Origin of the sequence: Clostridium polynesiense (assembly GCF_000820705.1) — a bacterium.
Taxonomy (GTDB): Bacteria; Bacillota; Clostridia; order Clostridiales; family Clostridiaceae; genus Clostridium_AA; species Clostridium_AA polynesiense.
The window spans coordinates 1-57,671 of record NZ_CCXI01000012.1 but is presented as its reverse complement, the minus strand read 5'-3'; the positions used below and the strand labels follow the sequence as shown (position 1 = coordinate 57,671).

Annotated in this window: 54 protein-coding genes and 1 other RNA gene (1 of these 55 running past the window's edge); 6 read left to right on the top strand and 49 right to left on the bottom strand. The window is 34.3% G+C overall.

Annotated elements, in window-relative coordinates; genetic code table 11:
* The 5 genes from TA89_RS01960 to TA89_RS01940 all read right to left on the bottom strand — a co-directional run.
* Positions 1 to 96, bottom strand: the 5' portion of a protein-coding gene (locus TA89_RS01960) for a MarR family transcriptional regulator (RefSeq protein ID WP_040210475.1). 81 nt of this gene lie to the left of the window's left edge; only the first 96 of its 177 coding nucleotides appear in the window; it begins with the start codon at positions 94 to 96; the stop codon falls past the left edge of the window.
* Positions 97 to 243: 147 nt separating this feature from the next.
* Positions 244 to 1,650 (bottom strand): C4-dicarboxylate transporter DcuC, encoded by a 1,407-nt coding sequence (gene dcuC / locus TA89_RS01955; RefSeq protein ID WP_040210421.1) that lies wholly within the window; start codon positions 1,648 to 1,650, stop codon positions 244 to 246.
* Between the two features lie 31 nt (positions 1,651 to 1,681).
* Complete coding sequence (gene rihC, locus TA89_RS01950) at positions 1,682 to 2,605, bottom strand: ribonucleoside hydrolase RihC (RefSeq protein ID WP_040210420.1); 924 nt, start codon at positions 2,603 to 2,605, stop codon at positions 1,682 to 1,684.
* 2 nt (positions 2,606 to 2,607) lie between these two features.
* A complete protein-coding gene (rbsK, locus tag TA89_RS01945) occupies positions 2,608 to 3,531 on the bottom strand; it encodes a ribokinase (protein ID WP_040210419.1) in 924 nt (307 codons plus the stop codon).
* 1 nt (position 3,532) lies between these two features.
* Entirely contained in the window at positions 3,533 to 3,958 is a 426-nt protein-coding gene (locus TA89_RS01940; protein ID WP_040210417.1) for a GNAT family N-acetyltransferase, read from the bottom strand.
* 183 nt (positions 3,959 to 4,141) lie between these two features.
* On the opposite strand from TA89_RS01940, the gene TA89_RS01935 reads away from it, so the two are divergent.
* Genes TA89_RS01935 through TA89_RS01925 form a run of 3 tightly spaced genes read left to right on the top strand, consistent with a single transcriptional unit; the run spans position 4,142 to position 6,802 of the window.
* Complete coding sequence (locus TA89_RS01935) at positions 4,142 to 5,155, top strand: LacI family DNA-binding transcriptional regulator (protein WP_040210415.1); 1,014 nt, start codon at positions 4,142 to 4,144, stop codon at positions 5,153 to 5,155.
* Positions 5,156 to 5,195: 40 nt separating this feature from the next.
* Complete coding sequence (locus tag TA89_RS01930; protein WP_040210414.1) at positions 5,196 to 5,873, top strand: uracil-DNA glycosylase; 678 nt, start codon at positions 5,196 to 5,198, stop codon at positions 5,871 to 5,873.
* A gap of 53 nt (positions 5,874 to 5,926) precedes the next feature.
* On the top strand, positions 5,927 to 6,802 hold the full coding sequence (locus TA89_RS01925) for a DUF5808 domain-containing protein (protein ID WP_040210413.1): 876 nt from the start codon (positions 5,927 to 5,929) through the stop codon (positions 6,800 to 6,802).
* 74 nt (positions 6,803 to 6,876) lie between these two features.
* Here TA89_RS01925 and TA89_RS01920 read toward each other — a convergent pair whose 3' ends face one another.
* Together TA89_RS01920 and TA89_RS01915 are read right to left on the bottom strand one after the other, a co-directional pair.
* Positions 6,877 to 7,296, bottom strand: a complete 420-nt coding sequence (locus tag TA89_RS01920; RefSeq protein ID WP_040210412.1) for a PPC domain-containing DNA-binding protein — start codon at positions 7,294 to 7,296, stop codon at positions 6,877 to 6,879.
* Between the two features lie 109 nt (positions 7,297 to 7,405).
* Positions 7,406 to 7,723, bottom strand: a complete 318-nt coding sequence (locus TA89_RS01915) for a CDP-glycerol glycerophosphotransferase family protein (RefSeq protein WP_040210410.1) — start codon at positions 7,721 to 7,723, stop codon at positions 7,406 to 7,408.
* A 157-nt stretch (positions 7,724 to 7,880) separates the two neighbouring features.
* On the opposite strand from TA89_RS01915, the gene TA89_RS01910 reads away from it, so the two are divergent.
* On the top strand, positions 7,881 to 8,486 hold the full coding sequence (locus TA89_RS01910; RefSeq protein ID WP_040210409.1) for an FMN-dependent NADH-azoreductase: 606 nt from the start codon (positions 7,881 to 7,883) through the stop codon (positions 8,484 to 8,486).
* 114 nt (positions 8,487 to 8,600) lie between these two features.
* Here TA89_RS01910 and TA89_RS01905 read toward each other — a convergent pair whose 3' ends face one another.
* The 13 genes from TA89_RS01905 to TA89_RS01845 form a co-directional block, all read right to left on the bottom strand.
* Positions 8,601 to 9,602, bottom strand: a complete 1,002-nt coding sequence (locus TA89_RS01905; RefSeq protein WP_040210407.1) for an aldo/keto reductase — start codon at positions 9,600 to 9,602, stop codon at positions 8,601 to 8,603.
* 137 nt (positions 9,603 to 9,739) lie between these two features.
* The gene (locus TA89_RS01900; protein ID WP_040210406.1) at positions 9,740 to 10,579 is read right to left on the bottom strand and encodes a class II fructose-bisphosphate aldolase; all 840 of its coding nucleotides are present in this window, start codon (positions 10,577 to 10,579) and stop codon (positions 9,740 to 9,742) included.
* A gap of 34 nt (positions 10,580 to 10,613) precedes the next feature.
* On the bottom strand, positions 10,614 to 11,453 hold the full coding sequence (locus TA89_RS01895) for a PTS system mannose/fructose/sorbose family transporter subunit IID (RefSeq protein ID WP_040210405.1): 840 nt from the start codon (positions 11,451 to 11,453) through the stop codon (positions 10,614 to 10,616).
* The gene (locus tag TA89_RS01890; protein WP_040210403.1) at positions 11,431 to 12,192 is read right to left on the bottom strand and encodes a PTS sugar transporter subunit IIC; all 762 of its coding nucleotides are present in this window, start codon (positions 12,190 to 12,192) and stop codon (positions 11,431 to 11,433) included. The genes TA89_RS01895 and TA89_RS01890 overlap by 23 nt, the downstream gene beginning before the upstream one ends.
* Before the next feature lie 24 nt (positions 12,193 to 12,216).
* The gene (locus tag TA89_RS01885; RefSeq protein WP_040210402.1) at positions 12,217 to 12,693 is read right to left on the bottom strand and encodes a PTS sugar transporter subunit IIB; all 477 of its coding nucleotides are present in this window, start codon (positions 12,691 to 12,693) and stop codon (positions 12,217 to 12,219) included.
* Between the two features lie 19 nt (positions 12,694 to 12,712).
* On the bottom strand, positions 12,713 to 13,756 hold the full coding sequence (locus TA89_RS01880; RefSeq protein ID WP_040210401.1) for a zinc-dependent alcohol dehydrogenase: 1,044 nt from the start codon (positions 13,754 to 13,756) through the stop codon (positions 12,713 to 12,715).
* 25 nt (positions 13,757 to 13,781) lie between these two features.
* Complete coding sequence (locus TA89_RS01875) at positions 13,782 to 14,210, bottom strand: PTS sugar transporter subunit IIA (RefSeq protein WP_052447268.1); 429 nt, start codon at positions 14,208 to 14,210, stop codon at positions 13,782 to 13,784.
* A 417-nt stretch (positions 14,211 to 14,627) separates the two neighbouring features.
* Positions 14,628 to 17,441, bottom strand: coding sequence for a sigma 54-interacting transcriptional regulator (locus TA89_RS01870; RefSeq protein WP_052447267.1), 2,814 nt, complete (start codon positions 17,439 to 17,441; stop codon positions 14,628 to 14,630).
* 424 nt (positions 17,442 to 17,865) lie between these two features.
* Positions 17,866 to 18,639, bottom strand: coding sequence for an NAD(P)/FAD-dependent oxidoreductase (locus TA89_RS01865; protein ID WP_278246187.1), 774 nt, complete (start codon positions 18,637 to 18,639; stop codon positions 17,866 to 17,868).
* Between the two features lie 318 nt (positions 18,640 to 18,957).
* A complete protein-coding gene (locus tag TA89_RS01860; protein WP_040210396.1) occupies positions 18,958 to 19,257 on the bottom strand; it encodes a PTS sugar transporter subunit IIB in 300 nt (99 codons plus the stop codon).
* Positions 19,258 to 19,274: 17 nt separating this feature from the next.
* Positions 19,275 to 20,573: a PTS sugar transporter subunit IIC gene (locus tag TA89_RS01855; RefSeq protein WP_040210394.1), complete on the bottom strand. Its 1,299-nt coding sequence runs from the start codon at positions 20,571 to 20,573 to the stop codon at positions 19,275 to 19,277.
* A complete protein-coding gene (locus tag TA89_RS01850; protein ID WP_040210393.1) occupies positions 20,557 to 21,966 on the bottom strand; it encodes a glycoside hydrolase family 1 protein in 1,410 nt (469 codons plus the stop codon). Before TA89_RS01850 ends, TA89_RS01855 begins: the two co-directional genes overlap by 17 nt.
* Before the next feature lie 4 nt (positions 21,967 to 21,970).
* Entirely contained in the window at positions 21,971 to 22,285 is a 315-nt protein-coding gene (locus TA89_RS01845) for a PTS sugar transporter subunit IIA (protein ID WP_040210392.1), read from the bottom strand.
* Positions 22,286 to 22,640: 355 nt separating this feature from the next.
* Between TA89_RS01845 and TA89_RS01840 the strand changes: the two genes are divergently transcribed.
* Together TA89_RS01840 and TA89_RS01835 are read left to right on the top strand one after the other, a co-directional pair.
* Complete coding sequence (locus tag TA89_RS01840) at positions 22,641 to 24,170, top strand: BglG family transcription antiterminator (protein WP_040210391.1); 1,530 nt, start codon at positions 22,641 to 22,643, stop codon at positions 24,168 to 24,170.
* Positions 24,167 to 24,529: a PTS sugar transporter subunit IIA gene (locus TA89_RS01835; protein WP_040210389.1), complete on the top strand. Its 363-nt coding sequence runs from the start codon at positions 24,167 to 24,169 to the stop codon at positions 24,527 to 24,529. Before TA89_RS01840 ends, TA89_RS01835 begins: the two co-directional genes overlap by 4 nt.
* 112 nt (positions 24,530 to 24,641) lie before the next feature.
* Here TA89_RS01835 and TA89_RS01830 read toward each other — a convergent pair whose 3' ends face one another.
* From TA89_RS01830 to TA89_RS01695, 29 genes are all read right to left on the bottom strand, one after another.
* Complete coding sequence (locus tag TA89_RS01830; protein WP_040210388.1) at positions 24,642 to 25,868, bottom strand: IS256 family transposase; 1,227 nt, start codon at positions 25,866 to 25,868, stop codon at positions 24,642 to 24,644.
* Positions 25,869 to 25,974: 106 nt separating this feature from the next.
* Positions 25,975 to 26,523: a hypothetical protein gene (locus tag TA89_RS01825; RefSeq protein ID WP_040210387.1), complete on the bottom strand. Its 549-nt coding sequence runs from the start codon at positions 26,521 to 26,523 to the stop codon at positions 25,975 to 25,977.
* 26 nt (positions 26,524 to 26,549) lie between these two features.
* On the bottom strand, positions 26,550 to 26,930 hold the full coding sequence (locus TA89_RS01820; protein WP_040210386.1) for a hypothetical protein: 381 nt from the start codon (positions 26,928 to 26,930) through the stop codon (positions 26,550 to 26,552).
* 454 nt (positions 26,931 to 27,384) lie between these two features.
* A complete protein-coding gene (locus TA89_RS01815) occupies positions 27,385 to 28,095 on the bottom strand; it encodes an HAD family hydrolase (protein WP_040210384.1) in 711 nt (236 codons plus the stop codon).
* A 312-nt stretch (positions 28,096 to 28,407) separates the two neighbouring features.
* The gene (locus tag TA89_RS01810; protein ID WP_040210382.1) at positions 28,408 to 29,244 is read right to left on the bottom strand and encodes a transglutaminase domain-containing protein; all 837 of its coding nucleotides are present in this window, start codon (positions 29,242 to 29,244) and stop codon (positions 28,408 to 28,410) included.
* A 250-nt stretch (positions 29,245 to 29,494) separates the two neighbouring features.
* Positions 29,495 to 29,974: an NUDIX hydrolase gene (locus tag TA89_RS01805; RefSeq protein WP_040210381.1), complete on the bottom strand. Its 480-nt coding sequence runs from the start codon at positions 29,972 to 29,974 to the stop codon at positions 29,495 to 29,497.
* Between the two features lie 603 nt (positions 29,975 to 30,577).
* Positions 30,578 to 30,933, bottom strand: a transfer-messenger RNA (tmRNA) gene (ssrA, locus tag TA89_RS17890).
* A 330-nt stretch (positions 30,934 to 31,263) separates the two neighbouring features.
* Positions 31,264 to 32,496 (bottom strand): hypothetical protein, encoded by a 1,233-nt coding sequence (locus TA89_RS01800; protein WP_040210380.1) that lies wholly within the window; start codon positions 32,494 to 32,496, stop codon positions 31,264 to 31,266.
* A gap of 167 nt (positions 32,497 to 32,663) precedes the next feature.
* Positions 32,664 to 34,061, bottom strand: a complete 1,398-nt coding sequence (locus tag TA89_RS01795) for a membrane protein (RefSeq protein ID WP_040210379.1) — start codon at positions 34,059 to 34,061, stop codon at positions 32,664 to 32,666.
* 233 nt (positions 34,062 to 34,294) lie between these two features.
* Positions 34,295 to 34,762 carry an SsrA-binding protein SmpB gene (smpB, locus tag TA89_RS01790; RefSeq protein WP_040210378.1) on the bottom strand — a complete coding sequence of 156 codons (468 nt, stop codon included), beginning with the start codon at positions 34,760 to 34,762 and terminating at the stop codon, positions 34,295 to 34,297.
* Between the two features lie 96 nt (positions 34,763 to 34,858).
* Positions 34,859 to 35,248, bottom strand: coding sequence for a dihydroxyacetone kinase phosphoryl donor subunit DhaM (dhaM, locus tag TA89_RS01785; RefSeq protein ID WP_040210376.1), 390 nt, complete (start codon positions 35,246 to 35,248; stop codon positions 34,859 to 34,861).
* Between the two features lie 2 nt (positions 35,249 to 35,250).
* Positions 35,251 to 35,892 (bottom strand): dihydroxyacetone kinase subunit DhaL, encoded by a 642-nt coding sequence (gene dhaL, locus TA89_RS01780; RefSeq protein ID WP_040210375.1) that lies wholly within the window; start codon positions 35,890 to 35,892, stop codon positions 35,251 to 35,253.
* A 112-nt stretch (positions 35,893 to 36,004) separates the two neighbouring features.
* On the bottom strand, positions 36,005 to 37,000 hold the full coding sequence (gene dhaK / locus TA89_RS01775; RefSeq protein ID WP_040210374.1) for a dihydroxyacetone kinase subunit DhaK: 996 nt from the start codon (positions 36,998 to 37,000) through the stop codon (positions 36,005 to 36,007).
* 63 nt (positions 37,001 to 37,063) lie between these two features.
* Positions 37,064 to 37,768, bottom strand: a complete 705-nt coding sequence (locus TA89_RS01770) for an MIP/aquaporin family protein (RefSeq protein WP_040210373.1) — start codon at positions 37,766 to 37,768, stop codon at positions 37,064 to 37,066.
* A gap of 57 nt (positions 37,769 to 37,825) precedes the next feature.
* Positions 37,826 to 39,316 carry a glycerol kinase GlpK gene (glpK, locus tag TA89_RS01765; RefSeq protein ID WP_040210372.1) on the bottom strand — a complete coding sequence of 497 codons (1,491 nt, stop codon included), beginning with the start codon at positions 39,314 to 39,316 and terminating at the stop codon, positions 37,826 to 37,828.
* Between the two features lie 104 nt (positions 39,317 to 39,420).
* Positions 39,421 to 39,978: a glycerol-3-phosphate responsive antiterminator gene (locus tag TA89_RS01760; protein ID WP_040210471.1), complete on the bottom strand. Its 558-nt coding sequence runs from the start codon at positions 39,976 to 39,978 to the stop codon at positions 39,421 to 39,423.
* A gap of 315 nt (positions 39,979 to 40,293) precedes the next feature.
* Positions 40,294 to 42,534, bottom strand: coding sequence for a ribonuclease R (gene rnr, locus TA89_RS01755; protein WP_040210371.1), 2,241 nt, complete (start codon positions 42,532 to 42,534; stop codon positions 40,294 to 40,296).
* A 180-nt stretch (positions 42,535 to 42,714) separates the two neighbouring features.
* Positions 42,715 to 44,733 (bottom strand): sodium-translocating pyrophosphatase, encoded by a 2,019-nt coding sequence (locus tag TA89_RS01750; protein WP_040210370.1) that lies wholly within the window; start codon positions 44,731 to 44,733, stop codon positions 42,715 to 42,717.
* Positions 44,734 to 44,950: 217 nt separating this feature from the next.
* Positions 44,951 to 45,181, bottom strand: coding sequence for a preprotein translocase subunit SecG (gene secG / locus TA89_RS01745; protein WP_040210368.1), 231 nt, complete (start codon positions 45,179 to 45,181; stop codon positions 44,951 to 44,953).
* Positions 45,182 to 45,381: 200 nt separating this feature from the next.
* Positions 45,382 to 46,701, bottom strand: a complete 1,320-nt coding sequence (eno, locus tag TA89_RS01740; protein ID WP_040210367.1) for a phosphopyruvate hydratase — start codon at positions 46,699 to 46,701, stop codon at positions 45,382 to 45,384.
* Between the two features lie 106 nt (positions 46,702 to 46,807).
* Positions 46,808 to 48,340: a 2,3-bisphosphoglycerate-independent phosphoglycerate mutase gene (gene gpmI / locus TA89_RS01735; RefSeq protein ID WP_040210365.1), complete on the bottom strand. Its 1,533-nt coding sequence runs from the start codon at positions 48,338 to 48,340 to the stop codon at positions 46,808 to 46,810.
* Positions 48,341 to 48,472: 132 nt separating this feature from the next.
* Positions 48,473 to 49,219: a triose-phosphate isomerase gene (gene tpiA / locus TA89_RS01730; protein WP_040210364.1), complete on the bottom strand. Its 747-nt coding sequence runs from the start codon at positions 49,217 to 49,219 to the stop codon at positions 48,473 to 48,475.
* A 50-nt stretch (positions 49,220 to 49,269) separates the two neighbouring features.
* On the bottom strand, positions 49,270 to 50,463 hold the full coding sequence (locus tag TA89_RS01725) for a phosphoglycerate kinase (protein ID WP_040210363.1): 1,194 nt from the start codon (positions 50,461 to 50,463) through the stop codon (positions 49,270 to 49,272).
* A 125-nt stretch (positions 50,464 to 50,588) separates the two neighbouring features.
* Positions 50,589 to 51,599, bottom strand: coding sequence for a type I glyceraldehyde-3-phosphate dehydrogenase (gap, locus tag TA89_RS01720; protein ID WP_040210362.1), 1,011 nt, complete (start codon positions 51,597 to 51,599; stop codon positions 50,589 to 50,591).
* Between the two features lie 77 nt (positions 51,600 to 51,676).
* Complete coding sequence (locus tag TA89_RS01715) at positions 51,677 to 52,687, bottom strand: sugar-binding transcriptional regulator (RefSeq protein WP_423219491.1); 1,011 nt, start codon at positions 52,685 to 52,687, stop codon at positions 51,677 to 51,679.
* Positions 52,688 to 52,989: 302 nt separating this feature from the next.
* Entirely contained in the window at positions 52,990 to 54,366 is a 1,377-nt protein-coding gene (gene rpoN / locus TA89_RS01710; RefSeq protein ID WP_040210360.1) for an RNA polymerase factor sigma-54, read from the bottom strand.
* Between the two features lie 232 nt (positions 54,367 to 54,598).
* On the bottom strand, positions 54,599 to 55,549 hold the full coding sequence (locus TA89_RS01705; RefSeq protein WP_040210359.1) for an ABC transporter permease: 951 nt from the start codon (positions 55,547 to 55,549) through the stop codon (positions 54,599 to 54,601).
* Positions 55,542 to 56,615: an ABC transporter permease gene (locus TA89_RS01700; RefSeq protein WP_147590046.1), complete on the bottom strand. Its 1,074-nt coding sequence runs from the start codon at positions 56,613 to 56,615 to the stop codon at positions 55,542 to 55,544. Before TA89_RS01700 ends, TA89_RS01705 begins: the two co-directional genes overlap by 8 nt.
* Positions 56,608 to 57,671: ABC transporter ATP-binding protein (locus TA89_RS01695; RefSeq protein ID WP_040210357.1), on the bottom strand; the 1,064-nt coding region annotated here is incomplete at its 5' end. The genes TA89_RS01700 and TA89_RS01695, both read right to left, overlap by 8 nt.

Sequence of the window (57,671 nt, the reverse complement as noted above, 5' to 3'; positions counted from 1 at the left end):
TTTTTTATCAATATTTGCTGTTTCCGCAATTTCTCCAGCTTTCATTGGTTCACCGGAATTTTTTAAAGTTTCTAATACCTTATCTTTTACATCCATTTTAAGTTTCCTCCTTAATAAAATATATATTTGTATTATAACCACTATAATTAAACATTCCAATATTATTTTAAAAAGATTATCATATTCATAAAAAGCTGCAGGGTGAACCATTATAGCACACCCTGCAGCTTTTTATTTTATAAATTATAAGAATAGTATCATGGATAGTACGAACATGAATATTACACCGCCAAGCATTGGCACTGCTGTTCTCTTTACAATTTCTAAAGCAGGCTTTTTAACAGATCCTGCTACTATAACAGTAACAGCCGCTACCGGTGAAACTGCTCTCATAAGATTTCCTGCAAGTCCCATAGGTACTGATATAGCTATTGGGCTGATTCCAGCTGCTTCTGCAAGAGGAACCATCAATGGTACAAGGGCAAAGAACAGTGCTGTACCGCTTCCAGAAAGCAATACTATTAATAAGGATAAACCTACTAATATTAATGGAAGGATAATTCCCATACCTGTTCCCTGTGTGGAAAGCATTGCTGATTGTAAAGTGCTTATAAGACCGATGGACTTTAATCCTGTTACAAATACACTGGCTGCTACAAGTAAAGCAACTATTGATATACCATTTGCCATACCTTTAAAGAAGCCTTCAGTATCGGATAAAACTCTTTTATCACCTTTATATCTTACTAATTCACATATTATTGCAATGATAAAGCTTAGTATTGAAGCTACTTCTACAGACAGCTTAATGGAAGAGCCTGTAAAGTAAACTAATATTAATAATAGAATTGGAAGCAGTGGAAGCAGAGCATATACTGTTTTAAACAGTGCAGAACCTTCTATTTCTTTTATGTCCTTAATATCAAGCTCTTCATCTTGTATTTTACCTGCATCCTTCTTGTCCATAAACTTCTGCCATAGATAATGCAGTGCAGCCATAACACCTAAAGTTGGAACAGAAACCATAGCGTGATATTTCATAACATAATCTGTTACTGACAATCCTGCATATGCTGGATATTTAGCTAATTCCTGAGCGATAGCAACGTTATCGCTTCCAAGAGGAGTTGGCATTACCGTTGCAGTGGTTGCTATAACCGCTGCTGCTGTTAGTGTGCTCATACCTGCTTTTTTCATAACAGGGAACAATGTAGCTAATAATATTATTGATAAGTTAGAAGCACTTGGAATTACTAATGAAAGAAGATTTCCCAGCAAAAATACTATTGGAACTAAAATATATGCTGATTTAATCTTTGAAATAGGTTTTGTTAAAACATTTACTGTAACGTCATTAGCACCTATTTTGCTCATGTATGCAGAATATCCGCCAAGTATTAATATAATGAAACCGGCTGCTGATAGATTTTGTTTGAATATATCTCCTATAGCCTTTATAGGATCCAGTAAAGCAGCTCCTGTAGATGCAAAGTCTTTAATACCGATACCTTTTCCCATAGCGATAGCAATGTACATTAGTACCAGCCCTAAACCAAACAATGTGATTTTGATATCCATCTTTTTAATCAGCATGTAAGTTAATAAAGCAACTGCAATGATAGCTGTAGCATACATAATAAAGTTGTTCATAAAAATTTTCTCCCCCTATGTTTGTTTTAAATTATATGCATTTCTCAATGGAACTTATAAACCATTTTTTAAACATATCCTGATTTATGTCTGTACATACTTTAGCATTAGCAGGCTTACCTAAATATCCTTTTAAATCAACTATTGTACATCCAAGGGTCAGACTGCTTGAGGTTTCTACATCTATAAATGTATCAGTAAGCTCATACATTTCCGGACAAAGAAGATATGCTACAGCACAGCTGTCATACATCTTAAGCCCTGTTTTAAAGCTTCCCCCTCTGTATTTTTGAAATAAAGAGTACATCATATCTCCTGTCTTACCCAAAATCTTTATCTTTTCACTGTCTTCAGGATGAACAAGAGCCTTTAGCCCCATATCAAGCCCTGCCATAAGAAGGTTAATTCCGCTGTCAAATACTATTTTAGCTGCTTCCGGGTCAGTAGCTATATTGAACTCTCCCATAACAGTCTTATTTCCTCTTGTAATAGAGCCTCCCATAAACACTATTTCATCTATATTGCTCTTTACTTCAGGATACATCTTTAATAAAAGAGCTATGTTTGTTAAAGGTCCAATAGCTGCAATAGTCACAGGGGTTTCACTTTCAAGTATTACCCTTCTCATAGCATTGACAGCATGTTCCTCTAACAGATTACTTCTGTCAGGTTCTCCAAATTCATAACCATCCATTCCTGTGGCTCCGTGAATGTCCTTAGCATCAAGGAATTTTTGAATCAAGGGCTCTCCTGCTCCTTTAGCCACAGGTACTTTCTTATCAAAGAAGGTCAACAGCCTTAAAGCATTTTCCGTAACCAAATCCACGCTTACATTTCCTGCTACGGTAGTAATTAATTTTACATCAAGCTTTTCAGAAAACAAGGCAATGGCGATGGCAATTGCATCATCAATACCTGGGTCGGTATCAATTATTAATTTTCTTTTAATATCCATTTTTATTCTCCTTTATTTTTAAAAATTTCTTCTACTTGTCCACTTGTGGGAATAGAAACCTGAGCTCCTTCTCTGGTAACGGTTATAGCAGAAACCTTAGTTGCATATTTTAAAGCTTCATTGAATGTTTCACCAAAAGAAAGCTTTGCAGCCATGGCTCCTATAAAGGAATCTCCTGCTGCGGTAGAGTCCACCGCAGAAACCTTATATGCCTCTGCTTCTATTATTTCTTCAGGAGTTATAGTTACACTTCCCTGAGAACCTAGGGTTATCACTGCATTCTTAATCCCTTTTCCTCTTAATTCCCTTCCTGCTTTTTTACATTCTTCTATGCTTTCAGGATAAATCCCTGTAAGTATTTCACATTCACTTTGATTAATCACTAATATATCTATATATTTATAGAAATCCTCTGAAAATTTCTTTGCAGGAGCAGGATTTAATATAGTTGTCATACCTATGTTTTTAGCATGCTCTATGAGCTTAAGGGTTACCTCTATATCATTTTCGAACTGGGTTATAAATATATCCTCTTCAGATGCAATTTCATCAAGTTTATCCTTTGCAAAAGAAAAAGTTAATGTTTCATTTGCTCCGGGGTTTAATATAATTCTGTTATCATTATTATGCCTTATAATCATGGCTAAACCTGTAGAATCCTTATCTTGAATCTGAACAGCATCTGTGTTTATGTTATTTTCTCTTAACGAGCTTAGTATTTTTTCTCCAAAAGCATCTTTTCCCACACTTCCTACAAAGGAAACCTGTGCACCGGATCTTACAGCAGCTACAGCTTGGTTTCCTCCTTTTCCGCCTTCATTCATAAAAAAGGCATTTCCCTGGATAGTTTCTCCGTTATTCGGCATTTTATCAACTTTTATGGTAAGGTCCATGTTAAGACTTCCAACTACAATTACTTTTTTCATACTAACTGTTCCCATCCTTCTTTCTATCTAAACAAATCATACCTGAACCATAGCGTTCATTTGGTCGGGTTATAAATCCAAATTTTTCGTAAAACTTCTCAGTGTTCGGCATGGCCATAAGTCCTATATAAGGATTTTTGCAGCTGCAGGATTCTATGTAATCTAAAAGATTATTTACAATCATACTTCCTATATGTTTTTTCCTATAATCCGGATGTACCACTACGTCTTTTATAAAAAAAGTGATCCTTCCATCGCCCACTACTCTTCCAATGGCTATAGGTTTTTCTTCGTCATAGATAACTGCACTGTATAGGGTATTTTTTAAAGCTTGTATAATGTCCTCTTTATCGTATTGCTGCATAGGAGCATATCTTCTTATGGAATCATATATCTCCCAGGTTAAGCCATTTTCCTTAACATACATTTCGCTATCCCCTTGATAAAACGTTTTACTAATTACAAAAACATAATATCATTCAAAGAAACCGTTGTCAACATTTTTCGACAAAAAAATAAAACGTTTTATCACTGTTATGTATTGGAAGTACATTTTATTACTATTCCCGCTATTCAATAAAATATGCTATAATTTATCTGGGTGATAAAAATGAAAGTTACAATAAAGGATATTGCAAAACTTGCTAATGTATCTGTAAGTGCAGTATCTCTGGTTCTTAACAATAAACCATGCAGAATCTCTGAAGAAAAAAGAGAACTTATTAAAAAGATAGCAAGGGAGCATAATTATACTCCTAATATAAATGCAAGAAGCTTAGTTACCAATGAAACAAAAACCTTCGGTCTCATTATCCCTGATGTTGACAACATATTCTTTTCAAGGCTTACAAAAGCCATTGAAACTTACTGCAGAAGGTTCGGCTATGCTTTAATGATAGTAAACTCCGACGATGAGTATAAAGAGGATATCCATTTAATAGATTTGCTATCTTCCAGAGGGATAGACGGATTATTTATAACTGTTTCAAACTCCTCCTATGAACATCAAGAGGAGGTTTCAGAAGCACTAAAAAAATTAACTATACCCTATATAATGATTGATAGAGTTTTTCCGGATTTAAATTGCAGCAAGGTGTATTTTGACAGCTTAGAAGGTGCTTATATAGCAACTAAATATTTAATCGATCATGGACATAGAAAAATTTCCTGCATAACTCACTGCTCTAATTCAAAGATGCCATATTCCAGATATGAAGGCTATAAAAGAGCCATGGAGGAGCATGGAATAGATATAAGTGAAGATTACATCCTTCTTGGAGATTATAAGGTCAAAAGCGGATACGAGGCAGGTGAAAAATTGGTGGAGACAGCTCCTTCTGCGGTCTTTGTAACCAGTGATATGATGACCTTTGGACTTTTAAAAAAGCTAAAAGAAAAAGGTCTCAGAATTCCTGAGGATATATCTGTAATAAGCTATGATAATTTGGTAAATGAGTTTAGCATAGATACAGAGATAACCTCTATAGAACAAAATATTTCACTGCTTGGGACAAAAGCTTCTGAGCTCATGCTTAATCTGATTAAAAATAAAAATTCTCAACCGAAAAGCATATGTCTTACACCTAAACTTATTATTAAAGAAAGCGTCAAAAAAATTATTTAATATTTCATTTTCACTGCTATAATTAAATTAGGTGATTAATATGATTAAATTTGATAACGATTGGAACGAACTTTTAAAGGAAGAATTTAATAAAGAATATTATAGAAAATTAAGGGTATTTCTCATTAAGGAATATAAGACAAAAACCATTTATCCGGATATGTATGATATATTTAATGCCCTTCATTATACAGCCTACAAGGATATTAAAGCAGTAATATTGGGACAAGATCCCTATCACGGTGCCGGTCAGGCTCATGGACTAAGCTTTTCCGTAAAACCGGGTATTCAACCGCCTCCTTCCCTTATAAATATTTATCAGGAACTTAAGGAGGATTTAGGATGCTATATTCCAAATAATGGCTATTTAAAAAGTTGGACAGAACAAGGGGTGCTGCTGCTTAACACTGTTTTAACGGTGGCAGCTGGTAAGCCTAATTCCCATAGAAATATCGGTTGGGAGATATTTACAAATAAGGTTATACAGCTGTTGAACTTAAGAGAAAAACCAATTGTGTTCATACTTTGGGGAAGCAACGCTCAATCTAAAATAAGCTTAATAACAAATCCTAACCATTTTATTATTAAATCTCCGCATCCAAGTCCACTTTCTGCCTATAGAGGTTTCTTTGGAAGCAGACCTTTTTCAAAAGCTAATAACTTTTTAATTTCTAAAGGGATAGAGCCTATAAACTGGCAGATAAATAATTTACCCTAGAATTATAAAATACATATTATATAACATAAATAATATCCAAGGATGTGTTAATAATGACAGGGATTATTTTATTATTTGTAATAATAATAATTTCAATATCAGTATTTTTTACTAACGAGGACTCTGGTAAAATTAATAATAATATACTTTTAAGCATCAGACTTCCCTATTCTATGCAGGAGGAAGAGGAAGTAAAAAATATAAAAGAGAGTTATAAAATATCATCAAGGAAGCTGACTGTATTATTTACAGCTTTAGCTTTACCTATTTTGATAGCCACTAAATACCCCTCTTTTTTAATAATTTACCTCTTTATATGGATAGGTTTATTCTTTTATTTTAATAACAGGGTATTTATGCAGCACTTTAATAAATTATTATCCTTAAAGAAGAAAGAATCCTTTAACACAGAGGAGGACGAATGTTGGGCAAAGGGCGGCTACTGCAACCCTAAAGATAAAAGACTGATGGTGCCTAAGCGTATGGGGTACGGCTATACACTAAACACAGGGAACAAAAAAGGAAAATATTTAAACTTTTTTACCTATGCCTCCATTACTGCTTTGCTGGTATTCTTATCCTTCATGTTTATTTCCTTTGATACAGCAAGTTTTAAATTATCTATAAATAACAGCACAGCTGAAATCTCTGCTCCGGTATACAGCTACAGTTTCAGCTTAAATGAGGTTAAGACAATAGATAAAATTGATAAACTCCCCAAGGGTGTAAGGACAAACGGAGTGGGTACAGAGGCATACAGCCTTGGAAACTATAACCTTAATACCTATGGTAAATCAAAGATGTATGTATATAGAGATAATCCTCCTTATATAGTTATAACCTTAGAGGAGCTTACAGTATTTTTGAACGGAAAAACTCCGGAGGAAACAGAGGCGCTTTATAATGTACTTAAAAATAATTTAAAATGAAAAATTTATAGTCATGTACCACCAGCTAAGCTGGTGGTACATGACTATAATCTTTATATATATCAACTTTTAATTTATAGCTTGAACAAATTTAACCCTGAGTCCTCATTATATTCTCTTCCTATTTCACCCTGTACCTCTGTTAATAACATTTCACAGGTTCCGCTTATCCATGCTTCATTTAAGTGACCGCCATGGGCATTATACTCAGAATCTCCTAAGGTTATATGAATATGGATGTATACCTGTCCATCATTTCTTGATACATTGCCGGAAAGATTCGTTATTTCGAAATCTCCACTTAGAACCTTTGAATTATAGGTTTTGGTATGGGTATCGAAGAGACCTATTTCCACCTTATCCGCAGCACCTATGGCAGTTACAAATCCTGCCTGGATGTCATTATCGGCACATATTTTTTTAAGAGAAGCAATTATTTCTTCTCCTTTATCTATCCTTATAATCCAATTTGTTCCCATCTTCTTATAAAGCATATTATCCATCCTTTCTTCATTAAGTATACTTTAGCTTTACTTTAATAAATCTGACAGCACTTCATTTTTTATATGCCTATGTACTTTTTTACCACTGGTTCCATCTCCATTAGTTATGCTTCGTAAAAATTTTCTCATACGCTCTTCTTTTTTTAGGATCTTTATCCATTAAAATCATCTCTTTAAATTCATTTATATTCATATCTTCATTATAAGAGTAATTCCCCAAATAATCGGTGCAATAAAGCCTTTTTTTGTTTTTTCTTTCTTTATCTATGATAGAAAGTACAGGTTTTCCTGTAAGCATATATTGAAACATTATCGAGCTGTATCCACTGATTAATCCATGAGATACCTTTATCGCCTTATAGCTGTCACTTTCTAAATCAAGTATTATATTATTTTGAGATAAGGCCTTCTCCTCCATTTTTTATAGTTTCATTATATACCTTTGCTTTTATATTTGTAAATATTTTACTTAATCAATTTCCTCTCCTTGATAATAAAATATTTATGTATTATTATTATATTATAATAATAAATATTTTAAAGTAACTATAGTTAAATAAGAGAGGAACAATTCAATGAATAAAGTACTATATATTAAAGCAAACGCAAAAAAAGAAGGTCAATCAAGAACCTTCAGAATATCAGATAGTTTTATAGAAGAATATAAAAAAAACAATCCAGAAGATGAGATTATAACCTTAGATTTATATAAAGAGGGAATAGCTCCACTTCCCTTTGGACAGCTTGAAGAACTGCGATCACCTTCACTGATAGTAGATAAAAATCATCCAATACTTAAATATGCCTTTCAATTTTTAGAAGCAGATAAATATGTAATTGCAGAGCCCTTCTGGAATTTAAGCATTCCAGCTATACTTAAAGCATATATTGATTACATCACTGTTACAGGAATTACATTTAAATATACAGCCACAGGTCCAATGGGATTATGCACAGGGAAAAAAGCAGTTAACATAGTTTCAAGAGGAGGAAATTATTCCGCTGAACCTTTCTCGGCCTTTGAAATGGGTGACAGATATTTAAGGACAATTTTAGCTTTCCTTGGAGTAGCAGATTATACAACTATAGCAGCAGAAGGCTTAGATGTTATCGGAAATGATGTTGAGGCTATTGTAGAAGAAGCTATACTTAAAGCCAAAGAATTAGCAAAGAAATTTTAAGTATAAAATTTACATATAATAATCATATGGAGACATAAAAGTATAAAAGAGTGGTTTAATACCACTCTTTTATTATATAAGAACTTTATTTATAAAATTGTATATTTTATAAATTTACCAGGCATAGGCTTCTGGAGCAGCTCCTCCGGGACCAGGGAATATTTCATCCAGTCTTTGAAGAACTTCATCAGAAAGCTCTATTTCCAGAGCATGTAAAGCATCTTCTAACTGCTTCATAGTTCTAGGTCCTATGATTGGAGCAGTTACCCTTGGATTTGCCAGAAGCCATGCAAGAGCAACGTTAGCTTCACTTTCACCAAGCTCTCTGCAAAGCGCAGAATATTCTTCAAGCTGTTTATGTTTTTCCGGAGATAAATTTCTTCCGAATTCTTCAGCACCTCTGCTATTCGCTGCATTCTTAAGAACGCTTCCGCTAAGGTATCCGCCATGGAGAGGACTCCAAGGCAAGAATGCTATTCCTAATTCTTCTGTTGCTGGCAGTACTTCAAGTTCTGGAAGCCTGTTAGCAAGATTGTATTTATCTTGCTCGCTTACAAGTCCCAAGAAATTTCTCTTTTCAGCATTTGCCTGTGCCGCAACTAAATGGCGTGCGGCAAAGTTACAGGAACCGATGTAAGTTGCTTTTCCCTGATTTATAACACGCTCAAATGCTCCCCAGATTTCTTCCCAAGGTGCATGTCTTTCTATATGGTGCATCTGATATATATCAATATGATCTGTTTGCAATCTTCTTAAAGATCCTTCCACGTGTCTGCGTATTTTGAAAGCTGAGTTACCGTCTCCATTAGGTCCTTCAGTTTCATCATGCATATTACAATATACCTTTGTTGCAAGGATAACCCTATCACGTCTTTGCTCCCCCTGTGCAAACCATCTGCCTAAAATTTCTTCTGTCCATCCTGTATGGTTATCAGCATGTTGTCCATGTAAACTTCCGTAAATATTAGCGGTATCAATATAGTTAATTCCTGCGTCTAGTGCCCTATCCAAGATTTTGAATGCTTCTTTTTCTTCAGTACGAGGTCCAAAATTCATTGTTCCAAGACAAAGTTTACTAACCTTAAGACCTGTTCTGCCTAAATGTGTATATTTCATACTAACCATTCCTCCCACATTTGAAAATAAGTTTATTTAAATAGAGAATTGAAGATGCAGCAAAGCATCTTCAATTCAAGTTATCTTACAACAAAGTAAATCCTATTGCACTATAATCAATTATATGAGTCAAACAACTACCAACGATTATTTGATCCAAATAGTTTAATATAATACTCTAATTTATTTGCATAAGCATCCATTGAAACTCTAAATATTTCATTTAAAATCCCCCTCTTATGTGGGTCATAATCTGATAGATAATCTGTCATTGCATGAACTGCAGCATCTCTTAAATCTGTACCAATGTTTATTTTACTGATACCATGTTTTATCGATTTTTGTAAATTGTCATCTCCTGAAGAGGAACCACCATGTAGTACAAGTGGTATGTCTATTGCTTTTCTTATCTCATCCAGTCTTTGAAAATTTATTTTAGGCGTTCCTTTATAGTGCCCATGCGCTGTTCCTATAGCTACAGCCAGAAAATCAACTCCAGTTAATTCTACAAATTTCACAGCATCCTCAACTCTTGTTAAGTTATCTTCACTGTCATCATACTGAAGTCCCATACCTACATGTCCTAATTCTGCCTCAACAGAAACTCCAACTATATGAGCAGCTCTGACTACTTCTGCTGTTTCTTTAACGTTATCTTCAAAAGAAGCTGAAGATCTATCTAACATAACAGAAGAAAAACCGGCTCTAATTGCAGTCATTATCTGATCAAAGTTATCACCATGGTCTAAATTCAATGCAACTGGAACCTCTGGATATTTGTTACTGTAGTATTTAGCTACTTCTGTAAGAAATTTTAAGTCAAAGGGTCCACCAGTATTCAATATTATTGGAGATCTTAACGCTAATGCCTTTTTAAAACTAAACTCTATAGAAAGCGCATCAAATATACTTGGAGCTACAACTCCATAACCTTTTTTTGTTGCCTCTTCTAAAATAGGCTTCATACTAACAAACATAATAAAACTACACTCCTTGATTATTATATTTCTGTTATTTTAAAATTCCTAAAGCTCCTAACACTACTCCTGCAACCAACAATCCTACTAAAGCATTCATATACTTATTACCACGTTTTTCCAAGTAGTAATACGTTAACATTACAGTAGCTAATGAAAGCAATCCTGGGAATATCATATCTATATATTTTTGAATTTCGAATACTTCATTTGCAGTGGTGATTGAAAGAGAAGTTTGAGCCTTAACAAAGTTGGCACATAATGCCCCCATCATAAACAATCCCATAATTGATGATCCATCTATTAATTTTTTAATTCTGCTTCCTTTTAATAAAGTAGTAATAGAACTACGTCCTTTATTGTACCCAAGATGAAATAAAGTGAAGCCTATAGGAGTACATATAAGACCAAAAAGTAATGCGGATGCCAATGAAGCTATAACACTTCCTTCTTTAGCTGCAGGAAGAAACATGGAAGTTAATATCGGAGAAATGGTAAGCCAGTCTATAGTATCTCCAATTCCAGCTACAGGACCCATAAGCCCGGTCTTGAAACCAGTAATAACTTCATCAGGAACAGCAGCATCATCCATAGACTTTTCTTCCTCTAATGCTATGACAGCTCCGCCTATAATACTCCCCCAGTTACACTGAGTATTAAATAGAGACAAGTGCCTTTTAAGAGCTCTGGATAAATCCTCTTTATTAGGATATAACTTTTCTAAGGTCTTACTGATAGCAGAACAAAAACCTACTCCCATAAGTCTATCTGTTGATTGTCCCACATGGGCTGTCAAATTCCATCTTAACCAGGCAAAAAATATATCTTTTTTTGTTAACTTTCCTTTTATACTAGGCTGCTGCTGCTTTTCCATCTGCTTTCCCCCCACTCAATTGAATATATATTACCGCAGCTATAGCTGCAAATATTGCACAACCTATTGAAGGCAGTTCAAAATATTTTACTAGGAAGAATCCTAAGAAGAAGAAAGGTAGATAATCCTTTCGTCCAATTACCCTTACTGTCATAGCAAAACCAAGAGCCGGCATTAAACCACCTGCAACTGTTAAACCTGTAACTAATCTTTGTGGTATTAGATTTATAACAGCAGATACAGCATTTGGTCCAAGATAAACAATTAATGTGACAGGAATTATACCAAATACGACCCAATAGGCAGCACTTCCGCCAAGATGTAATAAACGGACCTTAACAGCATTTCCTTGTTCTGCAACCTTATCAACCATATTAGCTATGAATGACATATATACTTTAGACAAGTTGATTGTCAATGTTCCCAAAAGACCAAAAGGAATCGCAAAGCTCACTGCTAATTCAGGGCTCATACCAGTGGCTAAAGCCAATGGGATTACTATACAGCTTCCTAAACCTTTATCTATTGTAGCAACACCGCCTAGATTAGTAACAAGACCTAGGTAAACTGCCTGTAGATAAGCACCTATAATACAAGCAGTCTTTACATCCCCCATTATTAAACCTATAATAACAGCCAGGAAGGTCGGCTTATATACAGCTTCTAAAAGAAAAGTATAGTTTGGTGTCCATCTGCAAAAGAAATACAATATACCAATAAAAAACGATTGAACTAACATAAAATATCCTCCTCAATACCCATATTAAACTAAGGACTTTATCTTTATCTTTTTCTCAGTAGGAACAGACTGAGCATATGCATCTATTCCCGCTTCCGCCATCTCCAAAAGTTCAGGAATATGCTCCTCACTTAATCTGCTGGAAGGATGCAGTATCTTTGTCTTCTTCTCTGGAGTCAGATTTCCTATTTGTATACTATCAATTGGGAATCCAGCCCTCCATACTCTATGTGCAGTATGTACATCCTTTATTAAAACTAATAAGTTAGCATCAGGCAGATTATTAGATTTCCACCTTTCAGCTGCATCTTCCACGGAACAAATCGTTACTCCTAAAGTATCTGGAACAGCCATAAGGTATACATCCTTCATAAAAGGATCATTGGCCACTACATCATCTATAACTAATATGTGATTTATACCATTTACCTTTGACCACATAGTCATTACTTGTCCATGTATTAACCTGCTATCTACGCGTATTAAACATATTTTACCCATATTACCCCTCCGATTATTACTATTTATCCCATAAAACTAAAGACACCCTATAGTTTCCTGGAGTTGCTGCTAAAGTGAAGGCTTTCTCATATTCTTCAAGTGGTACCTTATATGAAACTAATTTATCAACCTTAACGGTTCCATCTGAAAGGTACTTATTTGATAAGCAGTAATCCCCTACACTAGCTCCTCCCGTTCCAATTATATGCCAATTCCCATAGTGTACTTTATTAACATCTAAATTTAATTCTGGTGAAGGATATCCTGCAGCAAATAATAAAACCTTTCCACCTCTTTTTACCACTTTAAAGGCTTGGTCTGTTGCTACTGTGTTTCCTACTGCAACAACTACGTGGTCTAGTCCGTAACCATTGCAGAAATCATTTGAAAATTTAACTATATCATCTTTTATAGGGTTCATAACTTCAAAGCCTAAAGATTTAGCTAATGCTATACGAGTTTCATCAACTTCACTTACAAAAACTCTGCAACCAAATGCTCTTGCAACCTGAGCATTAACCAAGCCCATATTACCTGCGCCTATTACAAGAAGAGTATCTCCTGGATTAACAGATAATTTTCTTACTCCATGAACAGCAGTTGCTAAAGGCTCCAAATAGCATGCCTCTTCAAATGGAAGGTTTTCGTTTACTTTGAAAACCTGATTTTTATTTATCAGCATAAACTGGCTCATTCCAAAGCCTCCTGTAACCCCTTCTACTGGATATATTTCAGTATTGATTTTACAGCTTTTAGTATTTCCTTTTTTACACTCATCACAATATCCACAACCGGTATATCCAACAGCAATATGCTCACCAACTTTGAATCCCTCAACATCTTCACCTATTGCTTCAATAATTCCAGCAGCCTCATGTCCTGGCGCATAAGGGAAGGATTTATTAGATTTACCCCTCATTCCATTCCAGTTCTGCCAATCTGTAGTACATATATTACAGTTTTTAATCCTAACAAGAACTTGTCCTTTGTCTGGTTTTGGAACCTCAGCTTCCCTAATAGCTAATTGACCTATTTCTTCCATTACAAGAATCTTATACTTCATAACTCAAACTCCTCCCATTGTTACCTTATAATTTTAATTTTTGAATACTGCATTGAGTACTCTCTAATACCTGCTCACATAATTCTTTTCCCTTATACTTACCTCTTAATAGAGCGGTCTCCATAAGTATACATAAATTAACTCCAACAATTGCATCAACCTGCCGAGTTCTAGAAAATATTGCCACGGTATTACAAGGTGTTCCTCCTAGTAAATCTAGTAAAATAACAGATCCTTCCTTCATTCCATTAATAGCATTACCTACCATATCCCTATACTCTTCTACAGAAAAATCCGTAGTTAAAGGTATAAAGTTAATTCCTTCAATAGTTCCCATGATCATTTCTGCACTTTTTATTAATTCCTTTCCAAAATAACCATGAGTTAATACAAGAATTTCTGGCAGTGCTTCCTCTACCTTGGTTAAGTCCCCTATTTTAGACACTCCTTTCACTATTATTTTAATTTCGATGCATTCACTTAATTAAATAGCAATAAGGATGCCAAACAGTGTCGAAACCGTTTGCACTGGATTTTACTGATGTAATTGAAAAGAATAACAATGTTTCATAACTATCTTTTGACACTGTTAACCTTTTCAGTCCCACTAATTAAATTTTCAATATAAACTATCCCAGTTAAAATGAGCCGCCAATATATAATATTGGCGGCGATTGTCTTTTACATATTTTTATTTCATTATCAGCTTTTTAATAGTGTCTTTAATCAGTTCTAATCTATCAATATCTACATTGGAATCTTTTCTGCTCCTAGTATTATATATAACAAGATTATCATTTATATCAGATGCACTAAAAATGTATAGGCTTTGGGGAAAGTACTGAAGCGCAGAGTTGTCATCCTCCTACTGTTACTTTCCTTTGAGCAAATTATACAGATATTTTATTTCCGTGATAGGGATATCTATATTGTAGGAATCTTCAATTCCACTAAAAGCCATTTTTATCAATTCTATTTCCTCGCCCTTTGTTTTTATAAATCTTTCCAGATCCTCGCAGGTATCAATAGGAGAGTTTCTTATTAATCTCTCCACCAAACAACTTACATGAAAATAAACGTTATATCTTATCCTGTTATTTAGCTTACAGTTCGACAAACGCTCATAATTGCCCAAAGAGTCTGAAATTTCATATAACAATTTATCTTTATCTAAAATTGTTATATTACCTATTAGCCTTTTTAAGGATAAACTAATTACAAGGCTGTTTATAATAGTATCGATTTGATTCTTACTGGCCACTGTTTCAAACATTTTATTAATACTTTCACCGGCATTTTCAGAAGTAATATCATGAAGATATATAAAGGGTATCCCTACTATATTTGGATTTATAGGTCCAATGGCTCCTATGACGTCATATTGTTTAAAAATCATGGATTGCTTGTCAAAATCTTTTATGCTCTCATATTGATAATCTATAATCTTTACATCTATCTCCTTTGGAATACTCTTCTTTAAAATATTCTTCAGCTTTTGAGCTACACCTAGTCCAGTAGGACAAATAGCTAATAATGCCTTATCCTTTTCTCCTGAATAATTAACATAATATTGAATTTTATTATCTTCTTCAATATTTCTAACTATTTCCTCCATATCATAATTATCAAGCAAATAACTTCCTATCTTAATAGCTATATTGGCTGATGTGTTGTTTATTAAAACAAAAGGAACTGTAATTACTTTTTGCAGGCTAATATATAGTTCCTTTATAGGAATTATATCTGATAAGATTAGCAATCCTTTTCTTATATCATTATCCTTGGTATACTTTAGAATTCTCTCAGAAATAGCTTCTACGGTGGGAGAAGTGAATGTATCCAAACCTTCAAATTTATTCTGTTCTAAAGATACATCCGTTCCTTCGAATATATTATGTACTATAGGTACATTTATCCCTTCAAATATATTATTCTTTAAGATTATATTTACTGCATCACATATTCTACTGGCAGTTTTATCTCCATAAGTCAATAAAATAGGTTTTATGCTGTCAAAATCAGAATCAAGGCCTAAACTAGCCAAAAATATAGTCAATAATAACTTGTCTTCATTTTCAATTGAAATCTCTAAGTCCTCATAAATCAAGGTTAATATTTTATTAGCTATAATATACTCCTTGTAATATTTTTCTTTGTATTCACACAACAGTTCATCTTTTATTTTTCCTTTAATCTTATATTTTCTTGAACCTCTTATGTGAAAATAAGCGGAAATGAAGTATATGTTATTACTGGTGAATTTCAAATTATAAAGAAGAGACGTATCGTTCAGTGCTTTCTCTACAATGTTTAAAATATATCCAAACATATTTTCTTCATATTTTGCATTATGACTAATAATAAAGCAGTCGATTATTTTTTTTATAGCCTTAAAAGAAAAATATTCAAGTAGCCTTGGGTCGATTTTCCCTGTACAGTACTTTTTATAATAATAGCATATTTCTTCAAAGAAACTGGTTAATTCCTCTACATCATCCTTTTTAAAAGTTAATTCCTTCTTATAATCTTTACTAGGAGAAATTAATATCTTTCTACTTTTAAGATCCTCAGATAAATTTGGAGCAGCTGTACTGTTAATAACATCATCAGGCAGGTTGCGCAAATTAATATATACATCCTTTTTATCTTTACTCTTCACATAAGCCTTGGCACAAGTATACTTTATAGTACTGTAAAGTCCCCCGGCGTTTCCTTTTGAAGTATTATAAAGAAGAGTATCTATAACTCTTCCGGAGATAACTAGTTTACGATTAAGAATCTTACTTTCTCTGTGGAAGAACATATATATAAATTGAAGTTTTTCTTCATATCCTCTCTCCTCTAAAGAAGGCAGTGTTACAACAATAGGTATTCTTCTTATAAAGGTTTCCAGAAAGGATGAATTAATATTTTCTGTGGTTGCCATTACTATTCTAATACTTGCTTTACGCCACTTATCACTTTCTCCTACTCTCCTGAATATACCTTTATCAAGAAAAGTGAACAGCTTTTCCTGATTTTCACCATTAAGCCTGTGAACCTCGTCTAAGAACAGCATCCCTCCATCAGACTCTTCCAATATTCCCTTAGTATCAGCAACAGCTCCCGTAAAGGCACCTTTAACATATCCAAATAGATTGCTGGATAAAAGTTCCGGATTATTAGCATATTGCGCACAATTAAATATGTAAAATGGAGCATCTTTAGGCAGCACTTTATTCTTTACTGAAAACTCAAACATTAGATTTGCCATATAGCTTTTACCTGTACCTGTAGGTCCATAAATTAATATTGGAAGGCTATTATCAGGATAAAATACAGAACTGATAATTTGTTCAATGGGCTTTTTTAAGCTTCCATTGCAGCCTACCATCTTACTAAACACATTATTATCCCCGCAGACTTCTTTATTTTCTTCATTGAATAATTCTTTAATACTAGAGTATACACACTTTGATAAAGGAAAAAACCGCTTCTCAAACATCATTTTGTTTAGAAAAAGTACCGGTCTTGTATTAATTTTTACTAATTCTTGACCTATACTCTCATTAAGGTAATGGCTCACAGTATTTCGTTTTATATTAAATTTAAGCGCTATATTTTCTGAATTTAATTCGCTAATTAAAGTACTAACGTCACAATTTTCAGTCATACTTCTTATATACTCTAAAATTTTCTCTTTCAATTCAATCCCCCTTTTATAACACCTTTGTAAACCTTTTCTATCGAGCCCTTAAGTCATCCTTATGCTTGTATCACAGATTTTTGTAAATATATTATTTATCCTTTAATTAAAATAGATTGTCTATTATAAGAATATTATGTCATATTTTATCAATAGTCAACATAATTTTCTATATTTCTTAAAACAATACGAATTTTTTTATTTACTATTTTCCAAAATAACATTATTTCTTGATTTTTAAATTTATCTAAATATATTATTTAATCTTTTTTATTTCAAAAGAAGAGTAAGCAGTTAAGTACTTACTCTTCCTAGGGTAAATTACAATTTGAAATATAATAATATTTTACGTTAACTATTGAAAATATTTAATAACTTTATTCTTTTATTCATTTATATTTTGTTAATTAAACTAGTTTACAATCTATAATTTTAATGCTAATTTAGTGGCCTCAAAAATTGCCTTTTTTGCATCTCCTACTTTAGCTGCATCACCAATTAAATGCACATTATTATATTCACTGTTAAATGTATTATATAATTGAATATTTGATCTGGAACCAAAGGCTAGTACAATAACATCATATCCTGACAATTCTAAAGCTTTTCCTTCATATTCACATACAATTACATCTTCATTAATCTTCAAAACCTTTCTATTTAACATTATATTGACATTAAGCTGTTTTAAATGGTCTAAAAGATTTCCTCTTGGTCTGGCTGGTGCAATTGGTGCTACTTTATCTATCATATCTACAATTGTAACTGAATTATTATATTCCGCTAACAATTCAGCTGTTTCTGCACCAACTAATCCTGCACCTAAAACCAGAATATTTTTATCAGCAAAAATTTTATCAAAAGATAATATTTGATTAGCCAGCACAACGTTTTTTCCGTTAATACCTTCAATTGGAGGAACAATTGGCAAGGAACCGGTAGCAATAATGATTTCATTATAGTTTTCCTTATCCAATATTTCTTTTGTAACTTCAACGCCATAAATTATTTTAACATTATATTTTTTGCATAATGTCAAATAGGTTAATATAGTTTTAGAAAGGTCTTGTTTCATTGTTGGTACGCTTGCTAAGCGGTATTGACCACCTGCAGTATTTTCTTTTTCACAAACCACAACTCCATGTCCTCGTTTACCCAGAACCCAGGCAGCCTGCAACCCCTCAGGTACCGCTCCAATTCCATTTGCCGCTCCAGTAACTACTGCTATTTTTCGGCATAACGTCTAATTTCCAATTTATTATCTCCCTTCACTTAGAACTCTTATCTTTTGCAAAGTTTAATTTTTTAACAATCAAATTTTACAATCCTCTTTATAAAACTTCATTGTCCATTATATACAAACATAATGAAGTTTATTTTCATAATTAAGTACAATGAAAAACAGAGAATCTCTATATAATTCTCTGTTTTATAATGCATATTATCTAACTTAAATATGAAAATAACACCCCTAAGAGAGATCCATAAATTGGACTCATCTTAGAGGCATATAACTTTATTTCTGAATTTTATTTAAAATATCATCCATTACTTTTACAGCATTCATCATTCCAAAATCCTGTGGTGAAATAACCATTGTCAGTTTATCTCCTGCTTTTTCACTGACATCATCTGCTGCAAATCGAATCTGAGGTCCAAGGAGAATAACATCTGCATTACCAACATGTTCATCAATTTCTACAAGAGGCACAGCGGATACAGTGGCATCAATTCCGCGTTTTTGGGCTTCTTCTTCTAAACGCATTTTCATAATACCTGTGCTCATTCCAGCATTACATACTAATAAAATATTCATATTATCGTCTCCTACTATTAATTTTCTGATTCTTCTTTTATTTTTTGTTTTTCATAAACCTTAAAGAAAGGCAGATATATAATCATATCTATTATAATTAAACCAACAACTAATAGTAAAGCTTTAATGTCTAAAGTATCAATAAGCGCTGCTATTGGGCTAAACATATTCCAGCTTGCATAAGCAAAGGTACGTGCAACTAATCCTGTGCTCATTGCAAAGTAAGTAATTAAACCATTTAAAGGCATTACCAGTATAAATGGTATCATCATAATAGGATTATACATAAGTGGTAATCCAAAAATCAAAGGCTCATTAATATTGAATAAAGATGGTATAAAGCTAATTTTACCAATTGCTTTAATTTGTTTTGACTTACTTCTTAAAGCTAAAAATGCTAATCCAAGTGTTGCTCCACTTCCTCCAATGGCCATAAAGTTCCACCAAAATGGTGTTGTTACTATAAAAGGCAGTGAAGCTGCTGCTGTACCTGCGGCAAAAGCTGTTGCATTTGCTCCTAGGTTACTATAGAAGAATGGGTCTAATGCACTTGTAATAACTGAATCATGAATTCCAAACCACCAGAAAAGCATTACCACTACAGCAAGGATTATTACACCCCATACATTATCCACAACAGCTACTATTGGAGACATGATAAGTGTCATAAGTGCAGGAAGTCCATTTCCTGTCAATCTAAAAATAACATTATTTAAGGTTGCTACTGTGATCAGTACAATTAATACAGGTACTAAGTTACCAATTGAATCAGAAAGAGCAGGTGGAACTCCACTACCTCCCAGTTCAATACGTCCAACCTTTTTCTCAACTAATAAACGATAAAATTCAAATGTTGTAATAGATACTAAAATTGCTGTAAATAAGCCTGTTGCTTCAAAATATGTAAAGGATAAATTACCCTCTGCACTCATACTAGCAGAAATAACAAAAGAAGCTGCTGTTATAAATATAGGAATAATAGTTTGCATTTTGTAATGCTTAGCCAAGAAGTACCCTATTCCTATTGCTACATATAAAGACATAAGCGGCATAGTTACTAAGAATACATAATTAAGAATAGGACCTAGTGCGTCTGCTATCATCTGCCATCCTTGCATTATAGAACGAAGAACCCCTGCCTCCATGGTTGTATAATCCATTGGAGGAGAAGTAATTACAAGGGAAAAACTTCCTAGTGTAAATAATGGAACAAGCGCTAAAAATGTGTTTTGAAGTGCTTGTAAATACTTTTGTCTTGATAATCGATTTGCCGTTGGGGCAATCTTTTTTTCAATAAAATTACTGAATCTTTGCATTGAACTTTTCTCCTTCACTTAAAATATATTGTTTATACCAATAATAACTATCTTTAGGGATTCTATTATTATCATTATCATAGTCCACATAAACTAACCCATAACGTTTTTTATAACCATTAATCCAACTGTAAAGGTCCATGGTAGACCATACAAAATAACCTCTTACATCGCATCCATCATCTATGGCTTTTTTAATCCATTCCAGATAACTCTTTAAGAATTCAACACGATATTCATCATGTACACATCCATCCTCTAGTTTGTCGTAATAACCAAGACCATTCTCAGTGATAATGATTGGAGTATGGGGGTAAATCTCCTTTAATTGCATTAATAAATTATATACAGCCTTTGGATAAAGCTCACATCCCCATGCATTTTTTTCTGTATAAGGATCTTCATCTAAAGCAAACCAACCTTTTATAATTGTTTCGTTCTTTGTTTTGCCATCCCCGGTGTTATTTGCTGTCATAACAGTTTCTCCGCCACTGTAAGGCTTTACTAAGGTTCTGTCATAAGCATTAATTCCCAGATAGTCTACCTTACCCTTTATGAAAGTTTCCTTATCTTCTTCAAGCATGTAAGACAGGTCAAATCCATCGCTTTTTAATTTATCAATAAACCCTTGAGAATAGACACCGTTTACACTAACTTCATTAACACAGCGGTTATAAAATAAATCCGCCATATAAATTGCTTCTTTATATTCCGGTGTATCCTTTAAAGCTTCTATAGAATAACTATCACTTACAATTCCAATTTGACCTTTTCCCTTCATATCTTTATAAGCACTAACAGCACCTGCACTGGCAAGGAGCAAATGGTACATTGCTTTCCATCTTCTGCTTAAGTCCTGTACATTAGGCGGATAATTCCCTCTGCCATAGCAGCAGATGGTTTCATAATTTGGCTCATTAACAGTAGCCCAAAGCTTTACTTTATCTCCAAATTCCTCAAAACATACTTTTGCATATTCTATGTAAGCTTGTACTGTATCACGATTTTCCCAGCCGCCTTTTTCAAACAGACCCTGAGGTAAATCATAATGATATAAAGTTACTAGGGGTTCTACCTTGTACTTTTTACATGTATCCAATATTCTATGGTAAAATTCAATACCTTCCCGGCTTCTTTCCCCTACACCCTTTGGAATAATACGTGTCCATGCTATTGAAAATCTATATGCATTTTGTCCCCCTTCTGACAGCATGCGGATATCTTCTTCATATCTATGATAATGATCACTTGCCACGTCACCGGTTACGGGATTAACTACATTTTTTTCGCTGTGACAGAAGGTCTCCCAATTTGACATCCCTTTGCCGCCTTCTTTCCACCCACCTTCACATTGGTAAGCAGCTGTTGCACTACCCCACAAAAACTTTGCCACTTTGTTACCTCCTTTCTTTGTATAAAGATATAAATTCCTTTGCAATTCTCTCGTACATAATAGTTGTCATTAGATGATCCTGTGCATGTATTAAAAGAACACTAAATTCTAAATTACTTCCCTGTGCTTCTGCTACTAAAAGATCCGTTTGAGCTTTATGTGCTTTCACTAATTGCTCATCACCGGATCTTAACAGTTCATCTGCCTCTTCATATTTTCCTTCCTTAGCTTTAGCAACCGCTTTCATAAAGCAGGAAAAGGCATCTCCGGCATAACTAATTAATTGAAATGATATATTTTGGATTTCTTCTTTGTTCATCAGTAGTTCACTCCTTTTGATAAGGTAAGTATATATTCAATAATATTTTTAAACAAACTTACTTTTGCGTGGTACGCCGCAATAATATAAAAATTTAAAGGCATCTTCTTATGACTTACCCTATTGACATAAAAATCTGATTACTTAAAATAATACTGTAATATCATTTATTGACTGCACTATATATATTGAACAAAATCAAATAAAATAAACTAAATTTAAGATATGATATATACATTATGGAATCTTTTAAACTTTATAGAAAACGTTCTAATTTCAAAGTCTACTTCTACACCATAATATTGTTATAAAAAGTGAAGCTAAATTGCTCTCATCATTATTGGAGGTTCGAGATATGAATGGTTTTAGTGAACGGCAAATAAAAATCATCACTGCTATTGCAAATGCTGATTCCTATATTACAGGAAAAACATTAAGCCTTTTACTTAATGTTTCTGTTCGTACTATACAATCTGAAATTTCAGAAATAAACAAGCAATTATTATTAATACACTCTTCTAATAAAGGTTATTACATTGACACAACTAACTTTAAACTGTGCAGCAATGAATTATCACCTATGCAGAGTTTAGAGCATTTAATTTTACATAAGCTTCTTTTTTCTGATACTCCTCTGCACATTGATGAACTTGCTGATTCACTTTATATAAGTACCAGTTATTTAGAAAAAGCACTGCATTCTTTTGATGCAGTACTTAAAAAATATCAGCTTAACATATTACGAAAAAAAATGCATATTAAAATACAAGGAAATGAACTTAATAAACGCCGATTTATAAGCTATCTTATTTTAGAAGAAAGCAGTCCTACGTTTAATAAGCTTGAGACACTTAATGATTATTTTCCTAATATAAATATAGATAAAATTAAATCTATTATTATAAATTCAATCAATAAATATAATTATTATATAGCAGATACATATTCTGAAAATTTAATAGTTAACCTCACTATTGCCCTGTACCGTATGAAAGCAAACTATTATGTAACAGAGGCATCTTACGAAGATGTATACGAATCCTCCGTTGAGTTCAAAATTGCAAAAGAAATATGCCAGCAATATTCAGCTCATCTCTGTATTATGCCAACTAAAATAGATATCGCATATATGGCAATAATTTTAATGGGCCAAATAAAGCCTATACAAGAAGGTTCAGAAGTATCTCTTCCATCTGAAATACTAACATCTGAATTTCTCCATCAGATTAATATGATACTTATGGATGTATTTGAATATTATATGCTTCATATAGATTATTCTGATTACTTATATAGCTTTGCACTTCATGTAAAATCAATGATAAAGCGTGTAAAAAGCAAGAACCCTTCACATAATGATATTTTGTACACCATAAAAAAGAGTTGTCCCTTTATACATGATGTTTCTGTACAAATTGCAAAAAAGCTGGGTGAAATATACCAAATTAATATTCCCGACTCTGAAATTGGTTATATAAGTGTACATATTGGCTATTTAATAGAAAACGCCATGCCAAAAAATAATAAAATACATGTTATACTTTTATGTCATGAATATCGCCATATTGCAGCTAACATCAAAAGAAAGCTTGAGGAAAACTTTTCCGAACTAATTGATATTTCAGTTATAGATATTGAAGACAAACAAAAAATTTCAGCAGTAAATGCAGATTTGCTTATCACCACTGCCCCCTTAAATATTGTTGGCTTAAAAACGCTGTGTATTTCACCTTTTTATAGTCATAATGATCATATTATGATAGATAAAGCTATTCATACCTGCTTAAAAAATCAGCAAGTAAAGCGATATAATGCTTTACTTTCATCACTATTTAATGAAAATCTTTTTTTAAGCAGGATAACTTTAAAACAAAAACTGAAGTGATTAAATTTTTAGGTCAAAAAATGATAGATTTTGGATTGGCAGAGGAAGGATTTATAGAGTCTGTCCTTAAGCGTGAAGACTTGTCATCTACTTGTTTTTTAAATACCTTTGCAATTCCTCATGCTATAGAATTAAATGCTAAAAAAACGATGTTTTCTGTTCTAATAAGCAAAAAGGGAATAAAATGGGATAAACACACTATCCATATTGTCCTTATGATAGCGGTTAATCAAAAGGATCGGAAAAAATTTATGGAGCTTTATGACGGTATAGTAAAATGCTTAGATAATCCTGAGAAGGTTAAATTGCTTATATCTTCTAATACACATTTGGAGTTTATTGATCATTTTAAGAGATAAATTAAATGTTTCCAAATATAAAAACCTCGATAACTTAGATGTTATCGAGGTTTTTAGTGGTGGAGTCTAATTGAATTAAATCGAGGGTGTTATTTTCCATTATAAACTTGTTCTATCCAAGCCTTCCTTCGTACATGATTGACATCTCTCCATACACTTTCCCCCAGTTTCTTATTGGGAGGTTCCATTTTTTTGTAGCCTCAAAAGTTGAAAGATACAGAGCCTTAAGAATTGCTGTATCGCTTGGGAATACACTTCTCTGGCGATTGAGACGTCGATATGTACTGTTTAAGCTTTCAATGGCGTTGGTTGTATATATTACCTTACGGACATCAGCAGAGAACTTGAAAATAGGAGTTATTACATCCCAGTTTCTATCCCAGCTTTTCATGGCATTGGGGTACCTGTCTTCCCACTTGTCTCTAACAGCCTCCATCATATCGTGTCCGGTCTTTTCATCAGGATCATGATATATTGATTTCAAATCTGCTGCAAAGAGCTTCTTGTCCTTATCAGATACGTGTTTAAGGGTGTTTCTTACCTGGTGTACTATGCATCTCTGGTACTCCGTTTTTGGAAAATCTACAGATATGGACTCTTTTATTCCGGAAAGGCCATCGGCACACAGTATGAGTATGTCCTCAACACCACGATTCTTCAGTTCATTAAGAACACTCAGCCAGTACTTGCTGCTTTCATTCTCCCCAATGTTGATTGACAGGACTTGTTTCATGCCATCTTCATTTATGCCTAGGATAATATATGCAGCAAGTTTACGGATCACATTGTTATCCTTCACAGAGAAGTGCACTGCATCTATAAAGACTATTGGATAGACAGACGAAAGTGGTCGGTTCTGCCACTCCTCTATCTGTGGAAGCAGCTTGTCTGTTATGTCCGAGACCATCCCTTCGCTCACGTCAAAGCCATATATATCTTCTGTCTGCTCAGAAATCTGTCGGGTGGTCATGCCCTTGGCATACATGGAAATTACCTTGTTTTCGATGTTTGAAATATCCTTTTGATGCTTTCTTACGACTTTTGGCTCAAAGGAGCTTTTACGATCCTGAGGAACATCAATAACCGTCTCACCATACTTGCTTCTGATGGTTTTAGCTTTCCTTCCATTACGAGCATTTATGCTATCTGTTCTTTCATAAGGTTCATACCCAAGATGCTCGTCCATCTCTGCTTCAAGCATTTTTTGAATGGTACCACCTAGCATATCCTTTAGGGCATCCTGAATATCTTCAGCCGATTGGATGTCATACTCTTGAAGTAGTTTTGCAATGATATTTTGTTTTCCTTCACTAATTGGTTCTCTTTTTCTTCTTGCCATAAAAAACAGCCTCCTATGATTTGATTTTATCATAGAAAGCTGTGTGCTCATTTATAATTTACAGACTTTTCTTCACAGACTCAATTTTAAAGATGCAGTAATTTTTCTATTTTAGGGTTTGTTTTATATCATTGTAATTGCCAGTTAAATCTTTTAAAATTTCTTTATTTTCCAATGACTGTGGTTTTAATGTAGTAATACTGTTGCTAGATTTTAAGTTACTATTAGTGTTTTCTATGATATATATTCCTTGCCCTCCACCTACAGGAACATAACAATCTGGATTATCAATACCTTTTTTTAAGAATATTAATAGGTTTTGTCCATTTTGTATAATAGTGTCTGCACTAGAATCTTGAAGTATTTTTAATTCTTTTAAATCGGTCTTTCCTTTAATTATTTCATTAATTTTTACTGTTATTACATCAACTTGAATTTCTTTATAATCTCTTTTTTCTTGCTTATCTGTTACTGTTATTTCAGCAATTAAATCACTTGAATTCTTTAATTCTTGCAAGTTTTTTATTTTTAAAATAGACGCCTTTGTAGCAGTTTTCTTTGTGTCATTATTAGGATTATTATATATTGAAAATCCAATTAAGCATGATATAAGTAATCCTATAACTGCTATTGACAAAAATATTTTTTTATTCATATTTATCACTCCTTTAAATGCAAATTTTAATTATATGCTCCGTATCTACCGATAAATAAATTGTTTTCATAATTTGTAATTGACAATGGTGTGTAAGTATCATATCCATACATTATATAGGCAGAGTCTTCACAATCATTCAATCCAAAAGCATGACATATTTCATGAGTTGCTGTAGACTTTTTTAAGTCCTCTGTAGAAACCTTTGATGAATTCAAATAAATTTCATATACATTACTTGATTCTTTTCTTGTATTTCCAACCCATGATACATCAGACCAATAATTAGAACTTAGTCTTATTTTACAATCGTTATAATAATTGCTATCTGAAACATTAATCGATACATTTGCAGGACTTGATGTTAATTCTCCTTTAGCATGACTTACTGCATTGGACCAATCCATAGGTCCATATTTCTAATATCTAGTGGTAACTTGTAATGGTTTAAATGTAAAACCCCAAGAATTATCCATGGTTGGCAAGTTAGGATAGGCAAAAACTGTTGTACTGCTACATAACATATTAAATAGAAAAAGTAAAACAAAAAACTTTTTTCGATTCTTAAATTTATTCATTAAAATCCCCACATCTTTAAATAATAGTTATATTTTAACAAATAATTCAAAATATGCAACTGTGTTTAGGTTTAAATATTAAAAAATATTCTATCTCCCCTTAATTGGGGGAATAAACTACACATTAGGTGTTTCATACCCATATTAAATCCGTTCCTAAGGTAGTATACATGAACTCTCCCACAGTACAGAGAATGTCCCAGAATTCCCTCCACTCCCTTACTTAGACATCCTTATCCGTGAAAACCAGATAAGAATTCCTCCCATCCATAAATATTGGATTCTACCTGATTACTTCTAAAATTTCTTTTAAATTACTAATTTCAATAACCTTTTCCTTATTAGTTCCAGGAGCTTGTTCACGATTTAAAAACACCGGCGTAAATCCAAAATCACCAGAACCAAGAACATCAGCTTTAAAATTATCTCCAACGAAATAAATTTCATTCATCTTGATGCTATTATCATATTTTTTTATATCATCATATACAATTTGAAATAGATCTTTATGAGGCTTCTTTATCCTATAATCAGAACTATAGTGTGTATTAACAAAATATTTTTCTAAATCATATTGATCTATATATCTGTTCATAACCTTTCTCTTAAATGCTGAATTACTTAATAAATAAACCGGGATGCCTAAAGCTTTAAGCTCCTCTAAGTCAGGAATAGTGTCCTCAAATAATTCAATAGTATTCATTATGTTTACACAATTATATTGAATTTCTTCCATGGAAAGCTCCGATTTAAAGCCATATTTATTTTTGAAGTCTAAAAGTTCATCTTCAAAGGGTAGTTCTGAGTTATCTTCATTCCTTTTTTCAAAAAGTACTTTCCAGTGTTTATCGACATAATTTAAAAAATCTACTTTATCAGTATCCTCTGATAAGATGTTTTCATGCAGATAAGATAAGCCTGATGAAAAATGAAAATCCACCTCTCTAATTAATGTGTCAAACAAGTCAAATACTATCACTTTTGCTTTTGCCATAAAATGCACCACCTTAGAAAATTATTATTTGTCTTATATTTATATTAAAAAACATTATTAACTAACTACTTTCATATTCTGCTATCATTACCTATTGAAAGTATTTATCTTATTGCTTATGATATACTATTTTAAAGAAAAAAAATAGCCTTAACCTAGTAAAATCAAGGCTTAAGGCTATTATAATTAATTATAATATTATAACGCTTAATTATAAGATAATACTCCTCCATAACATTTTTTTCAATTGTTGAGGGTTTCATTGGTGGAGGCGAAGCTATGTAATTATTCTTTATATATTACATACAATGCTCATATTAAGAAGAAATCTTTCGCATTCAGGTTAATAAAACTATCTCTGTCTTTAAAACCATTTAATGCTTTTTCCCATTCGCCTGCAAAATATGCAGGACTATTTTTTATAGCATATTCACAGTATGCTACTTCTCTTTCTAATACATTGAATCCATTTGGAACACAATAAATATCTTCTTGATTTGATAACATGTCGGAAGCAAATGTATTAATTTGCAAAGATTTAAAGTAAAACAAATTTTTTGCCATATACGTCATATAGTTGTCATCAGGCACATTGCACTTTATAAAGCTATAGTTACCCAATCGAGATCTTGCTTCTATTGGAGAAAGAATGTTGTCTTTTTCATCAAGAAAATAACGGTTATTTCCCGGATCTATTAATATCCATTTATGAAAATGCTTTATATAAACAATTGAAACTACGTGCGTATCAAAATCATATGGGGAGTAGGGCAGACAATGTAAGATTCTTGATTTTATACCTAATGCCAGGCAACACTCAGTAAACACTATCGCTTGTAGTCGGCAATAAACCCCAAACTCTCTACCTTTTTGAAAAGAATAGTCAAGAATATCAATTGAATTTTTCGGTATAAATTCAACATCTGTTATCCCTCCATTATGAAGAACATTTCCGCTACACCATTTAAGTAAGTTTAAAACTTTATCTATTTCCGAACCATTACCAGCAATGTCACTTATTTTATATTTAGACTTTAGTACGTCAAACTTTTCAGAGTTATATTCATATATGAAATCAATTCTACTACTTCCGCTAAAGTCATCAAAAACTTTTAATGCACCTGCCAAAAGTGAATATTCACGTTCCATATTGCGCCTCACTTTCCTGTTATAGATTAATAATTGTCCTATTGTTCCATACATTAATGGAAATGGTTATTTGATTGGGTTTTTAAGCCTCTTAATCAGAGTTTAAGAAATTCAATAAAAATCAAAGGTGAGAATTGAAATTTTGCACTAATGCAACCTTTATAAATATGCAATAAAATTAAGACATGAAAGGTCTGGTGCAAATGAAAACAAATTTAGTAATTTATTTATTGCAAATCTCTGCACCTCATTAATATTTTACTTTAAAATACTCTATCCCATCGCTTATGCATCCTATTTTATCTTTTAAAAATAACGGATAAATAGTAATATTTTTCAATTCTTTAAGCGATAGCCAAGTAAATACTATATTACAATTATCTTTTTGCGAGAAAAATTCACCTGTATCAGGAATATCCGCATTATTTTCAAGGGAAATAAGATAATAAAAAGCAAGAGAATGGCGTTTCGTTCTGTTATAGTCCCAAAAATATTCTTCAACCCAAGCAAGTCGGTGTATTTTAACATCTGCTCCGGTCTCCTCTTTGTACTCTCTAATTAAAGACTTATCCGAGCTTTCTCCAATAATTACATGACCACCAGGCAAGGCGTACTCCGTACCATCTTTATCTCTTTGAACAAGTATTTTGCCATCACGCATTAAAATCCCAACTGTTCTAAAACTACAAGTAAAGTTATCTTTGTTAAACAGCCAGTCTTGTTTTTGCATAGTAACTCCTCCTCTTATTTTTAACTATCTCTCTATGTTAGTTATCTTTACGTGAGCTATATACAAAATCAAATTTAATATTAAGCGTTTTAATATCCGTCATACTCATGCATATATATTCTATGTTTTTTGCCTGATTCTTCTTGCGCTGTAATAAGTTTGCCCCCAATATCATTTTCACGGTGTATTATTCAAATAACTAGAAAGTATCTTATTTCTAATTCTAACAGAATTTTACATTAGAATTTTATAATATTATAGCACAATCCTTGATAAACTGTAACCCTTCAATAACATAGTGCCTTACTTATATGACAAATCCATGAGATAATTACTTCATAAATTTTCTAGTTTTTTTAAAAAAACTTGTCAAAGCAACTTTATAGGTAACAGAAAAAGTAGAACTCATAAAGAAAAAATTACAGACTATACAAACAAAAATTGATAGTTTAATTGAGGTTAGGGCAATAACTAGCAGCAAAAGTATTTTAAACACACTCTCCAAGCTAACTACATATCTAATTCAGCTTAGAGACAAACTGGTCAAAAACAGCATGAAAAACGCCCACAACTGAGCCTTTAGGGTTCGATTGTGAGCGAATATGGTGGAGGCGACGGGAATTGAACCCGTGTCCGAAGGTAACATGCATGAGGCATCTCCGAGTGCAGACCATGTTTTAACATTCCCTCAGCAGGACGCCCATGGACAGGCTTCCTGCTTCAGTAGCTTCATTTATTCCGTCCTTTGGTCAAAGCTTTCCAAAGTGCGGTTCCCTACTAATCGACGCCCTATCCCAGGCCGTAGGCCTCCCGGGTAGAACGAACAGCTATATTAAGCTGCTAATGCAAAATTGTCTTCTGCGTTTATCTTTAAGTCCCTAGTTTTTTAAGGCGGGCCCAGAGTTCCCTCCACTCGCTTCCTCAGACATCCTTACCCCCGTCGAAACCAGTACGCCCCCATATTATAAGGGTATATGGCAGAAGTTCATTGCAATGTCTGATCACTGCATATTCAGTTGTATTTTTGTAAATATCAGTTTAAGCTTTTATTTCTCAAGCTCCCACTGCTTTTATGGTACATTTAATATATTACACTATCTACTATTATTATTCAATAGGATTGTTGCCTCATTAAAGCCAATAATTATCTTCTTCTCCAGCCCTTTCTTTATTAGGTTTACCACTCTAATCCTCACTTATGGCAGGTCACCGTAGGTCATATTTTCATAATTAATTGGAAATTTTTATTAATTTTACAGATGAAAATTAATCTTCGGATTAATCATATACTATAATTCCATATCTGCAAAGCCCTTAAAATTATCCTGCCAGTTTTTAGTCCTTTCCTCTAGAGATTCAATATAATTAATGCTAAAAGGAAGATACCAGCTTATATTCTCTATAAATCCTTCAGTGAAATATTCCTTTGATCTAACTGCTGAAAAAAGTATAAGCATCAAGCAGTTAGTTTTAATTATATCCTTTAAGATATGATTATCTTCACCCTTTAGACCTATCACCGAATTCACAATGTTTTCAGTGAAATTTATAAGCTTCGATACCTCCGTATCTAAAGGAAGATTTCCTGCTTTTAAGGTCATAAGAGTTCTGTGCCTCATGTTTATATCCACTTCTACGTCCTGAAGGTCGTCCGCCAGCTGAAGCATAAAACCATAACCCAGACAAAATATTTCTTCCTCCTTTGTGAGGCTGCCTCTAATCAAATAACCATCTGCCAGTACTGATGCTGCTCCCTTTTCTAAGGATATATTTAAAAGCTCTTCTTCAATAATATCCTTATCTCCTTCTCCTGTTTTTTGCTGAAGGAGACTTTTTATCTGTCCTTCATTTATGAGCTGAAGGGAATTATATACCTGAGGATATTTCTTTCTTGGATAAGACTCCTCTATAAAACTCACTAAGGAAAAAACCTTCTCTTCATGTTTATCTATTGGGTTAATAGGCTCTCCCTTAAGCCTTTTCATAAGCCTTTGATTAAATTCTCCTTTTCTTTCACAGTCTATATCCATATCATCCAGGAAGTTATCTGTATAGGGATACAAGAGGCTGTAACCAAGTATTGCTGAGTTTAGCTTTATCTCCTCTCCCATTACCCCCTGAAGTATATTTACTATCCATACATTTCTTAAAGCCTGACATATATCCTCCGGAGAAAGCTCCTTATCAAAACTTCTTGTCCTTTCTAAAAATTCTTCAGTACTTCTAAAAAAGCTGTTTTTCTGTTCCTTTGTAAGCCTGTTTAAATTAAAAAAGCTGTCTCTTTCTATGGCACTATCAATTTGCTTCTCAATCTTTCTTTTCCATTGCTCTTTTTTTGTTTTATCTTTAGGGATAGCTTTCAATATTCTTTGAAGTTTTCTGATTAAAGCATCCGTTTCTTTTTCTCTTCTTTTCTTTTCCTCTAAAGTAACAAGTCTTAATTGCACATTTACGGTTTCTTCAGAGCTTTTCCAAAACTCTTTTATCTCTTTTAAGTATTCATAAAAAGCTTCTGTCCCCATAATATCCCCCGCACAGCTTATTTATACCTGATAATATCTTTTTTAAAAAACATTAATATTATTCTCTATTATATAATACTATAAAAAACTTAATTTTTTATTAATAACACCTTATTATTTCCATAATTTATAAAAACCCGCAGTACTAAGTACTGCAGGTTTATAATTCATAGAAAAAACATAGCTGCTATAGTAGTTGCCGCTAATCCAATAACCACCGGTTTTAGATTTTTTCTTGTAAGCTCGAAGGGATCCACTCCACACATGGCTGCTGCTGGTATTACAGCCCAAGGTATCAAAGTTCCGCCTCCTATCCAAATTCCGGAAATCTGCCCTAGTGCCGTTAAGGTAGCAGTACCTGATCCTAGACCTGTAGAAAAAAGCCTTGCTACAGAGCCCACCAGAGGGATACCGGAAAAGCCTGATCCGTCCAGCCCTGTAATGGCTCCCACTGTGGTTAGGGTAATAGAAGAAATTGCAGAGTTTACAGGAACTACAGAGGCTAAAGTTAATCCTAAGTCATTTACAATTCCCTTTGAGGCTTCTGGAAGCACCTTTCCAAAGATGTCTAATATAGCTGAATCTCCTAAATAAAAAAAGGCTGCTATGGGAATAACCACTCCAAATATTTTAAATCCAAACTGCAGACCTTCTACTAAATGCACCGTCACCTTTTCAAAGACACCCTTTTTATAAGCTAAGGCTCCTATAATGGAAAGTATCACTAAGGCAGTACCTCCAATTAAGGCGGTGGCATCTCCTCCCTGAAGTTTTGCTTTATACATTATAACTATGTCTGCACCAAAAAATATGAGCATCATAAGGGCAAGGAGCTTTTTAGTCCTTAGAGAAAATCTTACTTCAAGTTCGTTTTCTTCTGAAAGTTCTTCCTTGGCATATTGAAGCTCTTCTTTGTATATTCCGCTTTTTATTTCCTTCTTAAGTATAATGTAGGCTGATATTGTGGTTACCAAAGCCATAACTATGGTTAAAGGTATGCTGGCTTTCATTACATCTCCTACCGGTATACCTGCAGCATCCGCAGTAAGCTTTGGGGCTGCCTGTATTATATAATCTGTAGACAGGGCTATTCCATGTCCAAATAGATTCATAGCAATAGCTACACCGATAGCGGGAAGTCCTGCTTTCTTTCCAATAGGTAAAAAAATTGCTCCTATTAACGCTACTGCAGGTGAAGGCCAGAAAAACCAGGATATTATCATCATAACAATCCCTATTATCCAGTAAGCCATATCATAATTTTTTATAAACCTTTTAAAAGGAGATATCATAGCTTCATTTATTCCTGATGCCATAAGCACCTTGCTCATAGCTGTAATCACTGAAATTATAAATATGGTAGGCATTAATTCTTTAGTGGCATAAATCAGCCCGTTAAATACTCCCATGAGTGATTTAGACAAAGAAGCTGTACCTAAAAGACCAAGCACGAATACTCCTATAAGAGATACCAGGCTGGTATCCTTTTTCATTACCATAAAGGCAATAATCAATATAATGAATACTAAATACACATAGTGTAAAGAAGTAAGAATAACTTCCATAAACTCCTCCTTGAATTATTGTTATGTAACATGATATTTCTCAATTATGCTCTTTAAGGAGGATTCAAGCTTTATAATTTGTGTATTATTCCTTACAGGTATAATTATATTACGAGCTTTCCATATATATACTATAAAATATGCCACTACCCTAAAGTGGTGATAAAAATGTCAAAACGTCATATGTCAGGTGCCTGGCACCTGACATATGACGTTTTTAATTTAAAATTGATTTATCTCATTCTCTCTTTGAATTCTCTTTCTATGTCTCTCTTATGAGCCTTTTCAAGCATGGCATCTCTCTTGTCATAGTTCTTTTTACCTTTGCATACCCCAAGGTTTACCTTTACTCTGCCATTTTTCAGGTATAAGGAAAGTGGTATTAAGGTGTAGCCCTCTTGAGAGGTAAATCCAATCAACCTTCGTATTTCACTTTTATGCAGTAAGAGCTTTCTTTCCCTTAAAGGGTCTACATTAAATATATTTCCCTGCTCATAAGGACTTACATGCATATTTCTTATGAATATTTCGCCATTTCTCACTTCTCCGTAGCTGTCCTTTAAGTTTGCTCTTCCGTTTTTTACAGACTTAACCTCTGTTCCTACAAGTTCTATTCCAGTCTCCATGGCTTCCTCAACAAAGTAATCATGTCTTGCTTTTCTATTTTCAGCTAAAGTTTTATTTTCATTTTTTCTTGCCATAATCTCACCTACTGTGGTTTTTACTATTTAAATTACTACTAATAATACCACAGAATTCAATTATAATCTACCTTACAAGCTTACAACCCAGATTTATTAAATAATTTTTCCTATTTTAAGAGGTTTTAAAGACTCATATACCTCTTCAATGCCTCCTCCGCCGCTGATGGCTATAGCTGCAGTTAATCCACCTTCCACCAAAGGAGCATCCATTATTTTTATATTCTGTTTTTTCTCTTCTTCCATTTCTTCAATTATCATCTCTGCAGTCATAAAGGTACTGCCAAGGTCAAATAAAACCACAACTCCCTCAGAACGGTAAGCTTCATTTATAACCCTCTGAGTTTCCTCATAATCCGAGCCTATTCCGCCCTCTGGAGTCCCTCCTACTACAAATATATCCACCTCCGGAGCCATTTCCTCGATGAGAGCCTTAAGTCCCTGAACTATAAGCCTGCTGTGGGACAAAAGTACTAAAGACATCATAATCAATTTTCCTCCTTTGCAAGATATTCTCCTATGGTTTTAATTATAAGATAGCTGGAAGCAGCTCCTGGATCTATATGTCCTATGCTCCTTTCACCTAAATAGCTGGCTCTTCCTTTTTTAGCTGAGATATTCTTAGTGTCTTCCATTTTTTTAAAGGCTGTTTCTGAAGCTATCCTAAAAGCCTCCGCTGCTTTTCTGTTTTCCTGCAAAGATTCTTCAATACTCTTGCTTACAGGAATGAGCACATCCAGCATGGTCTTATCTCCTAAATCGCCTTTTCCCCTCATCTTGATACCATCTACAGCTATGTTGAGCATTTCACTGAAGTCTTTTAAAGATATATCTTCTTTTCCTACCCCCTTAGTCTGCGCCTTCATAAAAGCAGTGCCGTATAACGCCCCTGAAGCTCCCCCTACTGTGGAAATAAGGGTCATTCCTACAATCTTTAAAACCTCTCCTATATCCTTAGGATTGGAGGAGGATAACTTCTGAACCACATTCTGAAAGCCTTTATTTAAATTTATTCCATGGTCACCGTCGCCAATAGCAGCATCTAAATCCGTAAGATACTCCTTATTGCTTCCTATAACTACTGCAATATCATTAAATATCTCAATAATTCTTCCTACATCTATACTCATTTAAATACATCCTTTCCATAATTATAAGTAATGAACTTCTTACCTTTTTATTATGTGCAAAAGAGTAGTAAGTTCCCCTACTACTCTCTTATAAATGTAATCTTAAATTCTCTTAAAGCATTTTAAAACCGGGAGTATCAGCGGATGCCTCTAATAATTCCTTAAGCTCTTCATCAAGCTTTAATAAGCTTATGGAAAATCCCGCCATCTCTATAGAAGTCATATACTCTCCTACAAAGGTTTTGTAGACCTTAATGCCTTTTTCCTTAAGCATTAAATTAACCTTTCTATTTGCTATATACAGCTCCATAAGAGGCGTTGAGCCTAATCCATTTATTAAAACAGCAACTTCGTCATTATTTAAATTCATGTCATCAAGAATCTTATTTAATAAATGCTCAACTATTTCATCTCCGGATTTTAATTCTTCCCTATGAGTACCAGGCTCACCGTGAATACCCATACCTATCTCCATTTCATTTTCCCCCAGAGTGAAATTAGGCTTCCCTGCTGCAGGAACGGTACATGGGGATAAAGCCATTCCCATGCTCCTTACATTAGCTACAACCTTTTCAGCAGTACTCTTCACTTCCTCTAAAGTGCCTCCTGCCTCTGCTTTAGCTCCGGCAATTTTGTGAACAAATACAGTTCCTGCAATCCCTCTTCTTCCTATTGTCCAGGTACTGTCTTCCACTGCCACATCATCATTCACAACCACATGATCTACTTTTAGCCCGTCCATTTCTGCCATTTCCTTTGCCATTTCAAAGTTCATTACATCCCCGGTGTAGTTCTTTACCACTAACAAAACTCCCTTATCAGATGCTACAGCTTTTATGGCTTCATAAATTTGGTCCGGTGTAGGTGAAGTAAAAACTGAACCGGCTACTGCTGCATCCAACATTCCCTTACCAACAAATCCTCCATGGGAAGGTTCATGACCGCTTCCACCGCCGCTGACTAGTGCTACTTTACCCTGTACAGGCGAATCTTTTCTAACTAAAACGTTAACATTTTCAAGCTTCCTTATATATTCAGGGTGAGCAGCTACTATGCCTTCAAGCATTTCCTCAACAACATATTCCGGATTATTAATGATTTTTTTCACTTTTACACCTCCAATGGTTAGATTTCAAATTAAATCTATGGTTATTTAAAGCTTATTTTACATTTAAAATACTGCTTTAAATAGAAGAGCTGCACATAATCCTCCAAGGATTGGAGCAACCACTGGAATCCATGCATATCCCCAATCTGAAGTCCCCTTATTCTTAATTGGAAGAAAAGCATGTGCTATTCTAGGTCCTAAATCCCTTGCTGGGTTAATGGCATACCCGGTAGTTCCTCCTAAGGTTAGTCCTATTACCCAAATAACTAAACCTACAACTATTGGTGATATTCCATCTACCATCTTTGTATTACCTATTCCAAGCAATGCAAATAATAAAACGAAGGTACCTACAAATTCACCTATGAAATTGTAAAGATTAGTTCTTATAGCTGGACCGGTAGCAAAGGTTGCAAGTTTTGCTCCCTGATCTTCTGTTGCATCATAGTGAGGCTTATAGGTTAAATAAACCAAACAAGCACCAGCAATAGCACCAAGCATCTGAGCTGCAATATAGCTGCCTACGCTTGCCCATTGAAAGTTTCCTATAGCTGCATTTGCTATGGTAACCGCAGGGTTAAAGTGTGCACCGGAAATAGGTCCAAAAATAAATACTGGAACAGCAACTGCTAAAGCCCATCCTGTAGTTATAACTATCCAGCCTCCATCATTGCCCTTGGTTTTGTTTAATACTACGTTGGCAACGACACCGTTACCTAAGAGTATTAAAAGCATAGTTCCTAAAAACTCGCCTAAAAATGTTGACATAATAATTTCCCCCTAACTCGTATTAATATTTACCTTAAAAAAATTCTGTATTTTTAATTATTTAGCCCAATCTAAAGATCTTCCTATTGCTTTATGCCATCCCTTTAGAAGCTCTTCTCTCTTTTCATTCTCCATCTGTGACTCAAAGTTTCTTGATACAGCCCAGTTCTTACATACGTCTTCAACGTTCTCCCAATAACCAACAGCTAGTCCAGCTAAATATGCTGCACCTAAAGCTGTGGTTTCAATTACTTCAGGTCTGTCCACCTGTACTCCCAAAATATCTGACTGGAACTGCATTAAGAAGTTATTTGCACAAGCTCCTCCGTCAACCTTTAAAGCCTGAAGAGTTATTCCTGAATCCTCTTCCATAGCTTTTAAAACATCATAGGTCTGATATGCTAATGATTCAAGGGTAGCTCTTATTAAATGCTCCTTCTTGGCTCCTCTTGTTAATCCAACTATTGTTCCTCTTGCATACTGATCCCAGTGGGGAGCACCTAATCCAACAAAAGCAGGTACTACATAAACACCGTTGGTGTCCTCTACAGCTGTAGCATATTCTTCAGTTTCTGCTGCATTTTTTATCATTCTTAATTCATCTCTTAACCATTGTATAGATGCTCCGGCAATAAAAATACTTCCTTCTAAAGCATATTCTACCTTTCCATCTATTCCCCAAGCTATTGTTGTTAAAAGACCATTTTTAGATTCTACTGCTTTTTCTCCAGTGTTCATAAGAAGGAAACAGCCTGTACCATAAGTATTTTTAGCTGTTCCAGGCTCGTAGCAGCATTGTCCAAATAAAGCTGCCTGCTGATCTCCAGCTATACCGGATATAGGAATCTCTTTTCCAAATAATGAAGCTTCAGTATATCCGTAAACATAACTTGAAGGCTTTACTTCAGGAAGCACTGCTTCCGGTATGTTTAATTCCTTAAGTATTTCCTCATCCCATTTAAGCTCATGAATGTTATAAAGCATGGTTCTTGATGCATTTGAATAATCTGTTACGTGAACTTTTCCCTTTGTAAGGTTCCATATAAGCCAGGTATCAATAGTACCAAATATTATATTGCCTTTTTCAGCTTCTTCTCTTACACCTTCAACGTTGTCAAGAATCCATTTAACCTTTGTTCCTGAAAAATATGCATCAATAATTAAGCCTGTTTTAGCTCTGAAGGTATCTGCAAGTCCTTTTTCTTTTAATTCTGTGCAAATTTCAGAGGTTCTTCTGCACTGCCAAACTATAGCATTATAAACTGGTCTTCCTGTTCTCTTATCCCAAACCACTGTAGTTTCTCTTTGGTTTGTTATTCCTATGCCAGCTATATCCTCTGCACCAATTCCTATTTTGGCCATAGCCTCGGTAGCAACACCTAGCTGAGTTGACCATATTTCCATAGGATCATGTTCTACCCAGCCTGCCTTTGGATAAATCTGAGTGAATTCTTTTTGAGCTACACTTTCAATTAATCCTTTCTCATTAAAAATTATACATCTTGAGCTTGTTGTTCCTTGGTCTAAAGCCATTACATATTTACCCATATCCGTCTCCCCTTTTTAATAATATTTGTAAACATTTACTTTATAGAAATGGCTGTACAAAACATGCAGTATCGTCTTATACAACTCATAACCACACTTTAAATTTATTCCCATAAATCTTTTGCAGTGGTGGAAATAGCCATAGCTCCTGCAGCTAAGGATTCCATAACCTCTTTTTTGCTGTTAATAAGTCCCCCTGCAATAATAGGCAGCCTCACCTCTTTTTCTAAGGAATTTATTATCTTGCTTGCAACTCCAGGCATTACTTCAACTGCACTAGGCATAGATACATGAATGCTTTTTATCGCTGTTTCTAAAGAAAGGGAATCTATTATGAATATCCTCTGTATAGTATATAACCCCAAGTTTTTTGCATACTTTATATTACCCTGTTTTGTAGTGATAACTCCAAAAGGACTTGCAGCAGACTTGATAAACTCAATGCCTTTTTGGTCTGCCTTCAATCCGTCAACCATATCTAAATGAATAAATACTATCTTATTCCTTTTTTTAAGTTCAGTGCATATGTTTACAATATTTAATAAAGAGCCATACAATACAAAAACTATTTTTGCACTGCTTTCCAAAACCTTATGTAAATCGTCATCGTTCCTAATTGCTGCAACTATGGGATTTTCAATTAAAAGCTCCTTTAAGTCAATCATCCTTACTTCCCCCTTGCCTTAAAAATTCAACATAAAAATATCATCCAATATCCTGTAACAGATATATTTATATTAATTATATACCTATTTATTTAAGAATATGTTAAAAGAGGATGAAAAAAGGTCGCAATTAAAAATCGAATTTAATTGCGACTCTCCAAAACTCAGCCAAATATAAATTACTTACTTATACTGTACTACATTTAGTAATTCTTTACAATATTAAATTTACATTTTACTTTGTTAATATTTAAACAACATTCTAATCCTATTATCTTTTAATGATAAAATGAAAATTTAAACTTCATCCTGCTAAAAATTCTCTTCTTCATCCTCAGAAGTTAGTATTTCAAATTCATCATCATCTTCGTCATCTTCAAGCTCTTCAAAGGCAGTACTTTCTTTTGATGTACTGTTTCTGGCTAATTTTCCGTATTCGTCCTCTATTATATCAAAGAATATCTCCCTTGAATCAATGTCCACCTTGCTGCATTGAATCCTCAGAAAATCTCCTAGCCTGTATATTTTTTTAGTCCTTTCTCCTGTAAGGGTAAGATGATTTTCATCATAAATATAAAAATCATCATCCATGCTGCTTATATGCACAAGTCCCTCTATGGTGTTAGGCAACTGTACAAATACTCCAAAGCTTGTGATAGAAGAAATCAATCCATCGAATTCTTCCCCTATTCTTTCCTTCATATATTCAGCCTTCTTAAGATCATCCACCTCACGTTCTGCCTCCTGAGCCAGTCTTTCCATTTCTGATGACTGCTTTGAAGCCTCATCTACCACTCGTATAAGCTTTTTTGACTTCTCATCGGATATTCTGCCATTTATGAATTCCTTTATTATCCTATGAATCTGAAGGTCAGGATATCTTCTTATAGGTGAAGTAAAGTGGCAGTAGTACCTGGCTGCCAAGCCGAAGTGTCCAATGCTTTCCGGTGAATATCTAGCCTGCATCATAGACCTCAATAAAAGGGTGCTCACTACAGTTTCTTCTTTTTTACCTTTAACCTTATCTAAAATGTCCTGAAGAGCTCTGGGTTGAACTTCTCTTCCAAGCCTAGCTGTATAACCTAAGTTATGAATAAAGTTTGAGAACTTTTGAAGCTTTTCTTCATCGGGATTTTCATGGATTCTGTATACAAAGGGGATATTGGTCCAATACATATGCTCTGCTATGGTTTCATTACAAACCAACATGAACTCTTCAATTATTCTATTTGCAATCTCTCTTTCATAAGGCTTTATTTCAATAGGTTTTCCTTTTTCATTGAGTATGATTTTAGACTCTTCAAAATCAAAATCTATAGCACCTCTTGAAATCCTCTTTTTATTAAGAATTAAACATAGCTCTTCCATTGCTTTAAAGTCTTCATAAAGGTACTGATATTTATTTATAAGTTCCTCGTCCTTATCCTTTAATATCTTGGTAACATCAGTATAGGTCATTCTTTCACTGGTGTTTATAATGGATTCTGCAATTTCATGTTCCAATACCTTTCCGCTGCTGTCTATTGTCATAATACAGCTTAAAGCAAGTCTATCCACCTTTGGATTTAAAGAGCACAATCCATTGGACAGCTTTTTAGGAAGCATAGGTATTACTCTGTCTATAAGATATACAGAGGTTCCTCTTTTAAAAGCTTCTTTATCTAAAGGGCTTTTCTCCCTGACATAATGACTGACATCAGCAATATGTACTCCAAGCTTATATCTTCCTTTAGATAGCTTTTCAATGGATACAGCGTCATCCAAATCCTTGGCGTCTTCTCCATCTATAGTTACCATCCTTACATCTCTTAAATCCTTCCTTCTCTTATATTCAGATTCAGGAATTTCATCTTCAATGCTTTCTGTATAATTAATTACTTTATCAGGAAATTCTTCCGGGAGTCCATATTTTTTAATTATAGTTAAAATATCAATGCCTTTATCTCCCTTTTTCCCCATGACCTGAATTATAGTTCCTTCAGGGTTTCTTCTTTTATCAGGCCACTCAGTGATTTCAACCACCACCAGCTCTCCGGTCTTTGCGTTATTTCTTTCAGCCTTAGGAATAAATATATCATTTTGTATTCTCTTGTCCTCAGGTATCACAAACCCAAAATTTCTGCTGTCCTCATAAACACCCACTATGATTTTATTTACTCTTTCTACTATCCTGGTGATTTCACCTTCTCTTCTTTTGCCCTTAATATCCTCCTTGGTTACTTTAGCTATAACCCTGTCGCCGTTCATAGCACCATTTATGAAGGAGCTAGGTATAAATACGTCCTCTTCCCCCTCCTCTTCAGGTATTACAAATCCGTATCCTCTTTGATGCACTTGAATTTTTCCTGCCACCAAACCCATCTTTTCAGGCAGTCCGAACTTGTCCGCTCTGGTTCTTATTACGAGACCTTCTCTCTCCATAACCCTTAAGGTTTTTTTAAAGCTTTTATATTCACTTTTGTCTATATTGAATACCTGTGCTAATTCTTGTATATCCATAGGTTTATAAGCCTTTTCTCTCATAAACTCAAGTAAAACTCTTTTCACGTTCATTACCATACCTCCAATTAACAAACTCATTTTCATAGGTAACACTTTATATTAGTATTACCAGCAAAGGCTTTGTTAATGCTAACTATATTATAAGATTTTATTCATTTCAAGAAAATTTTTGTAAAAGTTGTCTAAAAAAACACAGACAGCTCTAAATACCTCTGTCTGTGTTTCATTATATTATTTAATAAATTTCATAAGAAGTCCGTCGTATTTAAGTATAACCGGTGCAAATACCAATGAAACTATAGTCATCAGCTTTATTAAAATATTCATAGCTGGACCGGAAGTATCCTTGAAGGGGTCTCCTACGGTATCACCTACTATACCGGCTTTATGAGCCTCGCTGTTTCTTCCTCCATGAGCTCCGGATTCAATATATTTCTTAGAGTTATCCCATGCAGCACCTGAATTGGACATCAATATAGCTACCAAGACACCTGTTGCAATAGCTCCTCCGATAAGTCCACCAAGAGCTTCAGCTCCAAGAAGCAGTCCTACAGATAAAGGAATTAAAATAGCAAGAACACCTGGAAGAACCATTTCTTTAAGAGCTGCTCCTGTGGATATATCTATACAGGTTGAATATTCAGGAGTAGCTTTACCTTCCATTATTCCCGGAATTTCTTTAAACTGTCTTCTTACCTCTTCCACCATCTGATGCGCTGCTCTTCCTACTGATTCCATAGTAAGAGCTCCATAAAGGAAAGGAAGCATAGCTCCAACCAATACTCCTACAAGGGTAGTTGGAGACAGAAGATCTATACTTTTTATATTTACTGCCTGAGCATAGGAAGCAAATAAAGCTAATGCAGTCAGCGCCGCTGAACCTATGGCAAAGCCTTTTCCTATTGCCGCAGTAGTATTACCAACAGAGTCAAGCTTATCTGTAACCTCTCTTACACTGTGAGGAAGGGCAGACATTTCTGCTATGCCTCCGGCATTATCGGCTATTGGACCGTATGCATCTACTGAAACCACAAGTCCTGTAGTAGAAAGCATTCCTACCGCTGAAAGTGCAATTCCATAAAGTCCTGAAACAGGATTTGAGTTTCCTCCCATAACAAAATAAGAGAATAATATACCTAAAACAATAAGAATTATTGGCCAGAATGTAGATTTCATACCTACTGCAAGACCGGATATTATAGTTGTGGCTGAACCGGTTTCTGACTGCCTTGCCACTTCTTTAACGCTTTTATAATCTGCAGAAGTGTATATTTCTGTAATCTTTCCTATTAAAAGACCTACTATAAGACCTACAGCTATAGCTGAGAAGGCTTTAAAATCTCCAAAGGTCATATATCCTATCACTGCAGCACATATTATCGTTACTGCACCGGATATATAGGTTCCTATATTTAGAGCCTTTTGAGGATTTTCTCCTTTATTTGCTCTAACCACCACAGCACCTATAATTGATGAAATTACCCCTGCTGCTGCAAGAAGCATTGGGAATATTAATCCCTTTTCATCATTAAAAGCTGCTGCTCCAAGGGTTATAGCTGATATTATGGAGCCTACATAGGATTCAAAGAGATCCGCTCCCATACCAGCAACGTCACCTACATTATCACCTACATTATCGGCGATAACTGCAGGGTTTCTAGGATCATCCTCAGGTATGCCTGCTTCAAGCTTTCCAACTAAATCTGCTCCTACGTCTGCAGCCTTAGTATAAATTCCTCCTCCTACTCTTGCGAATAAAGCTATGGAACTTGCCCCCAAACCAAAGCCTGTTAAATAAGAAGTATCCAAATCAAATATAATTGCTAGTATACCAAGTCCTATTACTCCAAGTCCAACAACGCTCATTCCCATTACTGCTCCGCCGGAAAAAGCTATTTTTAAGGCTTTCCCCTGGCTGTCTCTGGCTGCTTCTGCTGTTCTTACATTAGACTTAACAGCTACCTTCATGCCAAAGTAACCTGCTAATATTGAGAATATCGCACCCACTATAAAACATACTGCAGTGGGAATATTGATAAATACTCCTATAATCACAGAAACTATCACTATAAAGATTGCTAAATATTTATATTCTCTTCTTAAGAAAGCCATTGCCCCTTGTTCTATATACCCGGCAATTTCTTTCATCCTTTCGTTCCCGGAAGGTTCTGATGTGATGTTTTTTGCAAGTATAAATGCAAATAATAATGCTGCTGCGCCGCTTACGGCTAATATTATAGAGCTTGTCATGTTATTCCTCCTCCAACAAACAAAGTGTGCACTATACATTGTTAATAAATATATAATATCACACATTGGATAAAAACGTTATACTTTTTCTAATTAAAACAGCAATTTTTTATACAATATAAATAATATCTATTATTTCCCATGGAATTAACTGTAACTAAAAATAGAAAAAGCAAAAAGCTGCCTTATAAAATAAGTCAGCCAAAAAGATTTAATACTATTTTACTAAATTTAATGCTAAAGTGTTTATTGCAAATAATATAGCAGAAGCTATAGTAACTCTATAGAGTGCTGCTTCTTTTGTCCTTTTCTTGTTTTTGCTGAAAAAAGTTTCTGTACTTCCCTGCATTAACCCTTTTAATCCGTCGGATTTACTAGGCTGCATTAAAACAGACACTATTAAAACAATAGATAAAATAACTTCAAAAACAAATAATGTTGTTTTCATCCGGATTCACCTCCATAGAGTAAAAATCATCTTTTCTATTTTAGCATACCCTAAGGAATTATACAACTAATTCCTTATAAATAAGGTCATTTATAGTATTATACTTTTTGTCATCATTTTTTCTTTCTTAATGTAATTAAAGCTCCGGTAAATAAACCGGAGCTTTATTATTAATTGTGGCTTACTTTATTTTAACAGGATTATTTATTTAAATTCTTAATGTTTTTAACGTTAAAGAATGCGTCTAATCCTCTGTACTCACCAACTTCACCAAGTTCATCTTCAATTCTTAATAATTGATTGTACTTAGCTACTCTTTCTGATCTTGCTGGAGCACCGGTTTTGATTTGTCCGGCATTCATAGCTACAACTAAATCAGCTATTGTAGTATCTTCTGTTTCACCGGATCTGTGGGAAACAACTGCAGTGTAGCCTGCTCTGTTAGCCATTTCTATAGCATTTATAGTTTCTGTTAATGTACCTATTTGGTTAAGCTTTATAAGTATTGAGTTTGCAACTCCCTTATCAATACCCATCTTTAATCTCTTAGAGTTAGTAACGAATAGGTCATCACCAACTAACTGAACTTTGCTTCCAAGTCTATCAGTGATAAGCTTCCAGCCTTCCCAGTCCTCTTCTGCCATACCATCTTCTATGGAGATGATTGGATATTTTTCAACTAAACCAGCATAGTATTCAACCATTTCAGCTGGGGATAATAATTTACCTTCGCTTGCAAGGTTGTATTTTCCATCTTCATATATTTCTGAAGATGCAGGGTCTAATGCTATAAATATGTCTTTTCCTGGAGCATATCCAGCTTTCTTTATAGCTTCTACTATAACCTGAATAGCTTCTTCGTTAGACTTAAGGTTTGGAGCAAATCCACCCTCGTCACCTACGCCAGTTTCATGTCCTTGTTCTTTAAGATATTTTTTAAGAGCATGGTAAACTTCTGAACACATTCTTAATGCATCTGCAAAGCTTTCAGCTCCTGCTGGCATAACCATAAATTCCTGAAGGTCTACTGAGTTATCAGCATGCTTACCTCCGTTTATTATGTTCATCATTGGAACTGGAAGAACCTTAGCATTTATTCCTCCTATATATTTATATAGAGGTAATCCTAAGTAGTTAGCAGCAGCCTGAGCAACAGCTAAGGAAACTCCTAATGTAGCATTGGCACCTAACTTACCTTTGTTATCTGTTCCGTCTAACTCGATTAAAGTTTTATCTATTAGCGGCTGATCAAAGACATTCATGCCTATAAGCTCTGAAGCAACTAAATCATTAACATTTTCAACAGCCTTTAATACACCTTTTCCGTTGTATTTTGACTTGTCATCATCTCTTAATTCAACTGCTTCATAAATACCGGTAGAAGCACCAGATGGTACTGCTGCTCTTCCCATTGTTCCATCCTCTAAAACAACTTCAACCTCAACAGTTGGGAAGCTTCTGGAGTCAAGAATCTGTCTTGCATAAACGTCTACGATTTCTACATATTGTTTTTGTAGCATTTTATTAACCCTCCTTGATGTAATTGGTTTTATATTATTAAAATAATATAAATACTATTTAATATCTGCATATTAAATAATAATATACAGTTTATTATACGCTATATTAAATTAAGGATTTACCTGTCATTTCTGATGGAATATCCAATCCCATTTCTGTAAGCATGGTAGGAGCTATATCTGCAAGCTTTCCTCCATCCTTTAATGCCTTCCCTGCAGAGTCATTGGATACATATAGGAAAGGTACTGGGTCTGTAGTGTGTGAGGTCATTGGATTTCCTGTAGAATAGTCAATCATTATTTCTGCATTTCCATGATCCGCAGTGATGAATACTGTTCCATCTTTTTCAAGGACTTTTTGAACTACCTTGCCTAGACAATCATCCACAGCTTCAATGGCTTTTTTTGCAGCCTCAAACACTCCAGTATGTCCAACCATGTCAGGATTAGCATAATTAATGATAATCATATCATAAGTATCCATATCTAATCTTGTTAAAACCTCTTGAGTCATTTCATAAGCGCTCATTTCAGGTTTTAAATCATAAGTTGCAACCTTTGGAGAAGGAACAAGAACTCTGTCTTCATTTTTATTAGGAACCTCTACTCCTCCATTAAAGAAGAAGGTTACATGAGCATATTTTTCTGTTTCAGCTATTCTCAGCTGATTTAAGCCCTTGCTGCTTATATATTCTCCTAAAGTATTGGAATAGCTTTGAGGACTGTATGCCACTATAACATTTTCAAGAGTTTTATCGTATTGTGTCAATGTAACATAAGTTAAATCTAAATTATTCCTTTCAAAGCCTGCAAATACTTTATCATTTAACGCTCTTGTAATTTCTCTTGCTCGGTCAGGTCTGAAGTTAAAGAAGATAACGGAATCTTTATCCTTAATAGTAGCGGTTGGTTTTCCATCTTCTAATATCACACAAGGTAATACAAACTCATCTGTCTTATTGTCATGGTAAGAATTTTCCGTGCACTCTACAGCACTATTAGCTGTTTCACCTTTTCCTAATACCAGTGCATTGTATGCCAGCTGAATCCTTTCCCATCTGTTATCCCTGTCCATTGCGTAGTATCTTCCGCTGACAGTTGCTACCTTTCCTGTTCCAATTTCCTTCATTGAATCTTCTATTTCTATTATATAATCCTTACCTGAGGAAGGTGGAACATCTCTTCCATCCATAAAGGCATGAAGATATACTTTTTCAATACCTTTTAATTTTGCCAGCTTCAGCAGACCTTTAACATGATCTATATGAGAGTGAACTCCTCCGTCAGAAAGGAGACCTAATAAATGCAGTGAGGAATTATTTTCCTTTGCCTTATCCATTGCAAGATTTAAAGCTTCATTTTTAAAGAAATCTCCATCTTCAATTGCTTTTGTTATTCTTGTTAATTCCTGATAAATTACTCTTCCTGCTCCAATATTCAAATGTCCAACCTCTGAGTTTCCCATTTGACCTTTTGGAAGTCCTACATCCATTCCGCTTGCCTGCAGCTGTGTATGAGGGTAGGTAGCAAAAAGTTTATCATAGTTTGGTTTATATGCTGCTTCCACAGCATTTCCTTCGGATTTAGGCGCTATACCAAATCCGTCTAATATCATTAACATTACTGGTTTCTTTGCCATGGTTAACCTCCAAAATATACTTAATTAATTACTTTTACTGTTTTTGCTACCTTACATTATACTAGTTATAACAGTAAAAAACAACTTAACAAATATTATCTATTCTTGAACAATTAATATTTGTTAAATATTTTAGTAGTTAACAATGCTTGCAAAGTCTGAAGCTATTAAGCTGGCACCGCCTACTAAAGCTCCATCTATATCAGATTGCTCCATCTGTTCTTTTATAGTTGATGGCTTAACGGATCCGCCGTATTGAATTCTAACCTTATCGGCAACCTCGCTGCCGTAAGCTTTAGCCACCATAGCTCTTATAGCTTTTATAGTATCGTTTGCCTGCTCAGAAGTGGCTGTTTTACCTGTGCCAATTGCCCAAATTGGTTCATAAGCTATAACAAGTTTTTCTACCTGATCAGCCTTTAAACCTTCTAAATCTTTTTCTATCTGAGCTCCGATAATCTCTTCAGTTTTATTTCCTTCTCTTTCTTCAAGAGATTCTCCAACGCATAAAATAGGAATTAGATTATGATTAAAAGCTGCCTTAAGCTTTTTGTTAACTGTTTCATCTGTCTCAGCAAAATACTGTCTTCTTTCGCTGTGACCGATAACTACATAATCGACATTTAACGCTTCAAGCATTCCCGGAGCCACTTCTCCTGTGTAAGCTCCCTTTTCTTCAAAATGCATGTTTTGAGCTCCAACCTTTATATTGGACCCTTTAGCTGCTTTTACCACAGCATCAAGGCATACAAATGTAGGGCAAACCACTACATCACAGGAAGCATCCTTAACTAAAGGTTTTAAATCTTCAACTAATTTAACAGCTTCCTGTACTGTGTAATGCATTTTCCAGTTTCCTGCTATAATTGCCTTTCTCATATTAACACCTCATTATTAATTATTAAAGGTAATACAGAGAAACCTCTGTATTACTTATCATTTAATGCTGCTATACCTGGCAGCTCTTTTCCTTCAAGGAATTCCAGTGAAGCACCGCCTCCTGTAGATATATGAGTCATCTTATCTCCGAAGCCTAATATATTTACAGCTGCAGCACTGTCTCCTCCTCCTATTATAGTTGTAGCATCAGTTTCTGCCAATGCCTTTGCAACTTCTACTGTTCCTTTAGCAAAGTTCTCAAACTCGAAAACTCCCATAGGTCCGTTCCAAATCACTGTTTTTGCATCTTTAACCGCATCGGCATATAATTTTGAAGTTTTAGGTCCGATATCAAGTCCCATGAAGCCGCTTGGAATATTTTCATCCTCAGTTACTACCGGTTCAGCCTCTGCTGCAAATTTATCAGCTACTACATTATCAAGAGGAAGAAGCATTTTAACCTTTTTATCCGCTGCTTTTTCCATCATTTCCTTGGCATATTGAACTTTATCTTCTTCTACCAGGGAAGTACCGATTTCAAATCCTTTTGCTTTCAGGAAGGTATAAGCCATTCCTCCACCTATAATAAGGGTATCAACCTTTTCTAAAAGGTTATTTATAACATTTATTTTATCAGATACCTTAGCACCTCCAAGGATAGCTACAAAAGGTCTTTCAGGGGACTCTACAGCTCCTCCTAAGAACTTAAGCTCTTTTTGTATAAGATATCCGCATACTGCAGTGTCCACAAACTTTGTAACTCCCACTGTAGAGCAGTGTGCTCTATGAGCAGTACCAAAAGCATCATTTACATAGATATCAGCTAAGGAAGCAAGATCCTTTGAAAAAGCATCTTCATTTTTCCCTTCTTCAGGTCTGAATCTTGTATTTTCAAGAAGGACTACATCTCCTTCCTTCATTTCATTTACAGCTTTTCTTGCATTTTCTCCCACTACTTCATCATCCGCTGCAAAAACAACCTCTTTACCCAGCATTTCTCCAAGACGCTTAGCTACAGGAGCAAGAGTTTTAGATGGATCAGGACCTTTTGCCTTACCCAGATGGGAGCATAGAATTACCTTTGCTCCATTTTCTATTAAATACTTAATAGTAGGCATAGCTCCGTTAAGTCTGTTCTCATCAGTTATAACTCCATCCTTCAATGGAACGTTAAAATCGCATCTTACAAGGACTCTTTTACCTTTTACATTTATATCTTCAATGGTTTTTTTATTGAAATTCATACTTCCACCTCTTTTAATGTAATTAGTGATAAATAAAGGTTTAATAGTAAAATGGTCTGGGTTTATAGCCCAAATCAACTACAAAACCAGACCTTATTATGTGCTATATTATAAATTATGGGATATTATAGATTTTTACCAACCTTAGCAGTTAAGTCAGCAAGTCTATTTGAATAACCCCACTCATTGTCATACCAGGAAACTACTTTAACCATGTTTCCTCCTATAACCATTGTAGATGGAGCATCTATAATAGATGATCTTTCATCTCCTCTGTAGTCCATGGATACTAGTGGATCTTCTTCGTATCCAAGTATTCCCTTAAGATTGCTCTCTGCTGCTTCTTTGAATGCTGCATTAACTTCTTCTACTGTAACTTCTTTTTCAAGTTCAGCTACTAAGTCTGTGCATGAAACTGTAGGAGTAGGTACTCTTAAGGAGAATCCGTTTAATTTTCCTTTTAATTCTGGTAATACAAGTGCTACTGCTTTAGCTGCTCCAGTTGTTGTTGGAATCATGGATTCTGCTGCAGCTCTTGCTCTTCTTAAATCTTTATGAGGAGCATCTAATATTCTTTGGTCGTTTGTATATGAGTGAACTGTAGTCATTAAGCCTTTCTTTATACCAAATTTCTCATGAAGAACTTTAGCAAAAGGTGCTAAACAGTTAGTTGTGCAGGATGCATTGGAAATTATATGATGCTTAGCTGGGTCATATTTATCATCATTAACACCTAAAACAACTGTAATATCTTCATTTTTAGCAGGTGCTGATATTATAACCTTTTTAACAGTGTTCTGATCCATATGAGCTTTTGCTTTTTCTCCATCAGTGAAGAAACCAGTGGATTCAATTATTATTTCTGCTCCTACTTCAGCCCAAGGAATGTTCTTTGGATCTCTTTCAGCAAATATTTTAATTTCTTTTCCATCAACTATTATTGAGTTATCAGTGTTTTTTACATCTTTATCATATCTGCCAAATAAAGAGTCATATTTTAATAAATGAGCTAAAGTTTTAGCGTCAGTTAAGTCGTTTATTGCAACAACTTCTACTTCTCCAGCATAGTTCTTAAGAAGAGCCTTAAATACGTTTCTTCCTATTCTACCAAAACCGTTAATACCAACCTTTACCATGTGATATTACCTCCTAAAATTTATTTAATATTTAAAAAAATATTTATCAATAATTATATTGCAGCAAAACAGTTAATCTATGCACTAAAATTAGCAAATGCCAATATTTCTTTTGCCGCAGATTCATCGGTTACCAGAGTAACCTTTTTCTGATTAATGCAAGCAGCTATAATAGCTTCAACCTTATGCCTGCCTCCAGCCACTGCTATATGAGTATTTATCCTTCCGCTGTCACACAATGTTATACCAAGGGTTGGAGTTGTGTAAACCACTTCTCCATGAATATTGAAGTAGCATCCATATGCTTCTCCAACTGCACCCAGAGATTTCAGTTCTTCGATTTGTGCTTCGGAAATACCCCTTTTTCTTGCCATATCCTCTGCTTTTCCTATTCCATATAAGAATATGTTAGCTTTATGTATATTATCTATAGTTTCTTTTATTTCCTTTTCTTTCATTAGTGTACCCAAAACTTCTTCACTTATGTTTTCCGGTACATGAAGCATATTATAGCTTCCGTTTAATTTGTCAGCCAGCACCGAGGCCAAAGTATTAGCAAGAGTTTCCATCTTTTTTCCCATCCCTCCCCTGGAGGGTACTACTAAAATATTTTTATATTGAGAAGTTTTTGGAAAACTGTCTACCACCTCTTTAATGGTGCTTCCTCCGGTAAGAGCTAAAATATCATTGTCTTTAATTATGCTCTTAAGATAGTTAGCTGCTGCTTTACCCAGTTCCTTTAGAACTGCATTATCAGTATCTATGCATCCGGGAACTACTATAACCCTGTTAACTCCCAGGCATATCTTCAGGTCATCTTCAAGGCTTGTAATACCTCTGATTTCATGAATATATCCTTTAAGATGCTCTAAAACCTCTTCTCCGTCTTTGGTGACTGTCATACCGGGAGCACTGATATTAATTAAGTTCTGGGCTTTTAAAAAGCCTATTTCAGTTCTTACAATTCGCTCGCCAAGTTCCAATTTATTAGCTAGAATTCTTCTACCGATAGGCTGATTAAAGTATATAGTTCGAAGAATGCTATACCTTTTTTCTAAAGTTTCAATAAGCTCAGGAATAATTTTCATTTGTAATCTTAATATTTCCTGCAAGATAAGCACTCCTTTGGTCTTCAACTGTCCCACTCTTTTAATTTGTGTCCCACAAGAATTATTATAAACTAAAGCTGTGAGATTTTAAAGGGTATTTTAAAATATTTTAGAAAAATCTTTTACTCATTGATATTATTATTCTCTAGGTACTGGTATTTTATTAATTATAATAACATTAATATTATGGCAAATAAATACTAATTTAGTAAACTTTCTGTCAACAACCTTTTAAAGGATTTAATAAAATAGAAGCATACAATTACAAATTGCATGCTTCTTTAAAACCTTTTCCTCTTACTGGAGCTTTTTATGCCAAGCTCCTCTCTGTATTTAGCTACCGTCCTCCTTGATATTTCAAACTGCATAGCATTTAATATGTCACAAAGAGCCTGATCAGACAAAGGCTTGCTTTTTTCCTCTTCATCTATAAGCTCCTTAATCTTCTTTTTAATATTAGAGGTTGCTACATCTTCATTAGACATTGATTTCTGTATTCCTGTTACAAATAAATCTCTTATTTTAATGGTTTTTCTTTCTGTAAGAATATATTTATCTTTAATAGCTCTGCTTACGGTAGATTCATGCATATCTATTTCCTGAGCTATATCCTTTAAAGTCATTGGCTTTAAATAATCTTCTCCCCGATCAAAATAGTCCCTCTGCTTTTCTATGATCTTCTCTAAAACCTTATAAAGGGTACTTCTTCTGCTTTCTATTCCTTTAATTAAAAACATAGCTGAATTAAGCTTATCTTTAACATATTCTGCAGCTTCCTTGTCCTTATCCTCCTTTATAATCTCTTTATACATGGAATTAACGGAGAGTTTAGGAAGTACATCATCATTCATCACAATATAATATTCACCGTTAATATTTCTTATATATGCGTCAGGGATTACATATTTTGTATCTTCTCCTGTATAAAAGCCTCTGGAGGGCTTAGGCTCTAAGGATTTTATTATATCCCCTAAAGCCTGAGCTTCTTGAGGAGCAATGTTCATTTCCCTGGCAATAACAATATATTTATTGTCCGCAAGATTTTCCAGATGGTTTTCAATGATATAGTAGATTCTTTCATCATAAAAACCTTTTCTTTTTAGCTGAAGCTTAAGACATTCTTTTAAATCTTTTGCTGCTATTCCAGGAGGATCCAGGCTCTTTAATATGCTTAAAGCTTCTTCTGCCTGGGCTACAGTAACATTAATTTCCCTGCATATATCCTTTATATCCATAGGAAGATATCCTCGTTCGTCTATGTTCTCTATTAAATAATCACATATGGAATTTATATATTTGTCGTTCTGAAGATCTACAATCTGTTCATGAAGATATTCTTTTAAGGATTTTTTATTGCTTATGAAGGTAAAGGGTGATATATCTGAATCCTCATTGTAAGATGAATAATTCTGAGAACCATAATTATCAAATTCAAGGTATTTAATCATTTCCTTGTAATTTATTCTATCCTGAATTTTTTGTTCTTCTTCGCTTTTTACATACTGAGCTTCCAGGATAGGGTTTTCAGAAAACTCTTTATCTATGTATTCCTTTAATTCAAAAGTAGACATCTGAAGAAGTCGTATCGAAAGCTGCATGGCTTGCGTCATAATTAACTTTTGATCCTGGGTTAAATTTAAACTATAATCTAATTTCATCGTAAATCACCATACAATCTTAGTAGTTTTATATTAATTATAACATATAAAGTTTAATAATGTAGAGTTTAAAAGGATTACATACTTCCTGCACCATGAAGTTAAAAGGTTTTATAAAAAATAAATCTAAAGATTCAGAGGGCTGAATCTTTAGATTAAAATATGTTAAGCTTTTTCCTTTAAATTATATTTTATAAGTCAAGCTAATTTAAGCTTATGCTTAGGCTCTGACCTATCTCTGTCCTTTTTTATATGGTTCTCCATCCGCTGCAGGAGCCTGTGTCTTACCTACCACACCAACCAATACAAGCATTGTTAAGGCATATGGGAAGGCTGCGTAAAACTCCTGAGGAAGCTTAATTGAAAATCCTTGTGCTGCCAGCTGAAGTGCTTCTGCAAATCCAAAGAGCAGACATGCAATCATGGCGTTTTTAGGCTTCCAGTTACCGAATATCATAGCTGCTAAGGCGATAAAACCTCTTCCGCTGACCATATTTTCTCTAAAGGAATTAAGTATACCTATAGAAAGGGTTGCTCCTCCCAAGCCTCCTAGTACACCTGACATTATAACTGAAAAATATCTGATGCCATAAACGCTTATACCTAGAGTATCTGCAGCTTTAGGATGCTCACCTACAGCCTTTATTCTAAGTCCTAAAGCAGTTTTATTGAATAAAAATGCTGAAAGAGCTACCATTATGAATGCAAGCCAAACAAACCAGTTTAAATCAGATAATATGGTTCCTATAAAGGTATCACCTATTATGGGCAGATTTAAAAAGAACTCTTTAGGATATGGAATAGATGCTACAGATCCTGATTGAGAAGGGTTTCCAAATACCTTATAAAGCAGGAATCCTACAAAGGCTGAAGAAAAAACGTTGATACCAACACCGGAAACTACCTGCTCAGCTTGAAGATGGATGCTTAAAAAGGCATGTATTGCAGCCATAAGCACTCCGCCAAGCACTCCTACTAAAAGTCCCATCCATGCATTTCCTGTAATATGAGAACCTAGTACAGCAAAAAATGCTCCTGCTGTCATTATTCCTTCCAATGCAATATTTACAACTCCAGATTTTTCAGAGAAAACACCACCTAAGGTGGCAAATATAAGAGGAGTAGCCAACCTTAACGTAGAAGCAATAAGACCAATTAATAAAATACTTGTTTCGTTACTCATTCTTTACTACCTCCTTCTTTCTCCTTTCTCCGATAAATCTATAAATATTCTCAGCTGCAATAAACAGTATTACTGTACCTTGAATTAAATATGATACAGATTTGGAAATTCCATATAACATCAATGTTCCTGAGCTTAGATCTAATGCACCGAATAATATAGCAGAGAAAATAACTCCAAAAGGATTACTCTTAGCAACTAAAGCAACAGCGATTCCATCAAAACCGAAGTTAGGGAATCCAAAGAGCTTAAAGGCCTGATGCTGAACACCGGAAATGTGTATAGCACCTCCAAGTCCTGCTATTAAACCTGAAATAGCCATTGCTAAAACAATATTTTTCTTAATGTTTATTCCGCCGTATTCCGCAGCAAAAAGGTTTGATCCAACAGCTCTTAATTCATATCCAATAGTTGTTTTCCACAGAAGGAAGTAAACTATTACTACAAATATCAAAGCTATGAATATACCTGTTGTTAGTCTGTATTGATCTCCTAAAAACCTTGTTAGACTTGCACTTTCAGTAAGAAGGGCAGTAGCTTCTGTACCTTTCGCTTTAGTTGAATTAACAACATAGTTAGTGATATGCATTGCAATAAAGTTCATCATAATAGTATTAACAACTTCATTGGTACCGGTTTTAGCTTTAAGATAACCTGGTATAGCAGCCCAGATTGCTCCCCCTAAAGCTCCTCCTATAAGTACTAAGGGAAGATGTATTATTCTAGGTAGTCCAGGAATAATTCCTATCACAGCTGCAATAAGCATACCTATTATAAACTGACCTTCAACTCCAATGTTAAAAAGTCCGGTTTTAAATGCTATGGCGTGTGCAAGTCCTGTAAAAATAAGAGGTACTGCAAACACCATAGTTTCAATTAAGTTATCTGAAGTACCAAAGCTTCCCTTCCACAGAGATTCAAATAGCGTGGAGGCTGATTCTATTATACCTTTATCTGAGGAGATAACAACAAATAGAACAGATACAAGCAGTCCGACAATAATAGCCAGCATTGAAGTGCCAATGCCTTTAAAAGACTTTAGATATTTCGTATTACTTTTATTCATTTGCCTCTCCTCCATTTTCCGATTTTTTCAAGCTTCCGCCAGCCATTAATATACCAAGCTTCTGCTCTGTAGCATCTTCTCTTTTTAAAACATCTACAATTTCACCATCGTAAATAACTGCAATCCTGTCTGCTAGAGAGAGAACTTCATCAAGCTCTAAGGATACTAAAAGCACCCCTCTGCCTCTATCTCTTTCTTCAACTAACCTTTTATGGATATACTCTATAGCCCCAACATCCAAACCTCTAGTAGGCTGAGCTGCTATTATTACTTCGGGGTCTTTTTCAATTTCTCTTGCAACGATTATTTTTTGCTGATTTCCACCAGATAGGGCTGCCGCATTAACATCTTCATTTGGTGTTCTGCAGTCATAATTTTTAATTAACTTCTTTGACCATTCTCTTACCTTTTGATAATCCATCATAATTCCTTTAGCAAAAGGAGCTTTATAATGATATCCTAAAACAGAATTCTCCACTAAGGAGAAGTCAAGTATTAACCCTCTTTTATGTCTGTCTTCCGCAATATGTCCCAAACCGGTTTCAATTATTTCTCTAGGAGTCTTATTAGTTATGTTTTTACCATTTAAGTAAACTTCTCCCTGCAGGGACTTTCTAAGACCCGCTATAGCCTCAATTAATTCAGTTTGTCCATTTCCATCTACACCTGCAATGGCTAAAATTTCTCCCTTTTTAAGCTCTAGGCTAACATCTTTTACTGCAGGTAAATCTCTGTTATCCAGAACTTTTAGTTTTTCTATTTTTAAAACAGTTTCTCCTGTGTTTGATTTCTCTTTTTCTACTACTAAATTGACCTTTCTTCCTACCATCATTTCTGCAAGAGAGTCAATATCAGTATCTTTTGTATTAACTACATCTATAACCTTACCTCTTCTTATTATGGTAACTCTGTCACTCATACTTTTAACTTCCTTGAGCTTATGAGTTATCAATATTATAGATTTTCCTTCTCTTACTAAATTTTTAAGTATGATTCCAAGTTCGTTAATTTCCTGAGGTGACAGAACCGCTGTAGGTTCATCCAGTATGAGTATTT

Bases quoted from the DNA above. Each gene is read 5' to 3' on its own strand.
- dcuC (WP_040210421.1), bottom strand. From the start codon at position 1,650: ATGAACAACTTTATTATGTATGCTACAGCTATCATTGCAGTTGCTTTA.
- rihC (WP_040210420.1), bottom strand. From the start codon at position 2,605: ATGGATATTAAAAGAAAATTAATAATTGATACCGACCCAGGTATTGAT.
- rbsK (WP_040210419.1), bottom strand. From the start codon at position 3,531: ATGAAAAAAGTAATTGTAGTTGGAAGTCTTAACATGGACCTTACCATA.
- TA89_RS01940 (WP_040210417.1), bottom strand. From the start codon at position 3,958: ATGTATGTTAAGGAAAATGGCTTAACCTGGGAGATATATGATTCCATA.
- TA89_RS01935 (WP_040210415.1), top strand. From the start codon at position 4,142: ATGAAAGTTACAATAAAGGATATTGCAAAACTTGCTAATGTATCTGTA.
- TA89_RS01930 (WP_040210414.1), top strand. From the start codon at position 5,196: ATGATTAAATTTGATAACGATTGGAACGAACTTTTAAAGGAAGAATTT.
- TA89_RS01925 (WP_040210413.1), top strand. From the start codon at position 5,927: ATGACAGGGATTATTTTATTATTTGTAATAATAATAATTTCAATATCA.
- TA89_RS01920 (WP_040210412.1), bottom strand. From the start codon at position 7,296: ATGCTTTATAAGAAGATGGGAACAAATTGGATTATAAGGATAGATAAA.
- TA89_RS01915 (WP_040210410.1), bottom strand. From the start codon at position 7,723: ATGGAGGAGAAGGCCTTATCTCAAAATAATATAATACTTGATTTAGAA.
- TA89_RS01910 (WP_040210409.1), top strand. From the start codon at position 7,881: ATGAATAAAGTACTATATATTAAAGCAAACGCAAAAAAAGAAGGTCAA.
- TA89_RS01905 (WP_040210407.1), bottom strand. From the start codon at position 9,602: ATGAAATATACACATTTAGGCAGAACAGGTCTTAAGGTTAGTAAACTT.
- TA89_RS01900 (WP_040210406.1), bottom strand. From the start codon at position 10,579: ATGTTTGTTAGTATGAAGCCTATTTTAGAAGAGGCAACAAAAAAAGGT.
- TA89_RS01895 (WP_040210405.1), bottom strand. From the start codon at position 11,453: ATGGAAAAGCAGCAGCAGCCTAGTATAAAAGGAAAGTTAACAAAAAAA.
- TA89_RS01890 (WP_040210403.1), bottom strand. From the start codon at position 12,192: ATGTTAGTTCAATCGTTTTTTATTGGTATATTGTATTTCTTTTGCAGA.
- TA89_RS01885 (WP_040210402.1), bottom strand. From the start codon at position 12,693: ATGGGTAAAATATGTTTAATACGCGTAGATAGCAGGTTAATACATGGA.
- TA89_RS01880 (WP_040210401.1), bottom strand. From the start codon at position 13,756: ATGAAGTATAAGATTCTTGTAATGGAAGAAATAGGTCAATTAGCTATT.
- TA89_RS01860 (WP_040210396.1), bottom strand. From the start codon at position 19,257: ATGAATATTTTATTAGTATGTAATGCTGGAATGAGCACAGGTATTATG.
- TA89_RS01855 (WP_040210394.1), bottom strand. From the start codon at position 20,573: ATGCAAAGATTCAGTAATTTTATTGAAAAAAAGATTGCCCCAACGGCA.
- TA89_RS01845 (WP_040210392.1), bottom strand. From the start codon at position 22,285: ATGAACAAAGAAGAAATCCAAAATATATCATTTCAATTAATTAGTTAT.
- TA89_RS01840 (WP_040210391.1), top strand. From the start codon at position 22,641: ATGAATGGTTTTAGTGAACGGCAAATAAAAATCATCACTGCTATTGCA.
- TA89_RS01830 (WP_040210388.1), bottom strand. From the start codon at position 25,868: ATGGCAAGAAGAAAAAGAGAACCAATTAGTGAAGGAAAACAAAATATC.
- TA89_RS01825 (WP_040210387.1), bottom strand. From the start codon at position 26,523: ATGAATAAAAAAATATTTTTGTCAATAGCAGTTATAGGATTACTTATA.
- TA89_RS01820 (WP_040210386.1), bottom strand. From the start codon at position 26,930: ATGGATTGGTCCAATGCAGTAAGTCATGCTAAAGGAGAATTAACATCA.
- TA89_RS01815 (WP_040210384.1), bottom strand. From the start codon at position 28,095: ATGGCAAAAGCAAAAGTGATAGTATTTGACTTGTTTGACACATTAATT.
- TA89_RS01810 (WP_040210382.1), bottom strand. From the start codon at position 29,244: ATGGAACGTGAATATTCACTTTTGGCAGGTGCATTAAAAGTTTTTGAT.
- TA89_RS01805 (WP_040210381.1), bottom strand. From the start codon at position 29,974: ATGCAAAAACAAGACTGGCTGTTTAACAAAGATAACTTTACTTGTAGT.
- TA89_RS01800 (WP_040210380.1), bottom strand. From the start codon at position 32,496: ATGGGGACAGAAGCTTTTTATGAATACTTAAAAGAGATAAAAGAGTTT.
- TA89_RS01795 (WP_040210379.1), bottom strand. From the start codon at position 34,061: ATGGAAGTTATTCTTACTTCTTTACACTATGTGTATTTAGTATTCATT.
- smpB (WP_040210378.1), bottom strand. From the start codon at position 34,762: ATGGCAAGAAAAAATGAAAATAAAACTTTAGCTGAAAATAGAAAAGCA.
- dhaM (WP_040210376.1), bottom strand. From the start codon at position 35,248: ATGATGTCTTTAGTACTTTTGTCCCACAGCAGGCTTATAGTTCAGGGA.
- dhaL (WP_040210375.1), bottom strand. From the start codon at position 35,892: ATGAGTATAGATGTAGGAAGAATTATTGAGATATTTAATGATATTGCA.
- TA89_RS01770 (WP_040210373.1), bottom strand. From the start codon at position 37,768: ATGTCAACATTTTTAGGCGAGTTTTTAGGAACTATGCTTTTAATACTC.
- glpK (WP_040210372.1), bottom strand. From the start codon at position 39,316: ATGGGTAAATATGTAATGGCTTTAGACCAAGGAACAACAAGCTCAAGA.
- rnr (WP_040210371.1), bottom strand. From the start codon at position 42,534: ATGAACGTGAAAAGAGTTTTACTTGAGTTTATGAGAGAAAAGGCTTAT.
- TA89_RS01750 (WP_040210370.1), bottom strand. From the start codon at position 44,733: ATGACAAGCTCTATAATATTAGCCGTAAGCGGCGCAGCAGCATTATTA.
- secG (WP_040210368.1), bottom strand. From the start codon at position 45,181: ATGAAAACAACATTATTTGTTTTTGAAGTTATTTTATCTATTGTTTTA.
- eno (WP_040210367.1), bottom strand. From the start codon at position 46,701: ATGCTACAAAAACAATATGTAGAAATCGTAGACGTTTATGCAAGACAG.
- gpmI (WP_040210365.1), bottom strand. From the start codon at position 48,340: ATGGCAAAGAAACCAGTAATGTTAATGATATTAGACGGATTTGGTATA.
- tpiA (WP_040210364.1), bottom strand. From the start codon at position 49,219: ATGAGAAAGGCAATTATAGCAGGAAACTGGAAAATGCATTACACAGTA.
- TA89_RS01725 (WP_040210363.1), bottom strand. From the start codon at position 50,463: ATGAATTTCAATAAAAAAACCATTGAAGATATAAATGTAAAAGGTAAA.
- gap (WP_040210362.1), bottom strand. From the start codon at position 51,599: ATGGTAAAGGTTGGTATTAACGGTTTTGGTAGAATAGGAAGAAACGTA.
- TA89_RS01715 (WP_423219491.1), bottom strand. From the start codon at position 52,687: ATGAAAATTATTCCTGAGCTTATTGAAACTTTAGAAAAAAGGTATAGC.
- rpoN (WP_040210360.1), bottom strand. From the start codon at position 54,366: ATGAAATTAGATTATAGTTTAAATTTAACCCAGGATCAAAAGTTAATT.
- TA89_RS01705 (WP_040210359.1), bottom strand. From the start codon at position 55,549: ATGAGTAACGAAACAAGTATTTTATTAATTGGTCTTATTGCTTCTACG.
- TA89_RS01700 (WP_147590046.1), bottom strand. From the start codon at position 56,615: ATGAATAAAAGTAATACGAAATATCTAAAGTCTTTTAAAGGCATTGGC.